The 57671-nt window shown below is 61.9% G+C and carries 46 protein-coding genes and 5 pseudogenes (2 of these 51 cut by a window edge); 34 read left to right on the top strand and 17 right to left on the bottom strand.

What is annotated here, in order from left to right; all coding sequences use genetic code 11:
• Positions 1–115, bottom strand: partial view of a glucose 1-dehydrogenase gene (locus tag V1283_RS24530; RefSeq protein WP_334389068.1) — the 5' portion only. 644 nt of this gene lie to the left of the window's left edge; only the first 115 of its 759 coding nucleotides appear in the window; it begins with the start codon at positions 113–115; the stop codon falls past the left edge of the window.
• A gap of 78 nt (positions 116–193) precedes the next feature.
• Positions 194–1366 carry an acyl-CoA dehydrogenase family protein gene (locus V1283_RS24525; RefSeq protein ID WP_334389067.1) on the bottom strand — a complete coding sequence of 391 codons (1173 nt, stop codon included), beginning with the start codon at positions 1364–1366 and terminating at the stop codon, positions 194–196.
• A gap of 247 nt (positions 1367–1613) precedes the next feature.
• Between V1283_RS24525 and V1283_RS24520 the strand changes: the two genes are divergently transcribed.
• From V1283_RS24520 to V1283_RS24505, 4 genes are all read left to right on the top strand, one after another.
• A complete protein-coding gene (locus V1283_RS24520; RefSeq protein ID WP_334389066.1) occupies positions 1614–2918 on the top strand; it encodes an enoyl-CoA hydratase-related protein in 1305 nt (434 codons plus the stop codon).
• Positions 2919–2975: 57 nt separating this feature from the next.
• Entirely contained in the window at positions 2976–4166 is a 1191-nt protein-coding gene (locus V1283_RS24515) for a CaiB/BaiF CoA transferase family protein (RefSeq protein ID WP_334389065.1), read from the top strand.
• Positions 4167–4197: 31 nt separating this feature from the next.
• On the top strand, positions 4198–5379 hold the full coding sequence (locus tag V1283_RS24510; RefSeq protein WP_334389064.1) for an aminoglycoside phosphotransferase family protein: 1182 nt from the start codon (positions 4198–4200) through the stop codon (positions 5377–5379).
• A 119-nt stretch (positions 5380–5498) separates the two neighbouring features.
• A complete protein-coding gene (locus tag V1283_RS24505) occupies positions 5499–7157 on the top strand; it encodes an AMP-binding protein (RefSeq protein ID WP_334389063.1) in 1659 nt (552 codons plus the stop codon).
• 57 nt (positions 7158–7214) lie between these two features.
• Here the strand turns inward: V1283_RS24505 and V1283_RS24500 are convergent.
• Positions 7215–7322: pseudogene (locus V1283_RS24500) on the bottom strand (SDR family oxidoreductase); the annotation flags it as partial.
• A gap of 132 nt (positions 7323–7454) precedes the next feature.
• Between V1283_RS24500 and V1283_RS24495 the strand changes: the two are divergent.
• A complete protein-coding gene (locus V1283_RS24495; protein WP_334389062.1) occupies positions 7455–8669 on the top strand; it encodes an ABC transporter substrate-binding protein in 1215 nt (404 codons plus the stop codon).
• Between the two features lie 295 nt (positions 8670–8964).
• On the opposite strand, the gene V1283_RS24490 is transcribed toward V1283_RS24495, so the two are convergent.
• Complete coding sequence (locus V1283_RS24490; RefSeq protein WP_334389061.1) at positions 8965–9252, bottom strand: helix-turn-helix domain-containing protein; 288 nt, start codon at positions 9250–9252, stop codon at positions 8965–8967.
• Positions 9253–9902: 650 nt separating this feature from the next.
• On the opposite strand from V1283_RS24490, the gene V1283_RS24485 reads away from it, so the two are divergent.
• Positions 9903–10595 carry a DUF2270 domain-containing protein gene (locus tag V1283_RS24485; RefSeq protein WP_334389060.1) on the top strand — a complete coding sequence of 231 codons (693 nt, stop codon included), beginning with the start codon at positions 9903–9905 and terminating at the stop codon, positions 10593–10595.
• Positions 10596–10603: 8 nt separating this feature from the next.
• On the opposite strand, the gene V1283_RS24480 is transcribed toward V1283_RS24485, so the two are convergent.
• On the bottom strand, positions 10604–11533 hold the full coding sequence (locus tag V1283_RS24480) for a response regulator (protein ID WP_334389059.1): 930 nt from the start codon (positions 11531–11533) through the stop codon (positions 10604–10606).
• The gene (locus tag V1283_RS24475; protein ID WP_334389058.1) at positions 11523–14894 is read right to left on the bottom strand and encodes a hybrid sensor histidine kinase/response regulator; all 3372 of its coding nucleotides are present in this window, start codon (positions 14892–14894) and stop codon (positions 11523–11525) included. The genes V1283_RS24480 and V1283_RS24475 overlap by 11 nt, the downstream gene beginning before the upstream one ends.
• A gap of 173 nt (positions 14895–15067) precedes the next feature.
• Between V1283_RS24475 and urtA the strand changes: the two genes are divergently transcribed.
• The 8 genes from urtA (at position 15068) to V1283_RS24435 (ending at position 22923) form a co-directional block, all read left to right on the top strand.
• A complete protein-coding gene (gene urtA, locus V1283_RS24470) occupies positions 15068–16327 on the top strand; it encodes an urea ABC transporter substrate-binding protein (protein WP_334389057.1) in 1260 nt (419 codons plus the stop codon).
• Between the two features lie 131 nt (positions 16328–16458).
• Entirely contained in the window at positions 16459–17385 is a 927-nt protein-coding gene (urtB, locus tag V1283_RS24465) for an urea ABC transporter permease subunit UrtB (protein WP_334389056.1), read from the top strand.
• A 16-nt stretch (positions 17386–17401) separates the two neighbouring features.
• Positions 17402–18547: an urea ABC transporter permease subunit UrtC gene (gene urtC, locus V1283_RS24460; protein WP_334389055.1), complete on the top strand. Its 1146-nt coding sequence runs from the start codon at positions 17402–17404 to the stop codon at positions 18545–18547.
• 124 nt (positions 18548–18671) lie between these two features.
• On the top strand, positions 18672–19427 hold the full coding sequence (gene urtD, locus V1283_RS24455; RefSeq protein ID WP_334389053.1) for an urea ABC transporter ATP-binding protein UrtD: 756 nt from the start codon (positions 18672–18674) through the stop codon (positions 19425–19427).
• A gap of 17 nt (positions 19428–19444) precedes the next feature.
• Positions 19445–20134 (top strand): urea ABC transporter ATP-binding subunit UrtE, encoded by a 690-nt coding sequence (gene urtE, locus V1283_RS24450; protein WP_334389052.1) that lies wholly within the window; start codon positions 19445–19447, stop codon positions 20132–20134.
• A 36-nt stretch (positions 20135–20170) separates the two neighbouring features.
• Positions 20171–21400 carry a formamidase gene (fmdA, locus tag V1283_RS24445; RefSeq protein WP_334389051.1) on the top strand — a complete coding sequence of 410 codons (1230 nt, stop codon included), beginning with the start codon at positions 20171–20173 and terminating at the stop codon, positions 21398–21400.
• Between the two features lie 92 nt (positions 21401–21492).
• Positions 21493–21840 (top strand): FmdB family zinc ribbon protein, encoded by a 348-nt coding sequence (locus V1283_RS24440; RefSeq protein WP_334389050.1) that lies wholly within the window; start codon positions 21493–21495, stop codon positions 21838–21840.
• A 42-nt stretch (positions 21841–21882) separates the two neighbouring features.
• Complete coding sequence (locus V1283_RS24435; RefSeq protein WP_334389049.1) at positions 21883–22923, top strand: aliphatic amidase; 1041 nt, start codon at positions 21883–21885, stop codon at positions 22921–22923.
• Positions 22924–23136: 213 nt separating this feature from the next.
• On the opposite strand, the gene V1283_RS24430 is transcribed toward V1283_RS24435, so the two are convergent.
• Positions 23137–24726 carry a hypothetical protein gene (locus tag V1283_RS24430; protein ID WP_334389047.1) on the bottom strand — a complete coding sequence of 530 codons (1590 nt, stop codon included), beginning with the start codon at positions 24724–24726 and terminating at the stop codon, positions 23137–23139.
• A gap of 138 nt (positions 24727–24864) precedes the next feature.
• On the opposite strand from V1283_RS24430, the pseudogene V1283_RS24425 reads away from it, so the two are divergent.
• Positions 24865–25029 (top strand): annotated as a pseudogene (locus tag V1283_RS24425) (nitrilase-related carbon-nitrogen hydrolase); the annotation flags it as partial.
• A 58-nt stretch (positions 25030–25087) separates the two neighbouring features.
• On the opposite strand, the pseudogene V1283_RS24420 reads toward V1283_RS24425, so the two are convergent.
• Both V1283_RS24420 and V1283_RS24415 read right to left on the bottom strand, forming a co-directional pair.
• Positions 25088–25816 (bottom strand): annotated as a pseudogene (locus tag V1283_RS24420) (efflux RND transporter permease subunit); the annotation flags it as partial.
• Positions 25817–25892: 76 nt separating this feature from the next.
• Positions 25893–26126 (bottom strand): hypothetical protein, encoded by a 234-nt coding sequence (locus tag V1283_RS24415; protein ID WP_334389046.1) that lies wholly within the window; start codon positions 26124–26126, stop codon positions 25893–25895.
• A gap of 449 nt (positions 26127–26575) precedes the next feature.
• Between V1283_RS24415 and V1283_RS24410 the strand changes: the two genes are divergently transcribed.
• Together V1283_RS24410 and V1283_RS24405 are read left to right on the top strand one after the other, a co-directional pair.
• A complete protein-coding gene (locus V1283_RS24410) occupies positions 26576–27253 on the top strand; it encodes a response regulator transcription factor (RefSeq protein ID WP_334393159.1) in 678 nt (225 codons plus the stop codon).
• A gap of 63 nt (positions 27254–27316) precedes the next feature.
• A complete protein-coding gene (locus tag V1283_RS24405) occupies positions 27317–28681 on the top strand; it encodes a sensor histidine kinase (protein ID WP_334389045.1) in 1365 nt (454 codons plus the stop codon).
• Between the two features lie 24 nt (positions 28682–28705).
• Here the strand turns inward: V1283_RS24405 and V1283_RS24400 are convergent, their stop codons facing one another.
• Positions 28706–28975, bottom strand: a complete 270-nt coding sequence (locus V1283_RS24400) for a hypothetical protein (protein ID WP_334389044.1) — start codon at positions 28973–28975, stop codon at positions 28706–28708.
• Between the two features lie 429 nt (positions 28976–29404).
• Between V1283_RS24400 and V1283_RS24395 the strand changes: the two genes are divergently transcribed.
• Positions 29405–30310 (top strand): RNA polymerase factor sigma-32, encoded by a 906-nt coding sequence (locus V1283_RS24395; protein WP_442895778.1) that lies wholly within the window; start codon positions 29405–29407, stop codon positions 30308–30310.
• A gap of 72 nt (positions 30311–30382) precedes the next feature.
• Here V1283_RS24395 and V1283_RS24390 read toward each other — a convergent pair whose 3' ends face one another.
• The 5 genes and pseudogenes from V1283_RS24390 to V1283_RS24370 all read right to left on the bottom strand — a co-directional run bounded on the left by V1283_RS24390 (position 30383) and on the right by V1283_RS24370 (position 34380).
• Positions 30383–31570, bottom strand: coding sequence for an acetyl-CoA C-acyltransferase (locus tag V1283_RS24390; protein WP_442895882.1), 1188 nt, complete (start codon positions 31568–31570; stop codon positions 30383–30385).
• Complete coding sequence (locus V1283_RS24385; protein WP_334389043.1) at positions 31468–32094, bottom strand: transposase; 627 nt, start codon at positions 32092–32094, stop codon at positions 31468–31470. The genes V1283_RS24390 and V1283_RS24385 overlap by 103 nt, the downstream gene beginning before the upstream one ends.
• Positions 32081–32731, bottom strand: a complete 651-nt coding sequence (locus V1283_RS24380; RefSeq protein ID WP_334389041.1) for a hypothetical protein — start codon at positions 32729–32731, stop codon at positions 32081–32083. The genes V1283_RS24385 and V1283_RS24380 overlap by 14 nt, the downstream gene beginning before the upstream one ends.
• Positions 32732–32880: 149 nt before the next feature.
• Positions 32881–33009, bottom strand: a pseudogene (locus V1283_RS24375) (acetyl-CoA C-acetyltransferase); the annotation flags it as partial.
• 495 nt (positions 33010–33504) lie between these two features.
• Positions 33505–34380, bottom strand: a complete 876-nt coding sequence (locus V1283_RS24370) for a response regulator transcription factor (RefSeq protein WP_334389040.1) — start codon at positions 34378–34380, stop codon at positions 33505–33507.
• Positions 34381–34739: 359 nt separating this feature from the next.
• On the opposite strand from V1283_RS24370, the gene V1283_RS24365 reads away from it, so the two are divergent.
• From V1283_RS24365 to V1283_RS24340, 6 genes are all read left to right on the top strand, one after another.
• On the top strand, positions 34740–35327 hold the full coding sequence (locus V1283_RS24365) for a hypothetical protein (RefSeq protein WP_334389039.1): 588 nt from the start codon (positions 34740–34742) through the stop codon (positions 35325–35327).
• A gap of 303 nt (positions 35328–35630) precedes the next feature.
• Positions 35631–36419: a hypothetical protein gene (locus V1283_RS24360; RefSeq protein WP_334389038.1), complete on the top strand. Its 789-nt coding sequence runs from the start codon at positions 35631–35633 to the stop codon at positions 36417–36419.
• Between the two features lie 135 nt (positions 36420–36554).
• On the top strand, positions 36555–38492 hold the full coding sequence (locus V1283_RS24355) for a hypothetical protein (RefSeq protein ID WP_334389037.1): 1938 nt from the start codon (positions 36555–36557) through the stop codon (positions 38490–38492).
• 405 nt (positions 38493–38897) lie between these two features.
• Positions 38898–40748 carry a type I secretion system permease/ATPase gene (locus tag V1283_RS24350; RefSeq protein WP_442895881.1) on the top strand — a complete coding sequence of 617 codons (1851 nt, stop codon included), beginning with the start codon at positions 38898–38900 and terminating at the stop codon, positions 40746–40748.
• A gap of 41 nt (positions 40749–40789) precedes the next feature.
• Positions 40790–42169, top strand: a complete 1380-nt coding sequence (locus tag V1283_RS24345; RefSeq protein ID WP_334389036.1) for an HlyD family type I secretion periplasmic adaptor subunit — start codon at positions 40790–40792, stop codon at positions 42167–42169.
• A 45-nt stretch (positions 42170–42214) separates the two neighbouring features.
• On the top strand, positions 42215–43777 hold the full coding sequence (locus V1283_RS24340; protein ID WP_334389035.1) for a GNAT family N-acetyltransferase: 1563 nt from the start codon (positions 42215–42217) through the stop codon (positions 43775–43777).
• Positions 43778–44163: 386 nt separating this feature from the next.
• Here the strand turns inward: V1283_RS24340 and V1283_RS24335 are convergent, their stop codons facing one another.
• Positions 44164–45093, bottom strand: a complete 930-nt coding sequence (locus V1283_RS24335) for a dihydrodipicolinate synthase family protein (RefSeq protein WP_334389034.1) — start codon at positions 45091–45093, stop codon at positions 44164–44166.
• A gap of 108 nt (positions 45094–45201) precedes the next feature.
• Between V1283_RS24335 and V1283_RS24330 the strand changes: the two genes are divergently transcribed.
• The 6 genes and pseudogenes from V1283_RS24330 to V1283_RS24305 all read left to right on the top strand — a co-directional run bounded on the left by V1283_RS24330 (position 45202) and on the right by V1283_RS24305 (position 50202).
• Complete coding sequence (locus V1283_RS24330) at positions 45202–46389, top strand: CaiB/BaiF CoA transferase family protein (protein WP_334389033.1); 1188 nt, start codon at positions 45202–45204, stop codon at positions 46387–46389.
• 80 nt (positions 46390–46469) lie between these two features.
• Complete coding sequence (locus V1283_RS24325) at positions 46470–47402, top strand: alpha/beta hydrolase (RefSeq protein ID WP_334389032.1); 933 nt, start codon at positions 46470–46472, stop codon at positions 47400–47402.
• A gap of 127 nt (positions 47403–47529) precedes the next feature.
• The gene (locus V1283_RS24320; protein WP_334389031.1) at positions 47530–48849 is read left to right on the top strand and encodes a dicarboxylate/amino acid:cation symporter; all 1320 of its coding nucleotides are present in this window, start codon (positions 47530–47532) and stop codon (positions 48847–48849) included.
• Between the two features lie 74 nt (positions 48850–48923).
• A pseudogene (locus V1283_RS24315) lies at positions 48924–49082 on the top strand (alpha/beta hydrolase); the annotation flags it as partial.
• A gap of 106 nt (positions 49083–49188) precedes the next feature.
• Positions 49189–49578: an MAPEG family protein gene (locus V1283_RS24310; RefSeq protein ID WP_334389030.1), complete on the top strand. Its 390-nt coding sequence runs from the start codon at positions 49189–49191 to the stop codon at positions 49576–49578.
• A gap of 177 nt (positions 49579–49755) precedes the next feature.
• Positions 49756–50202, top strand: coding sequence for an ester cyclase (locus tag V1283_RS24305; protein ID WP_442895777.1), 447 nt, complete (start codon positions 49756–49758; stop codon positions 50200–50202).
• Positions 50203–50498: 296 nt separating this feature from the next.
• On the opposite strand, the gene V1283_RS24300 is transcribed toward V1283_RS24305, so the two are convergent.
• Positions 50499–50927: a universal stress protein gene (locus tag V1283_RS24300; protein ID WP_334389029.1), complete on the bottom strand. Its 429-nt coding sequence runs from the start codon at positions 50925–50927 to the stop codon at positions 50499–50501.
• A 380-nt stretch (positions 50928–51307) separates the two neighbouring features.
• Here V1283_RS24300 and V1283_RS24295 point away from each other — a divergent pair, with 380 nt between their 5' ends.
• The 4 genes from V1283_RS24295 to V1283_RS24280 all read left to right on the top strand — a co-directional run.
• Entirely contained in the window at positions 51308–52783 is a 1476-nt protein-coding gene (locus tag V1283_RS24295) for a 1-acyl-sn-glycerol-3-phosphate acyltransferase (RefSeq protein ID WP_334389028.1), read from the top strand.
• 794 nt (positions 52784–53577) lie between these two features.
• Positions 53578–54339: an SDR family NAD(P)-dependent oxidoreductase gene (locus V1283_RS24290; RefSeq protein ID WP_334389027.1), complete on the top strand. Its 762-nt coding sequence runs from the start codon at positions 53578–53580 to the stop codon at positions 54337–54339.
• A gap of 154 nt (positions 54340–54493) precedes the next feature.
• Entirely contained in the window at positions 54494–55330 is an 837-nt protein-coding gene (locus V1283_RS24285) for an enoyl-CoA hydratase family protein (protein WP_334389026.1), read from the top strand.
• A gap of 180 nt (positions 55331–55510) precedes the next feature.
• Positions 55511–57671, top strand: partial view of a bifunctional salicylyl-CoA 5-hydroxylase/oxidoreductase gene (locus V1283_RS24280; protein WP_334389025.1) — the 5' portion only. It continues 188 nt past the right edge of the window; 2161 of the gene's 2349 nt are visible here — the first part of the coding sequence; the start codon lies at positions 55511–55513; the stop codon falls past the right edge of the window.

The raw sequence follows: 57671 nt of genomic DNA, 5'->3' as shown, positions 1-57671 counted from the left end.
TGATGTCGAAAATTGCGACCTTGCAGCCTTCTTCCGCGAGCCGAAGGGTGATGGCGCGCCCGATGCCCTGGCCGCCGCCGGTAACGATCGCTACCTTGCCTGATAAGCCTCTCAAATCCCACTCCCTCGTTTTGCGGCGCATTGGCCGTTGCTTTGTTTGGTGAGGTCCGCCGGCCTTGGCCGACCGGCGAGCTCAGCCGCTCTTGGCGAGCGCAAAACCACATTGCGCGAACATCTGGCGGGCGATGATGGTTTTCATGATTTCGATCGACCCGCCCGCAATCTTGACGATCCTGGCGTCGACATAGGCGCGCGCGATCGGATACTCCGTCATGTAGCCCCAGCCGCCAAACAATTGCAGGCATTCGTCGACCGCTTCGCAATGCAGCTCGGAAGTGAACATCTTGGCCATAGCGGCATCGACCGGATCGAGCTTTCCTTCCATGAAAAGCGAAATGCATCGATCGGTAAAGACGCGGGCGACGGTCGCCTTGGTCTTGAGATCGGCAAGCTTGAATTGGGTATTCTGGAAGTTGGCGAGCTTCTGACCGAATACGCTGCGGTCGGAGGTGTATTCAACGGTCCAGTCCAGCACGGTTTCGGTGACGGTGGCCGACCGGATCGCCTGGGCGAGCCGTTCCTGCGACAGCTTCGTCATCATCAGCGCAAAACCCTTGCCTTCCTGCCCCAGCATATTGGTGGCGGGAATGCGGATGTTCTCGAAGAACAGTTCGGAGGTATCCTGGGCCTTCATGCCGATTTTTTCGAGGTTTCGTCCGCGTTGAAATCCGGGCCGGCTGCTCTCGACGATGAACAGCGTCACGCCCTTGGCGCCGGCGCCGCCGTCGGTCTTGGTCGCGAGCACGACGAAATCGCAGAGCTGGCCGTTCGAGATGAAGACCTTCTGGCCGTTGACGACGAAATCATCGCCATCGCGCACGGCGCGGGTCCGGATCGCCTTGAGGTCGCTGCCCGCATGCGGCTCCGTCATGCCAAGCGAGCCGATCGCTTCACCCGACACCATCTTCGGCAGCCACTGCCGCTTTTGCGCTTCGGTTCCAAACGAAAGCAGATAGGTCGCCACGAGATCGGTGTGAATCAGAAATCCCGGGCCGCTGGCGCCGGAGCGCCATAGTTCCTCGAACACGACCACGTCGAACAGGTAGTCGAGGCCCATGCCGCCATACTCCTCGGGCACGGTACAGCAGAGCAGCCCTTCGGCGCCGGCCTTGAGCCACAGTTCCCGTGGCACGATGCCGTCCTTTTCCCACTGCGCATGAAACGGCACGATTTCGCGATCGACGAAGCGCCGGACCGATTCCCGGAAAATATGATGTTCCTCGCGGAAAATGGTTCGCTCGATCATCGACATCCGTCCACATCAATTTAGTTAGGTAGTGTACTATATGTCCCGGGATGGTAAAAGGCAAGCTGGCCCGCGGGCTTTTTGCGTCACCGGTCGATCGGACCAGCCAGAACTTTCGCGAGCGCCTGCCAACGGTCATCGCTGCAACCGCAGTAGAGGTTTTTCACGGCGGCAGACCGTCCATTTAAACTAGTACACAGATATACGATATGCTATAGGTCAAAAAATGACGGCGGAGAAGAAACCCATGGACGCGTTGGGAAAGCTGCAGCAATTCCGGGCCGAACGCAGCGAAAAGAATGTCCTGCATCTTGTTTTCGACATGCCCGGCCGTCCGATGAATGTGTTCTCCAACGCCGCGATCGCCGAACTTGGCGTCTTTAGTCGGTGGCTCCGCGAAAGCGACGTCAAGGGTGTCGTCATCCGTTCGGGAAAGCCGTCGGCATTCTGTGCGGGTGCCGATCTTGCCGAGCTGGGATTGGCCTATGACATGATCATGGCTGCGCCTGCCGAGACACGCGACCGCGTGGCATTCGACCATTTCTTTCGTCTCAGTCAGGCACTGCGTGGAATCGAAACGGCGGGCAAGCCGGTCGCGGCCGCGATCGCGGGCCTGGCGCTCGGCGGCGGCGGCGAACTGGCATTGGCGGCTCATCATCGGGTCATGGTTGACGATCCCAAAGTGGCGTTTGGCTTACCGGAGTCGCTGGTCGGGCTGTTGCCGGGAGGCGGGGGAACCCAACGGCTGCCGCGCCTGACCGGAATCGAAAAGGCGCTGCCGATCCTGCTGGAAGGTGCGCGGTTGTCCGGGCAGGCGGCGATCGCCGCAGGCGTGGTCGATCAACTGGTTCCTGCCGGCGAAGAGGTGGCGGCGGCGGAACGTTGGGTGCTGTCGCATCCGTCGGCGTCGCAACCCTGGGACCGTCCGGGATGGCGGCCGGCGGATGTCGACGATGTGGCCGCGATCGTCGCGCGGAAACGCGAAAGCGTTCTGGCCGAAACCCTCGGACACTATCCGGCCCCGCTAGCCATTCTCGATTGCGTCGGCGAGGGGCTGCCGCAGCCGTTTGATGCGGCGATCCGCACCGAGATGCAGATATTCTCAAAGCTCATCCAGCGGCGCGAGCCGCGCAACATGATCAGGACGCTGTTTCTTGGCCGGCTCGATCATGATCGTCTTCGCAAGGCGGGAGGCATTCCCGCGCCCGTCGAACAGGCGGTGGCGGTGGTATCCGAGGCGCTGCAGGCGGGTGGAACAACGGATGCGACGCTTGCAGATGCTTTCGCTCGCGCCGGCTTTCACGGGCCGAGCAGGGCACCGGCATTCGATGGCGTCATTGCTCAGTCCGCCTTCTGGCTGGAGGCGGAGCCTGTCACCAATGGCAAACGTGCGCTACGCGAGCGGCTGGTGCGGGCATACTCAGTGGCAGACAAATGGCGAGCCACGTTCTCCGAGGACCAGCGTCGCGCGGCGGATTATCTGCTGGTCACGAAGCATGGCTTTCCCGCCTACATGGCAGGTGCTTTCTCCTCCGCCGAGCCAGGCGCCTGAGCGGTGCCGGCTTCGAAAAAATCCGCGATAGCGGCGCAACCAATCGAGAGAACAGTAGTGTCAAAACCCCTGACCGGCGTCCGTGTCCTCGACCTGTCGAAAGTTTTGGCGGGTCCCCTGTGCGCCCAATATCTCGGTGACCTCGGCGCCGACATCATCAAGGTAGAGGCCGTCGGCCAGGGTGACGAAACGCGCGGCTGGCCGCCGTTTCCGGCGCCGGGCCTTGGCACGGTTTTTCTCAGTGCCAACCGCAACAAGCGCAGCATCGCCGTCGACATGAAATCGGAAAAGGGGCGCGAGATCGTTCACGCGCTGGCAAAATCCGCCGACATCGCGATCGAAAGTTTCGGAACCGGCGTCGCCGAGCGCCTCGGCATCGATGCACCGACACTGCGTACCCTGAATGACCGCCTGATCCATTGCAGCATTTCCGGCTTTGGCCGCTCGGGGCCGCTGAAGAATTCACCGGGCTATGACGTGATCCTACAGGCGTTTTGCGGGGTTATGTCGATGACCGGCGACGAGGATGGCGGCTATATCCGCAGTCCGATCTCGCCAATCGACCAGATGACCGGGGTGCATGCCTTCAGCGGCATTCTGGCGTTGCTGTATGCGCGGGAAAAGACCGGGAAGGGCGGTGAGATCCAGGTCTCGCTGTTCGAAACCGCGCTCGGCCTGTTGGGCTATAATCTTCAGACCTTCTGGGAGCGCGGCGTGCAGCCGCCGAAATGCGGCTCAAGCCATGAATCGCTTTGCCCCTATCAGGCCTTCGAGGCGGCCGACGGTCCGATCATGATCGGGGTCGCCAACGACAATCTCTGGCGCAAGTTCTGTGCGGTCACCGGGTTGAGCGCGATTGTCGACGACCCGAAATTCAAAACCAATGCGGATCGCGTTGCGCACCGCAAGGAAACCCTCGGCCATGTTCAGGCCGCGCTGACGCAAAATTCCGTCGCGCACTGGAACGAGGTGCTGACGGGTGTCGGCGTGCCCTGCGCACCCATCAATTCGATCGCGCAATTGCTCGATCAGCCGCATACCGAGGCGAGCGGCATCATCGTCGACTACGCGCACCCGACCGCGGGCCAGTTGAAGGGCGTCGGTCACCCCGTTCTGATCAACGGCGCGGAACGTCGTGCAGGCAGGCCGCCGCCGGTGCTGGGGCAGCACACCGACGATGTCCTCGGTGAAATAGGTATGTCACTGGAAGCCATCAGCGAGTTACGGCGGGAACGTGTGGTCGGTTGAGATTTGCGCAGCTTAACGAGGAGTTGGATAAATGGGGCAATCCACAGATACGGCCCTGGCCGCGCTGAAAATCGGCGGACGCGTCGCTTACGAGCGTCTCGCGCGGCCAAAGGCGCGGCAGTTCGATGACGTGCCCTGTACGCCTTACGCCGTCACGCCCGAATGGCTGACGGCGGTCCTCTGCGGCAAGGTTCCGGGGGCCGTCGTTACGCGCGTCGAGGTCAAACCGGCAAGCGCGGGCACGCATGAGCGTCATCAACTGAAGGTGTCCTACAATGAGGAAGGACGTCGCGCCGGACTGCCGGTCTCGATCTTCACCAAGTCGCTGCCAAGCATCGTTACCCGCATGATCGGGGGCTTCAACGGCACGGCACGGGTAGAGGGGAGCTTTTTTACGCAGATTCGTCCCCAGCTCGAGATCGAAGCGCCGCTGTGCTATCATTCCGCTTACGATCGGCGAACGTTTGCGGCGATCCATCTGCTGGAAGATCTGGTCGCAACCAAGTCCGCTACGTTCTGCAATCACAAGACGTATGTCACGCGCGCCATGGCCGACGACATGATCGATCTGCTGGCGGCGCTGCACGGCCGGTTCTACGGCGATCCGACGCTGGCCGAACGCTACCGCTGGCTCGCCAGTTATCCCCGATGGTTCACCATTGGCGCGGCGAAAATGGGTACGGAGTACTACACAGGGAAAGCGTTTGACGCTGCTGCCCACGTCATTCCTGAAGAAGTCATGGCGCGCCGCGACGATGTCTGGCCGGCAACGATGCGCGCACTTGCGCTGCATGATAGCGAGCCGCAGGGCCTCATTCACTCCGACGTTCATATCGGCAACTGGTACCGGACGGGTGCGGGTCAGATGGGGCTATGCGATTGGCAATGTCTTTCGCGCGGGCACTGGTCGCGCGATTTCGCCTACGCCGTGACGGCATCACTGACGCCGGATAATCGCCGGAGCTGGGAGCGCGAGCTGTTGGCCCGCTATGTCGAGCGGTTCGCGGAGAAGACCGGCGTCAAGCCGGACTTCGACCTCAGCTTCCTGCGCTACCGGCAGCAGATCGTGCATGCGCTGGCGATGTGGACGATCACGCTATGCCACTCGCCGCTGTTGCCGAACATGCAACCGGAGGACACGACGCTCACCATGATCGAGCGCATGACGACGGCGATGGCCGATCTGGATGCGCTCGACAGTTTCCAGGATTGACAAACCGGTTAGAGGGATTGCGGCGCCGGATTTTGAGGTTGCGGTCTGTTTTCAAAATTAGTACACTAGCGAACAAAATAGGCCGCCAAGAGCCGCATCTGACGTCATGGAGGTAACGCATGAGCGAACATAGATTCGATCCCGTCGCCCACGCGCGATCGATGCGCGCCAGCGGATTCTGGATCGACAAGAGCTTTGACGAATTTCTTCAGCAAGCGGTTGCTGCCACGCCGGAGAAGCTCGCGCTGCTGGCCGACCGCGCCGATCGTGCCGAACCGAAGCGCTTGACCTACGCCGAACTCGGCGATCTGGTTTCGCGCGCGGCCGCGGCTTTGAAACAACTCGGCATTGGCCCTCGCGACGTCGTCTCCGTACAGCTTCCCAACTGGTGGGAATTCGCGGCGATCGCGTTCGCCGCGTTCAGGGTCGGGGCCGTCATCAATCCCCTGATGCCGATCTTCCGCGAGCACGAGCTGAGCTACATGCTCGACTTCGCCGAAACGAAACTGCTGATCGTGCCGAAACTATTCCGAGGCTTCGATTACGAGGCGATGGCGCAGTCGCTGCGACCCAGGCTGCCGAAACTTCAGCACGTCATCGCCGTGGACGGCGAGGGGTCGAACAGCTTCGATCGGGCGCTGCTCTCCGGGAGTGAACGCCTCGGTCCGCCTCCGGTCGGCGAGATTGGCGCGCTTCCCGCCGATCAGATGGCGGTGCTGATGTTCACCTCGGGCACGACAGGTTCGCCCAAGGGGGTCATGCACTGCCTCAATACGCTGCTGGCCTGCAACATTGCGCTCGCCGGCCGTTTCGGTCTCGATGCGAACGATACGATGCTGGTCTGCTCGCCGCTCGGCCATATGACCGGCTTCGCGGCCGGCATGATGCTCGGCTTCAAGATGGGCGCGTCGATCATCTTCCAGGACGTCTGGGAGCCGAAGCGCGGCATCGCGATCATGGCCAATGAAGGCGTTACCTATTCGGCCGGCGCCGCGACGTTTCTCGCCGATATGTGCGAGGCGGTCGCGTCCGGGGCAGCGAAGCCATCGCAGCTGCGCAAGTTCCTCTGTGCCGGGGCGCCAATTCCGCCGGCGCTGATCGATCGCGTCTTCCGCGAGCTCGATCTGAAGGTCTGTTCGCTGTGGGGGATGACCGAAGCGCTGTCGGGCACGTTGACCGAGCCCGAGAGGGCGCTGGAGAAGTCGTCGAAGACGGATGGCCGTCCGCTCGAGGGCGTTGCCGTAAAGGTCCTTCGCATGGACGGTTCTCCGGCGCCGGTCGGAGAGAAGGGGTTGCTCAAGGTGCGCGGCGCGCAAATGTGCCTCGGCTATTACAAGCGTGAGGACATGGAGCCGTTTGATGCCGAGGGATGGTTCGATACCGGCGATATCGCCTATATGGACGACGAGGGCTACATCCGTATCGACGGCCGCATCAAGGATATCATCATTCGCGGCGGCGAAAACGTGCCGGTATTCGATATCGAGAACCTGCTGTTCAAGCATCCCGCCGTGCTTGCGACCGCGATCGTCGGGTATCCGGATCAGCGACTGGGAGAACGCGCTTGCGCTTTCGTGGTGCTGCGTCCCGGCCAGACGCTCGATCTGGCCGATGTGCAGGCGCTGATGGCGGAGCACAAGGTCGCGAAACAGTACTGGCCGGAGCGCGTCGAGATCGTCTCCGATCTGCCGAAGACCCCGGCTGGCAAGGTGCAGAAGTACCAGCTTCGCGAAATAGCGAAGGCTTTTGCAAAAGCGCCCCGCAAGGCCAGCGCATGAGTTCACGACGCGGGGATCGCGCCCGCGTCACGAATTGTGCGACGCCTGAACGGCTGGTCAGAACGTGCCGGGATAGGCGCCGCCGTCGATCAGGATGTTTTGCCCGGTGATGTAACCGGCGTGAGCCGAGCACAGGAATGCGCAGGCCGGGCCGAATTCATCCGGGTCGCGGACCAGCGCGTCTGATGCGAGTCTGCGACAAAGAAACCGGCTAACTTGCTTGTAAGCTAAAATATAGTATGCTAGTGTACCGTTAAATTGAGACCTGCACAAGTGGGCTGAACGGGGGAGAGAAACATGATCCGGAAATTTGGATTGATAGCCGCGGTCGCCGTGATGGCCGTTGCAACGATCGGCGATGTTTCGGCCGCCGAGAAGAAATACGGGCCCGGCGTCAGCGACACCGAGATCAAGATCGGCCAGACCGTCCCCTATAGCGGGCCGGCATCGGCGTTCTCGAGCTATGGCCGCGTGATGACCGGCTACTTCAAGATGATCAACGAGGCCGGCGGCATCAACGGCCGCAAGATCAACCTGATCTCGCTCGATAACGCCTTCAGTCCACCGAAGGCAATCGAACAGACCCGAAAGCTGGTCGAGGATGATGGGGTGCTGGCAGATGTCGGTACTGTCGGCACGACGCCCAATGTCGCGATCCAGAAATATCTGAACGGTGCCAAGGTGCCGCACGTCTTCGTCTCTGCCGGTGGCCGGCGTTTCGCCGATCCGCAGAATTTCCCCTGGACCGTACCGATGTATCCGGGCTTCGAGATGGAAGGGAAAACGTTTGGGCAATATATCCTGAAACACAAGCCGGCCGCCAGGATCGCCGTGCTTTACCAGAACGACGACTACGGCAAGGATTTTCTGGTCGGACTGAAGGCCGCGCTCGGCGACAAGATCAAGATCGTGGCCGAGGTGGCCTACGAAATCACCGAGCCGACGATAGATTCCCAGATCGTCCGCCTGAAGGATTCCGGCGCCGACACGCTGCTGTATTTCTCGACGCCAAAGTTCACCGCGCAGGGCCTGCGCAAGGTGAAGGAGACGGGCTGGACGCCGCTGCAATTCCTTGCCAGCCCGACCAACTCGGTCAAGACGGTGCTGGAGCCGGCCGGATTTGAAAACGCGCAAGGCATCATGACGACGCAATTCACCAAGCAGGCCGGTGATCCGGCCTGGGCGGATGATCCCGAGGTGAAGGAATACGTCGAGTTCATGAAGAAGTGGGTGCCGAACGACAATCCCGGCGATTTCGTCGCCCTGTCCGGCTACATCAACGTGCAGGGCATCGTGCAGGCGATTACCAAGTGCGGCGACGACCTGACACGGGAAAATCTCCTAAAGCAGGCGACCAGCATGAAGGGCACGCGTCTCAAGATGATGCTGCCGGGAATCCAACTCAACACCACACCGCAGGACTACGCACCCTATGAATCGCTGCGCATGGCGAAGTTCGAAGGCGTTTCCTGGAAATTGATTGACGAGGCTGGAGCGTCGGCATCCCGCTAGGCCAACAACTAGCCCGATTGCGGTAGGATAACTGGGACGACGTAGATTGCAAAAGCAGCCATCCTCTTTTCTCGGCGGCTTTGGTGGATTGTGACGCGGCGCACGAGTCCACGGGATCGGTCACCAAGGGCCGCGATCTCGGATCAGAGCCGAACCTAGGGGATAGCAATTCGAATCTCTCGATTCGAATGTGTGACCCCCACCTTCGGAGAGCGGTGGCTAGAAGGTGTCTTTGCCGAATAAGAATCCAGGCCTGGCCGGATGGCGGCGCCGTGAGCAGTTGCCTTGCCCACAGCTATGAATTGTCCCGGCGGCTTTGCGCGATTGCCCGATACACCGTGTTTCTGGAGATGCCGAGGCGGCGTGCGGTTTCGCTGATGTTTCCCGCGGTCTCGGCGTGGACGGCGAGGACGCTGGCGCGCTGGATTTCGTGGAGCGAGCCGGAGGTCTTTGGCGGGGGCTGGCCGATCATGGCTTCCACCGCGGCTTCGTCGATCAGGCCGTCGGTGGCGGCGAGCGTGAAGCGTGCCAGCATGTTGCGCAGTTCGCGGATGTTGCCGGGCGCTCGACGAATTTCTCCCACGCAACCCGCACTTCTCGTTGGTTCATCCCGGCTCCTCTGAGGTGGCGAAGTTCGTGGCCGTCCCTCAAGAGGCCGCGCTATCGGTCACCCTGATGTGGGCTGCTCGCCAGAACCATCATCTCCATGACGCAAGGCACAACCCTCAACCAATGCCCTCAAGCCGGAAGCGCGTTCCCGGATGGAGTTAGGTATTGGCAGGTGCTCATCGTCATGATGACCACGGCGTCATCCGACATACCAGTCCATCCCGCGTTCACTTCCCGGACATCGCAAGCGCTACTTTTTGATGCTGCTTTTCGACATAGCTTATATGTCCTGAGAAAGCGGCGCAAAGGAGGAGTGAAGATACTCGGAAGGTTTGGAGAGACCCCTGACGGCGCGGAAAGCAAACGGGTGCGGTGCAGCAAAAGGGGCCAGGCAGGTAAGCCGTCATTCCGAGAACCGAAGTTCGCCTTGAACTCTCTCTGCGCCGGATACAGGAAATTGTTCAACCACATCGGCGGCCCCATGCGTGGCATGGCGAGGCGGCTCAAGAGCGACCGGTTCGCAGATGAAATCGTGATGATCGAGGCCGGCGTGCCAACCTGGCATACCAGTCGTCGTCCGTTGTTGATCAATCGCCGTCATGAATTTGAAACAGGGAGGAGAAAATGCAGGAACCGGAGGGACGTGAAATCGGCCGCATCTATTTTCCTTCATCTCCCGGCGAATTCATAACGGCATTCGCTCACTTCCACCGGGCCGAGATTGCGCGCATGGCCGGATGGCGAGATCGCATCGACCGGACCACCAATTGGGCGATTACGCTCGTCGCCGCGATGCTCTCGGTCTCGCTTTCGACGTCGAACGCCCACCACAGCGTGCTGATGTTTGCGATGGTGCTGGCGTTCTTCTTGCTGATGATCGAGTCGCGGCGTTATCGCTTCTTCGACGTCTATCGGTCTCGCGTGCGCCGGCTTGAGCGCAACTACTACGCCAAACTGTTCGATCCAAGCGTGAAAGCGGAGGAGGATTGGCAGCGCATCATGGCTGCCGATCTGGTGGCGCCGACATTCGTGATGTCGATGGCGGAGGCCGTGTCGCGAAGGTTGCGACGCAACTATATCTGGATATTCCTGATCCTGCTGGGCGCATGGGCGCTCAAAGTGACGTTTCCCTCCTTTGGCGGCGAGAGTCCGGCTGCTCTCACCTTTCACGATTGGATCAGGAATGCCGGAGTGGGGCACGTTTCCGGTTGGGTCATATCCGCAATCATTGTTGTCTTTTACGGCTGGATCGGCGTTGCCACATTGAGAACTTACGGCCGTCGGGGCGAGCTCGCGCATGGCGATGCTCATGTGTGAATGTCGCGTCAGGATTTTCGATGCTTTGCGTTCACCGCGATCGCAGCCGCCGCGGTGCGGTTCTCGACGCCGAGTTTCGAGTAGATTTGCTCGAGGTGCTTGTCGACCGTGCGCGGGGAGAGGCCCAGAATTTGCGCGATGTCGCGGTTGGTCTTGCCCTTCGACAGCCACGACAGCACTTCGCCCTCGCGCGTCGTCAGGCCAAGCTCGCTGGAGAATTCCGCCGGTGCGTCGGCGCCGGAATCTTTTGCAAGCCGCAGCAGGAATTCGTTGCTGCCCAGCCTGCCCATATATTGCAGCCGGAGCTGCTCGTTGCCGGGAAGCACGGTCATGATTGCGGCTTTCGACCCGGCCTTGCCCTTGCGGGCCTGGTCCAGCCATTGCGGGATCGGATCGGGAAGCACGACATCGTCGTCGCTATCCGGGCCAAGCGTATCCGACAGCAGTTTCTGCGCCTGAGGCGTCGCCCACATGATCTTGCCCACGCCGTTGACGGCAAGCAGATAGCGGCCGGAAACGTCGAGGGCGGCGCGTGCGCTCTGGGTCAGCCGCGCATTGGCGAGGTGGACGCGGATACGCGCCAGCATCTCCTCGACCGCAATCGGCTTTGTCACATAGTCGACGCCGCCGGCTTCCAACCCGCGAACGATGTGCTCGGTTTCGGCAAGCCCGGTCATGAAGATGATGGGGACGTGTTCGAGGCCGGCGTCGCGCTTCAGCCGCTTGCAGGTTTCAAAACCGTCCAACCCGGGCATGACCGCGTCGAGCAGAACGATGTCGGGCGTGATCTGGTCGACGATCCGCATCGCCGCCGCGCCGTCGAGCGCGACCATGACCGTCATGCCGGCGCCGTCGAGCGCGTCGGTGAGCAGCCGCAGGGTCTCCGGCGAATCATCGACGATGAGGGCGACGTCGCGCTTTTTGGTTTCAGTGATCATAGCTGTGCAGTGTTTTCAGGGCCGCCATGTACTGATCGAGATCGAAGCGATCGATCAGGGCACGCATTTGCGACACGAAGTCGGCATGCTCAGGGTAATCGTGGCCGATCTCGTCTAGCTTGATCTGGATCGCTCTGATATAGCCGAGCTGCCCGAGGCCGATCAGTTCCTCGACATATTTCACCGGCGGCCGCGATCCCGTCTCCGGTTTCCAGCGCGGCTGGGGTATCTGCTCGGCCTCATACTGCCATTCGATCTTGAGCAATTGCCGGATCGTCTCCACCAGCTTGGGGATATCTATCGGCTTCATCAGATAGCCGTCGTGAAACGGTTGCGCCAGCGGCGCGCCATGCGCTTCAAGCGCGCTCGCCGACACCATCAGGATGCGGGCCTGATGATGTCCGCTGGCGCGCAAGGTTTCCGCCACCGTCCAGCCGTCCATGCCTGCCATCGAGATGTCCAGCAGAAACAAATCAGGCCGGCAGTGCTGCGCCAGCGCGAGGCAGCCGGGGCCGTCCGGCGCGCTCAAGAGAATGAAACCCAGCGGCGCCAGCACCTCGCGCAAGAGGTCGCGATGAGTCGGATCGTCATCGGTGATCAGGATCGTCTTGCGCGGGCCGTGATAGCCAAAGATCGGCGCCTCGATCGGCGCAATCCGCGTCGGATTGGTGACTTCCGACAGCAGGATCTTGACGCGGAAAATGCTGCCTTTGCCGACCTCGCTCGTCACCCTGATATCGCCGCCCATTACGCCGGCGAGCAACCGGCTGATGGTCAGTCCAAGACCGGTGCCGGTCTGCGGCTGCGACACGCCGAGCGCGCCGCGCTCGAACGGTGCAAAGATGCGTTCGAGATCGCTTGCCTGAATGCCGGGTCCGGTATCGATCACCTCGAACTCGGCGACAGGGCTGCGATAATGCACGACGAACTGCACGCCGCCGGTTTGCGTGAATTTTAACGCGTTCGACAGCAGGTTGATCAGAACCTGGCGCAGGCGTTTTTCGTCGGCATAGACGACGAGAGGCAGTACCGAAGGCCGCTTGAAAACGAAGTCGATACCCTTGGCGGCGGCCTGAACGCGAAACATCCCGACGAGCTGGTCGAGGAATTCGCTCAACCGCACCTCGTCGCGCGATAGATAAAGCCGGCCTGCCTCGATCTTGGAAATATCCAAAATGCCGTCGATCAGCCCGGACAGATGGTCGGCGCTGCGGCGGACCACGCGCACCTGGTCGCGCGGCTTGGTGGCAAGGCCGGAATCCTGTTCCAGCAGTTGCGCATAGCCCGAGATGGCGTTCAGCGGCGAGCGCAGTTCGTGGCTCAACCCCACCACGTAACGGCTCTTGGCGAGGTTGGCGGACTCAGCCACTTCCTTGGCGCGCTGCAGCTCCGCATCGGTGCGCTTGTGCGCGTCGATTTCCTGGATCAGCAGCGTGGTCTGCCGCCGCGTTTCCGCTTCCGCCGCGCGGCGGCTTTGTTGCGCCAGCACGAACAGCCACGCCACCACGCCGATGATGATGGTGAGCGCAAAGAACACCTTCCACAGCACGTCGGACAGAAGCAGATTGTCGACGGCAATCGTCGCCGATGTCTGCAAATAGATCAGCCCGAGTGTCAGCCCGACGAGGCCGGCGGATACCGCGAACACCCCGACATAATGCCCGAACTGCGAATTGATCCGGGCGTAGATCGGCTCCGGCAGCATCTTGCCCAGCGTCTCCGACACCTGCGCGCCGATCCGCGCATGCGGCTTGCAGAGATCGTGGCAGCGCGCATCGAGCGAGCAGCATAGCGAGCATATCGGGCCGGCATAGGCGGGGCAGGAGGCCATGTCCTCCGGCTCGAACGAATGCTCGCAGATACAGCACTGGATCGCCTCAAGGTTCTGCCAGCTTCGCTTCGGCTTGCGCGCGATGTAATATTTGCCGTCGGTGGCCCATGCGATCAGGGGCGCGGTGATGAAGGCGACCGCGAGCGCGACGAAAGCGGACAGCGCCTTCGCCGTTGGTCCGAACAGGCCGTAGAACGCGCTGATCGAGACGATCGTCGCGATCGTCATAGCGCCGACGCCGACCGGGTTGATGTCGTAGAGATGCGCGCGCTTGAACTCGATGTGCTGCGGGCGCAGGCCGAGCGGCTTGTTGATGACGAGATCGGCGACCAACGCGCCGACCCAGGCAATCGCGACGTTGGAGTAGAGCGCCAGCGTCTGCTCCAGCGCCTTGTAGACGCCGATTTCCATCAAGAGCAGCGCGACCATGACGTTGAACACCAGCCAGACCACGCGGCCGGGATGGCTGTGCGTCAGCCGCGAGAAGAAGTTCGACCAGGCGATCGAGCCGGCATAGGCATTGGTGACGTTGATCTTGACCTGCGAGAGAATGACGAAGGTGCCGGTCAGCGCCAGCGCCAGATCGGGCTGCGACAGCACGTAGCGAAACGCTTCGAGATACATGTGCGCCGGATCGGCTGCCTGTTCGTTGGCGACGCCGTGGCTGAGCGCGAAGTAGGCGAGGAAGGAGCCGACGAGCAGTTTGAGCGCGCCGAAAATGATCCAGCCGGGGCCTGCACCCAGCAGCGCGATCCACCACGAGGTTCGCGAAGTGCGGCGGTCGCGCGGCAGGAACCGCAGGAAGTCGACCTGTTCGCCGATCTGCGCCACCAGCGAAAACACCACCGACGCTGCGGTGCCGAACAGCAGCAGATCGAGATGGCCACTCGCATCGCCATGTTCGCCGGCGAATTTCCGCCATTCCGTGAACGAATGCGGATTGGCCCAGGCGATCGCCACGAAGGGAAGGATGTGGAGGACGACCCAGAGCGGCTGCGTCCACAGTTGGAAGCGGCTGATCAAGGTGATGCCGTAGGTCACCAGGGGAATGATGACGACGGCGCTGATGAGATAGCCGATCGGGCGCGGGATGCCGAAGCACATCTCCAGCGCGGCCGCCATGATGACCGCTTCGAGCGCGAAGAAGATGAAGGTGAAGGAGGCGTAGATCAGCGAGGTGATGGTCGAGCCGATATAGCCGAAGCCGGCGCCGCGGGTCAGCAGGTCGATATCGATGCCGCATTTTGCGGCATGGTAGGCAATCGGCAGGCCGCAAAAGAAGATGATGACGCTGACGACCAGGATGGCGGCGGTGGCGTTGGCTGCGCCGTAATTCAGCGTAATCGTGCCGCCGATCGCTTCCAGCGCCAGAAAGGAGATGGCGCCAAGGGCGGTATTGGCGACGCGGGCGGCCGACCATCGCCGGGCGCTCTTGGCGGTGAAGCGCAGCGCATAGTCTTCCAGGGTCTGGTTCGCAACCCATTGATTGTATTGGCGTCTGACGCGGTCAATCCGCTGCCGCCCTGCCACTGTGATGCTCCTGCCCAGTTCAACCGACCCCTGCGTAGCCAGCAAACTCCGTACCAAAATCTACGTCGCTATTTTGCGGTGCAATATACGCAATCCCACGTATCTGTGCAGTGCACAAATCCGGGCCATCCTCGCCTGACCAATAAGCGTTCTCGAACAAAAATGGGGTGCTCATGTCAGACGAACCAAACAAGGGCCTGCAGTCGCCGCTTCGCCGCAAACTGCTGATGGGCGCGGCGGCGCTGCCGCTCATTTCGATGCTTCCGCGGCCCTCATTCGGCGCCGGTCCCGCCACCGCCACGGTCAACGCGACGGGGTTGGCGGTCACGGATACGGAGGTCACCGTCGGCATCCTGCACTCGGCCACCGGCACGATGGCGATCTCGGAAACCGGTTCGATCCAGGCCGAAAAGCTCGCCATCGAACAGATCAACGCCGCCGGCGGCGTGCTCGGACGCAAGATCAAGTTCATCCAGGAAGACGGCGCCAGCGACTGGCCGACCTTCGCGGAAAAAGCCAAGAAGCTTCTCGTCAACGACAAGGTCGCGGCGATCATGGGCTGCTGGACCTCGGCATCGCGCAAGGCGGTGCTGCCGGTCATGGAGCAGTACAACGGCATGCTCTATTATCCGACCTTCTATGAAGGCCTCGAGCAGTCCAAGAACGTCATCTACACCGGCCAGGAAGCCACCCAGCAGATTCTCGCCGGGTTGAACTGGATCGCCAAGGAGAAGGGCGCCAAATCGTTCTTCTTCATCGGTTCGGACTACATCTGGCCGCGCACCTCGAACAAGATCGCGCGCAAGCACGTCGAGAACGTGCTGAAGGGCAAGGTCGTCGGCGAGGAATATTACGCGCTCGGCAGCACCCAGTTCAATTCGGTGATCAACAAGATCAAGCTGACCAAGCCCGACGTGATCTTCACCGACGTGGTCGGCGGTTCGAACGTCGCCTTCTACAAGCAGCTCAAGGCGGCCGGCGTCGACCTGTCGAAGCAGGCCTTGCTGACGATCTCGGTGACCGAGGACGAAATCGACGGTATCGGCGGCGAAAACATCGCGGGCGCCTATGCCTGCATGAAGTACTTCCAGTCGCTCGACAACGCGAACAACAAGGAGTTCGTGGCCGCCTTCAAGAAGATGTGGGGCGAGAAGACCGTGATCGGCGACGTGACGCAGGCTGCCTATCTCGGCCCGTGGCTGTGGAAATTGACCTGCGAGAAGGCCGGCAGCTTCGACGTCGACAAGATCGCTGCTGCCTCGCCGGGCATCGAATTCAAGGGCGCGCCCGAAGGTTACGTGCGCATCCACGAAAACCATCACCTTTGGTCGAAGACGCGCGTCGGCAAGGCCAAGCTTGACGGCCAGTTCGAGCTGATCTTCGAGACCGCCGATCTCGTCGAGCCCGATCCGTTCCCGAAGGGCTACCAGTAAGCGCAGCGGTACACCCCGCGGCCTTCCCCGAGCAAGAGCTCCCTGGCGTGGACCGTCAATCCGCGCTTGACGACCCCGCGTCGCGACTCCCGTTGCGACGCGGGACCCTTCCCCTCGACGGAGAAACATCGATGTTCGGCGACTATTCGATTGGCGATCTGGGCTCCATCTTCGTCATGCAGGGCTTTGCAGGACTGATCCTGTTTTCCGTCTACGTGCTGATGGCGCTCGGTCTTGCGATCATCTTCGGCCAGATGGGCGTCATCAACATGGCGCATGGCGAGTTCATGATCCTCGGTGCCTACGTCACCTGGCTGACGTCGAACACGTTCCAGCACTATTTGCCTTCACTGTTCGCCGGATATTTCTTCCTCGCGATGTTGCTGGCGTTTCTGGCGTCGGGCGCGCTCGGGATGCTGGTCGAATGGGCGTTGATCCGTCATCTCTACAAGCGTCCGCTCGATACGCTGCTCGCCACCTGGGGCCTGAGCCTGATCCTCCAGCAGACCTATCGTTCGGTGTTCGGCCCACGCGAGGTCGGCGTCGAACTGCCGCAGTGGATGCTGGGGTCGCTCAAGGTCACCGACAGCATCGAGGTCCCGATCAACGGTGTGTTCGTGATGGGCCTGACCGTGCTGATCACCATCGTTGTCGCCTACGTCCTGTACAAATCTCGCTGGGGCCGCCAGGTCCGCGCCGTGGTACAGAACCGCATCATGGCCGGCGCCGTCGGCATCAATACCGAGAAGGTTGACCGCTACACCTTTGGTTTAGGCTGCGGCATCGCCGGCATCGCCGGAAGCGCCTTCACCATGATCGGCTCGACCGGGCCGACGTCAGGCCAGCTCTACATCGTCGATACCTTCCTGGTGGTCGTGTTCGGCGGCGCTGCCAGCTTGCTCGGCACCATCGCCTCCGCCTTCTCGATCTCGCAGACCCAGTCGACGCTGGAGTTCTTCATGTCAGGATCGATGGCCAAGGTGCTCACGCTGCTCGCTGTCGTTGGCATCCTGATGCTGCGGCCGCAGGGTCTGTTCGCCCTCAAAGTCCGCAAATAACAGAAGCAGGCAAGTCATGATCAACTCACGCTTCTTCAATCGATCCGAACTCATCGGCTTCGTTGCGCTGGCTGCCGTCCTGTTCGTGATCCTGCCGCTGACGCTGGATGTCTTCCGCCTCAACCTGGTCGCGAAATATCTGACCTATGCGTTTGTCGCAATCGGGCTCGTGCTGTGCTGGGGCTATGGCGGCATTCTGAGCCTGGGGCAGGGGGTGTTCTTCGGTCTTGGTGGCTACTGCATGGCGATGTTCCTCAAGCTCGAAGCCTCGAGTGTTGAGAACACCAAGATCCAGTCGACGCCCGGCATTCCGGATTTCATGGACTGGAACCAGATCACCTCGCTGCCGCTGTTCTGGCAGCCGTTCCACAGTCTCACCTTTACCATCGCCGCGATCATCCTGGTGCCCGGCCTGTTCGCACTCATCATCGGTACGGCAATGTTCAAGCGCCGCGTCGGCGGCACCTATTTCGCGATTATCACCCAGGCCGTTGCCGCGATCCTGACCATCCTGATCGTGGGACAGCAGGGCTATACCGGCGGGATCAACGGCATGACCGACCTGCGTACCCTCAAGGGTTGGGACATCCGGCCCGACCACGCCAAGATCATCCTGTACTTCGTCGAGGTGGTATTGCTGTTCGCCTGCATCGGTCTGGCGCAGTTCATCCGCCTGACAAAGCTCGGCCGCATCCTGGTGGCGATGCGTGAACAGGAAGACCGCGTCCGCTTCTCGGGTTACAGCGTCGCCAACTTCAAGATCTTCGCCTTCTGCATGGCCGCGATTTTCGCCGCGATCGGCGGCGCCATGTTCGCGCTCAACGTCGGCTTCATGTCGCCCTCCTTTGTCGGCATTGTGCCGTCGATCGAAATGGTGATCTACACGGCGGTCGGCGGACGGATGTCGATCTTCGGCGCGGTGTGGGGCGCGATACTGGTAAACTTCGCCAAGACCAGCCTTTCCGAATCCTTCCCGCAGCTTTGGCTGTTCGGTCTTGGCGCCCTGTTCATCGCGGTCGTGCTCGCTTTCCCGAACGGCCTGTCCGGCGTCTGGCAGGACTATGTACAGCCGCGCATCGATCGGCTGCTGGCTTCGCGGAAATCGAAACCCAAGAACGGCTGGAGCGACGATTCCGTCGCCGACGGCGCGCCGGCGGAGTGAGGAGATCGTCATGCTCATCGGACATCTCGATTGCCGATGCCACACTGGCGGAATGAGGAGATAGATCATGCTCATCGGTCATCCCGATTGCCGATGCCACGCTGGCGGAATGAGGAGATAGGTCATGCTCATCGGTCATCAGCCCAAGGAATTCCTGCTCGCGGTCGAAGCCCTCACCGTTTCCTTCGACGGCTTCAAGGCGGTCAACGATCTCTCCTTCTATGTCGAGGAGAACGAGATCCGCGTCATCATCGGTCCCAATGGCGCCGGCAAGACCACCGTGCTCGATCTGATCTGCGGCAAGACAAAGGCCACCTCCGGGTCGATCCAGTTCCGCGGCAAGGAGCTGACGAAGCTGAAAGAGAATGAGATCGTGCAGACCGGAGTCGGCCGCAAGTTCCAGACGCCGTCGGTGTTCGAAGATCTGACCGTGTTCGAGAATTTGGAAATTTCCTACCCGCGCGGCCGTACCGTGTTCGGCTCGTTGATCTTTCAACGCGATGCCGCGGTGAAAGAGCGCGTCGAGGAGGTCGCCGAGATGATCTTTCTGAAAGACCGCCTCGAAACCTATGCGGACCAGTTGAGCCACGGCCAGAAGCAATGGCTCGAGATCGGCATGCTGCTGATCCAGGACCCGGACCTCCTGATGCTCGACGAACCAGTCGCCGGCATGAGTGTCTCCGAGCGCGCCAAGACCGCCGAGTTGCTCAACCGCATCATCAAGGACCGTTCGGTGCTGGTAATCGAACACGACATGAAATTCGTCGAGGACATCGCCCACAAGGTCACGGTGCTGCACCAGGGCCAGATCCTGTCGGAGGGGACGATGGAGAAGGTGAAGAACGATCCCAAGGTCATCGAAGTTTACCTCGGACACTGATTTCAAGGAGCGCATTGATGCTGGCAATTTCTGACCTACACGTCGCTTACGGCCAGAGCGAAGTGCTGCACGGCCTCAACGTGTCGGTGGCGCCCAACGAGATCGTGGCGATCATGGGTCGCAACGGCATGGGCAAGACCACGCTGATGAAATCGTTGATGGGCATTCTGCCCACCAAGAGCGGTTCGGTAAAGATGGACGGCGCCGAGCTCGGTGCGATGCAGAGCTTTGAGCGGGTTGCCAAGGGCCTGGCCTATGTGCCGCAGGGCCGCATGATCTTTTCTACCATGACGGTGAAGGAGAACATCGAGACCGGGCTCGTTGTGTCGGGCGAGACCGAAGTACCCGGCAGTATCTACGAGCTGTTTCCGGTGTTGCTGGAGATGAAAGACCGCCGTGGCGGCAATCTTTCCGGTGGGCAACAGCAGCAATTGGCGATCGCGCGGGCGCTCGCCACAAAGCCGAAGGTGCTGCTGCTGGATGAGCCGACCGAGGGTATCCAGCCGTCGATCATCAAGGACATGGCGCGCACGCTGAAACGTATTCGCGACGAGCGCGGCCTGTCGATCGTCGTTTCCGAACAGGTGTTGAGCTTCGCGCTCGATATCGCCGACCGTGTGCTGGTCATCGAGAACGGCGAGATCGTCCGCGACGACCCGCGCGACAGCGTCGATGCCGCGCAAGTCTCGAAATATCTGTCCGTCTGAAACCGTAACTTGTTCTGTCTAAAAGGGGAGCTATCGATGCCAGAGACACTGATCAAGGTCGATCTTTCGAAGTCGGCCTACGACAACGACATGATCCACAATCGGTGGCATCCCGACATTCCGATGGTTTCGTGGGTCAATCCGGGCGATGATTTCATCATCGAGACCTACGACTGGACCGGCGGTTTCATCAAGAACAACGATTCCGCCGATGATGTGCGCGACATCGATCTGTCGATCGTGCATTTCCTGTCCGGCCCGATCGGCGTCAAGGGCGCCGAGCCCGGCGATCTCCTGGTGGTGGACCTGCTCGACGTCGGCCCGCTCAAGGAAAGCCTGTGGGGTTTTAACGGCTTCTTCTCCAAACAAAATGGCGGCGGCTTCCTGACCGATCATTTTCCGCTGGCACAGAAATCGATCTGGGACATCAAGGGCCTCTACACCTCGTCGCGCCACGTGCCCGGCGTGAATTTTGCCGGCCTGATCCATCCCGGCCTGATTGGCTGTCTGCCCGATCCAAAACTGCTGGCGACCTGGAACGAACGCGAGACGGCGCTGATCGCGACCAACCCCACCCGTGTCCCGGGCCTTGCCAATCCGCCATTCGCCGCGACCGCGCACGCCGGCCGCGCCAAGGGGGACGCAAAGGCCAAGGTCGGCGCGGAGGGCGCACGCACCGTGCCGCCGCGCGAGCATGGCGGCAATTGCGATATCAAGGATCTGTCGCGCGGCTCAAAAATCTTCTTCCCGGTCTATGTGCCGGGCGGCGGCCTCTCGATGGGCGACCTGCATTTCAGCCAAGGCGACGGCGAGATCACCTTCTGCGGCGCGATCGAAATGGCCGGCTGGCTGCACCTGAAGGTCGATATCATCAAGGACGGGGTGGCCAAGTACGGCATCAAGAATCCCGTGTTCAAGCCGTCGCCGATCACGCCGAACTACAAGGACTATCTGATCTTCGAGGGCATCTCGGTCGACGAGGCCGGCAAGCAGCACTACCTCGACGTCCACATCGCCTATCGGCAGGCCTGCCTGAACGCGATCGAATATCTCAAGAAGTTCGGCTATTCGGGCGCGCAGGCCTATTCGATTCTCGGCACCGCGCCGTGCCAGGGCCACATCTCCGGCGTGGTCGACGTGCCGAACGCCTGCGCCACGCTGTGGCTGCCGACGGAGATTTTCGACTTCGACATCATGCCGTCCTCAGTGGGTCCGATCAAACACATCACGGGCGATATCCAGATGCCGATCTCGCCGGACAAGTGATCCCTGCGCGAGAAGGATGCGGGACGGCTTAAGCGTGTCGGCCGCCCCGCATCCGCTGTTTTGATCTTCCACCCATCGCGCGAGAAAACCAGATGCCCGTCTACGAATATCTCTGCAACGATTGCGGCCCGTTCACGGACATGCGGCCGATGGCCGAATGCGACGACCCGCAGGACTGTCCGCGCTGCGAGACTGAATCGCCGCGCGTGATCCTGACGGCGCCGGCGTTCTTCTGCATGCCGTCGGACAAGCGCAAAGCCATCGCCACCAACGAGCGCAGCGCCCACGCGCCGAAGACATCAGCCGAATACAAGGCCGCGCACGGCCCCGGCTGCGGCTGCTGTTCAACCGGAAAGAAGAAGCCGGCCCGGCTGATGACCACGACCAGAAGCGGCGCCAAGGGCTTTCCGACCGCTCGTCCATGGATGATCAGCCACTGAAGCGCGATCCTTCAAACCCGAACCAGAACAAGAGGCGATCCAATGCTCCACGGTGACATTTCCTCAAGCAACGACACGGTCGGCGTCGCAGTCGTCAATTACAAGATGCCGCGGCTGCACACCAAGGCCGAGGTGCTCGACAACGCCCGCAAGATCGCCGACATGATCGTCGGCATGAAGCTCGGCCTGCCGGGCATGGATCTCGTGATCTTCCCGGAATACTCTACCCACGGCATCATGTACGACTCCAAGGAGATGTACGAGACCGCCTCGCAGGTCCCCGGCGCCGAGACGGAAATCTTTGCTGAAGCCTGCCGCAAGGCAAAAGTCTGGGGCGTGTTCTCGCTCACCGGCGAGCGTCATGAGGAGCATCCGCACAAGGCGCCGTACAACACCCTGATCCTGATGAACGACAAGGGCGAGATCGTCCAGAAATACCGCAAGATCATGCCGTGGGTGCCGATCGAAGGCTGGTATCCCGGCAATTGCACCTATGTATCCGAAGGCCCGAAGGGTCTGAAGGTCAGCCTGATCATCTGCGACGACGGCAATTTCCCGGAGATCTGGCGCGACTGCGCCATGAAGGGCGCCGAGCTGATCGTGCGCTGCCAGGGCTACATGTATCCGGCCAAGGAACAGCAGATCCTGATTTCCAAGGCGATGGCGTGGGCCAACAATGTCTATGTCGCGGTCGCGAATGCCGCGGGCTTCGATGGCGTCTATTCCTATTTCGGTCACTCCGCGATCATCGGCTTCGACGGCCGCACGCTGGGCGAGACCGGCGAGGAGGAGTATGGCATCCAGTACGCAGGACTATCGAAGAGCCTGATCCGCGATGCACGCCGCAACGGCCAGTCGCAGAACCACCTCTTCAAGCTGCTGCATCGCGGCTACACCGGCATGATCAATTCCGGCGAAGGCGCGCAAGGCGTCGCGGCCTGCCCCTATGACTTCTACAAGAAATGGATCGACGATCCCGAAGGCACGCGCGAAATGGTCGAGGCGATGACCCGGTCTACGGTCGGCACCGACGAATGCCCGATCGACGGCATCCCGAACGAGATGACCGGGACGAACTACTGAGGCTTCCAGACTTCGTAGCGTGGGCAAATCCAGCGGGTCGCGCGTCCGCGCGCCCGACGACGGGATATCCGCGTGCCCACCATTCACAATGAAACCGTCGATAAAGGGTGGGCACGGCGCGAACTGGCCTTTGCCCGCCCTGCAGTTTGTTGACCTCCAGCGGTCCCCCGCCATGGATACGATGGGGACGCCGGAGGTCATGCTGATGCGGGGTTATCCCCACATGTGGTGGAAGTGGTGCGCCATGTCGGCGATCGCCGATTGATGGTGGTCCAGGGCCGTCGGAGCGAGATCGTGTGAACCAGCGTCGACGGCAGCAAGCGTCGCCGCCGGCGCGGCCGCAGCCGGAGCATCGGCAGCAGCAGCCGGTGCGGCAGCGGCCGGTGCGGCAGCCGCCGGCGCAGCGGCAACAACCGCGGGCGCCGCAACCGCCGTCGACAACACCTCCGCCAGTGTCAAACCATCGGCATTGAAAGTGCCGCCGGTCACGGGAATGTTGTTGCCGGCCACGTCTGCCGCATTGTCGTGGATGACCCCCGCAGCCGCCGCTACCAACGCAACGTTGCCAGTATTAAGACCTTTGATCATCGCATCGACTTCTGCCCCCAGGGTACTGCTCGGGGTCAATTCATTGTCGAAGCGTGCCCCGAAGATCCCACCCTGTGCCACGTCGAAATCGGTTGCGTTCTTTTCGAAGGTCTGAAGCTGGGTGATTAGGGAACTGATAGCAGCGGCATCGCCCGACCCTACGAGTTGTTGCGCCTGCTGGCCCAGAGTGTTGCCATCAGCAATGAAGTTTGCCCAGAAATTCGTCTGCGCATCGTTGTCTTGGTATCTTGGCGTGGGGTTCAGTGCGTCCCCGAAAGGCGTAAAGCCGGAAACGCCGCCCTGGTTTGCCATGTTCGCCAGATTGGTATCGCCCTGGATGATGTCGATCATGTCGAGGATATTGTCATTGCTGCCGCGTGCCGCGTCGGGGGATATTCCGGCCTGGGCGATATAAGTGTTCTCCAGTTGGAGCTGCCGCACCACTGTATCCGCATGGATGCCGGTCAACCCGCCGAACAGCGTCGGATTGGCAGCCATCAAGGCCTGCAGGTCCGTGACGATCGCGTTCGTATCGGCCGTGGCCTGAGCTGTATTGTCGGCGTTGATGCCACCAAGGGAAATACTGGCGAGATCGTTGAAGATGACGCCGATCTCAGCAAGATTGGCGTGAGGCGCGGTCGCGGCCGTGACTCCGTTGGCAAGGCCTGCGGGCGCTGCGAGAAATCCGGCCGCGCCGTCTTGCGTCGCCAAGGTGGCGAGATTGGGATCGTTTTTGACGATATTGAGGATGTCGAGATGGCTCGCACGCAACGCCGTTTCTGCCGCCGCGACGCTGCCGAAATCCCCGCCGCCATTCACCGAGGCTGTGGCCGCCGAGAGCGCGGTCGTAATGTCGGCCAGGATCGTGTTGACATGGGTCAGCGTGTCACCGGTGAACTGCCCCGCGGCTACCTCCGCCTGTAGGCCCGTCTGCACGTTGGTGAGATCGGCGGCGTATCGCACGATGCTGCCATGTCCCTGGCCACCTTCCTCGACCACGTTTTGCCACAGTCCGCCCGCCAGCGCACGACCAGCATCATTGAACGTCAAGCCAAGGTCCGAGAAGGCCGGCGCAGAAGATGTCGGAGGTGTCGGATCGGCGGGCGGTGTCGGATCGGTTGGAGGTGTCGGGTCCACCGGGGGATCAGGAGTAATAACCGGTGGCACCGGATCGTGGTGATGTTGGTGATGTTGGTGATGAGAATGGCTTGCCATGGCTGGCTCTTCTCCCTGTCAACGTGGCTGATGGTCGCAACCGATCGCCTTCTTTCGTGGCGTCATTCGGCCGATACCGCGGCCAATGAGTGCGGAAGCAAGGTGATAGGGGGACAAATGTATGATGCTTGATGTCTCAACGCCGCCGGCTTCGACGGCGTCTATTCCTATTTCGGTCACGCTGCGATCATCGGCTTCGATGGCCGCAACCTGGGCGAGACCGGCGAGGAGGAGTACGGCATCCAGTACGCCGGATTGTCGAAGAGCCTGATCCGCGATGCGCGCCGCAACGGTCAGCGTCAAACCGGCGGCCGCATTGAGCCACCGGGATTGCCGTCATTCGGCCGGCGTCAGCTTGGCGTCAGCGTCGATCGCCGCGCTTCTGCTTGCCGAACAGCCAGGTCTGCAGCCTGTCGAGGTAGATGTAGACCACCGGCGTCGTGTACAGCGTAAGAAGCTGCGACACGGCGAGACCTCCGACGATGGCGTAGCCAAGCGGCTGGCGTATCTCCGAGCCCGCGCCAGTACCGATCATCATCGGAACGCCGGCGAGCATGGCCGCCATCGTGGTCATGAGGATCGGCCGGAAACGCAGGATGCAGGCGCGGTAGATCGCTTCCTCCGCCGTCAATCCCTCCTGTTGACCGACATCCAGGGCAAAATCGACCAGCATGATGCCGTTCTTCTTGACGATGCCGATCAGGAGAATGATGCCGACGATCGCGATCACGCTGAGATCAAGGTGAGCCGCCATGAGCAGCAACAATGCTCCGAGCCCCGCCGACGGCAGTGTCGAGATGATCGTGATGGGATGGATCAGGCTCTCATACAATATACCGAGGATGAGGTAGATCACGAACAGCGCGGCGAGGATCAGGATCGGTGTGGTCGACAGCGAATCCCCGAAGGCCTGCGCGTTGCCCTGGAAACTGGTCTGAAGCGACAACGGCTTGCCGAGTTGCTGTTCGATATGCTCGATCGCCGTTGTTGCTTCGCCGATCGCCGTGCCCGGCAGCAGGTTGAACGAGATCGTCACCGACGGGAACTGGCCCTGGTGGTTGACCACGAGCGGGGCGACCTTGACCGCGCTGTCGCAAAAGAAGACGGGCCGGCGGGAAATCCCGCCAGCCCGTCTTGTTTCGTTATTCCGTCGTAACGCGGGCGGATCAATAACCCGTGTAGGGCTCGCAAGGCGCCGCATCGGTCCACGGTTCGGTGGCGAAGGCGCCGACACGCGGCGCCCGGATGCAGCTATCGCCCTCGTAGGGCTGCATCGTCGACGTCACGCGGCTGTGGGTGTTGGTCACGAGATGCCGCGAGGCGTGTCCGGCGGCCAGCGCCGGAGTGGCGAAGGTGGCTGCGGTGAGTAACGCGGCCGATAGAAGTTTCAACTTGTGCATGGGTATTCTCCATAGCTAAGGGGAAGCCAGACTGGCTTCTTCCCGTGACGTGCGGCTGCTCCGCCTTCGTCCAAAGGAAACATCGCTTCACGCCCTTTCAACTCGACGTGAAGCTGACGAACACCGATCGGTTGCCTCGACCGGCCCGGAATCGCTCCGGCTGGTCGAACGATGCCGGCCTACAAATTTATTAAATCGCTATTTATTGGCGCCGCCCGCCGACGAGGGCTAACTGTTTCGAGCGGGCTCGCTGTGCTCGTTGTGAGGCAGCGGAAATGGCCGCCGGGCGGATGGCGCACCCCGTGTCCCGAAGGGATCGCGGCGCTGTCCGGCTCCCCCGAACCTCTGAGACTTGCGTCGTCACCATGGCTTTATCGGCTGACCTGCGTATCATTGCGACCAAGCCGGGCCGTGCGGGGAGAGGGCAACTTGGCAGTCGGAACGATCTCATGACGAAGGTTCTTCTCATAGAAGACGACGACGAGACGGCGGGAGAAATCACCGCTGAGCTGGCCGATCGCGGCTTCGATGTGGAATGGTCGTCCAACGGGCTGGACGGTCTCGCCAAGGCGCGCGACTTGCGGCCGGATGCGATGATCGTCGACCGTCTGCTGCCGGGAATGGATGGCCTTACCGTCATCGAATCCCTGCGGAAGGAACAGGTGCGCACGCCCGTGCTGGTGTTGAGCGCGCTTGGCGCGGTCGATGACCGCGTGCGCGGATTGCGGATGGGAGGCGACGACTATCTCACCAAGCCGTTCGCGATCGTTGAACTCATCGCGCGAATAGAGGCGTTGCTGCGTCGTCCGCCGGAAACACGGGAAACCACCCTGCGGGTGGGACAGCTCGAGCTCGATCTGATCGAGCGCACGGCGAAACGCGGCGAACGCACGATCGATCTGTTGCCGCGCGAGTTTCGCCTGCTCGAATACATGATGCGGCGGAGCGACCAGCTGCTCACGCGCGCCATGCTGCTCGAGGAGGTCTGGAACTACAAGTTTGTTCCGGCCACCAACCTGGTCGACGTGCATATGGGCCGTGTGCGGCACAAGGTCGACGGTCCGGACGAGGCGCCGATGATTCACAATGTCCGCGGCGCGGGGTTCATTCTTCGTGCAGTGTCCTAGGTTATTTTCGCGATCGTGCCACGGGCCGGCGAGGTAATCGGGCAGCAGGGTTCGAAGCATCAGATGCAGTTCATACGCTCGAACACGTTTCAATGGGCCGCCGCACTGGCGGCCCTGTTTGCGGCTTTTGTCACGATCCTGTTCGGCTTCATCTACTTCAAGATCGATGATTACCTGATCGCGCGTTCCGATGGCATGATTACGACGCAGGTCAATTTCTTTGCCGCGCTGCCGCCCGACCGCCGGATCGCCGCGCTGGACGATCATAATCGGCAGGATTCCCGCGGCGTCCATTTCGCCGGCATTTTCGATGCGAACGGAAATCGGATTGCCGGCAATATCGCGCGCCTGCCGGGCGATCTTGCGGCCGGTGCGGGGGTGAAGAGCGTGCGGATGGCGCAGGCCAATGACAAGGAGCCCGACGCTCCCTTGGTCAGAGCCGTCGCGCGGAGCCTTGATCACGGCCATGTCTTGGTGGTTGGACGCAACGTCGACGAGACCCGGGAAATCTCCAGGGTTGTCGGAGGCGCGCTGGGGCTTGGGCTGCTGCCCGCGTTCTGCTTCTGGCTGCTGGCAGGCGCGTGGCTGAGCGTTCGTGCGCAAAGGCGCGTCGAGGAGGTCAACCTGCGGGTCCAGCGCATCATCGCCGGAGATCTGCGCGAGCGGCTGCCGCACCGGAATATCGACGAGCCGTTCTCGCGGCTTGCCGCCATCGTCAACGGCATGCTCGATGAACTGGAAACCACCATCCATGCGCTGGCCGGCGTCGGCAACGACATCGCCCATGACCTGCGAACGCCGCTGACGCGTGCGCGCCTGACGCTGGAGCGCGGCCGCACCAACGCGACCACGCTGGAACAGCTCCAAGGGGCCGCCGACAAGGCCATCGCCGGCATCGACCAGTCGCTGTCGATCGTCACGGCGCTGTTGCGCCTGGCCGAGATCGAGAACAGCCGGCGGTCATCCGCATTCGGCAATGTCGAGCTCGGCGAAATGCTGCGCGAGGTCTGCGACATGCACGAGCCGATCGCCGAAGACAAGCAGATCGCACTGAGCACGGGCAGGTTAGCCACGCTTTACGTGCGCGGCGATCGAGACCTGCTGCTGGAGGCGGTTGCGAACCTCGTCGACAACGCCATCAAGTTCACGCCCCGGAGCGGCAGCGTCAAGCTCGAGCTGCTGCGCGGCGGGGGAGAGACCATCCTGCGCGTGACGGATACGGGTCCGGGAATCAGCGATCAGGACCAAGAGGCCGTGCTGCGCCGGTTCTATCGCTCGGACAAGATCCGCAACACGCCGGGCGTTGGGCTTGGACTGAACCTGGTTTCGGCCATCGTAAAACTGCACGGATTTCGCTTGATCATCCACTCCGGCCCGGGGGGCCGGGTGGAGATCGTTTGCCCCGATGAGCCCGTCGGCCGGGCATGAGGGTGGTGAGCTGTGCGGGCAAGGTCATCCATGCCGGCGGCCGGTGTGGTGGACTCTATGCCAGACAGTGGGGCCGGCCATGCCGCTATCCCTTTCATTAAAGGATTGCATCACCGAGGGTGGCATCCCTTCCATCCGGTAGGCCGGCGTGGGCGCGCCGCCATTCAGGACGTCCAGATTCGGATAATAGAATGCAAAGGCTCCCGGCTCCTGAATGGCTTCCTGAGCGAAGGCGGGGGCCGCTGCCATCATCGACAGCAATCCTGCGACAGCGATTGTCCTGATCGAATTCATCGTCTTTCTCCATATCGTTGATGCGGGAATTCGCCTGACGCGCAAGCGCGGTCACGCACTGTAACGGGCGCGTGTTCTTCCGAATGCGAACTGCTCGCTTGAAGCTGCATCCGGACAGCGGATGCATGGTGGAGATGTAGGGTGGGAGCGATCTCGTCCCACTAAATTGCCTTTTACAAAGCTCAACTAAGCTTGAGCCGGTTTGCCAGGCGTTTGCGCGGCAGGCCGCGGCTTCGAGATCACACCAGCGTGTGCGGTGACCGTTCGGTGTTTCACACCCGGAACGCGATCGCGTGATTCTGAAATCGTGATGCAAAGTTGCGCAAAAACGCTAACAGCGAATTTACGTTCCTCAATTCCAATTTAATGGCTGCACCGCGGTCTCTTCTCCTAGGGTCTGTCTGCCGGACCGATAGATTGGAGCTACCCATGAACGCCCACAGCACGACTGTGATGTCAGGCCACCGGGAGATGTTGACCGAAAGCAGATCGCGAGCTCTCGTCGATGAATACGCTTCTCTCATCAAGCGATACGTTCTGCTTGAACCGGCGCGGGAGCAGCAGCTCGCACGACGCTGGCAGGAGCATCGCGACCGCAGCGCGACCGATGCGCTCGTCACCAGCCATCTCCGGCTGGCGGCAAAGGTCGCGCGCCGCTACCAAAGATATGATCTTCCGCTTGGCGATCTGATCGGCGAAGCCAATGTCGGCCTCGTCATCGCGGCCACGCATTTTGAGCCCGGCCATGGTGCCCGGTTTTCCACCTATGCTCTATGGTGGATCAAGGCGGCCATCCACGATTACATTCTGCGGTCGCGATCGCTGGTCAAGATCGGAACGACAGCCGCGCAGCGAAAACTGTTCTTTGGCTTCAGGCGTGCCATGAACAAGTTCGGGGGCGACAGAGCAGGATTGACGCAAGAGGTGGCCGAGGCGGTCGCGCGCGAGCTCGTGGTCCCCGTTCGCGAAGTGATCGAGATGAGCAGCCGTCTGACTGGCGACCTTTCCCTGAATGCGCCTGTCAGTGATGACGGGCCGACCGACTGGGAGACGATGCTGATCGATCATTCGCCGAACGCCGAGACGATCGTCGCCGAACAGGACGAAAGCGCGCAAAAGGCGAAAGCGCTCCGTTCGGCCCTCGATGTGCTGACGGCGCGGGAGCGGCGTGTATTCGAGGCCCGGCGGCTCAGCGAAGATCCGCCGAGCCTGGAGGATCTCGGGCGTGAGCTGTCCATCTCCGGGGAGCGCGTGCGGCAAATCGAAACGTCAGCCTTCGAAAAAGTCAGGCGTGCAGCGACCAGGCGTTTGCGACCTGCGGCCCTCTCGGTTTGAGAGGCGGCCGGTTGAGAAGACAGCGGCGAGCAACGCCGTTCGCGCTGCCCGCTTGTCCTTTTCCTTCGCCTGTCAGCGAGCGATGCGCTCGACGGCGATGGCGGTGGCCTCGCCGCCGCCGATGCACAAGGCGGCGACGCCGCGTTTCAGGTTGCGCGCTTCCAGTGCATGCAGCAGCGTCACGATCAATCGCGCGCCGGTGGCGCCGATCGGGTGGCCGAGCGCGCAGGCGCCGCCATTGACGTTGAGTTGTTCTCTGGCGATGCCGAGATCCTTCTGCGCCGCCATCGCCACCACGGCGAACGCTTCGTTGATCTCGAACAGGTCAACGTCGCTGACGTTCCAACCGACCTTGTCGAGCAGCTTGCGGATGGCAGGGATCGGCGCGGTGGTGAACCATTGCGGCTCCTGGCTGTGGGTGGCGTGGCCCTTGATCTCGGCGAAAACAGGCAGACCGTCACGATCGGCGAGCGAGCGCTTGGCCAGAATGAGCGCCGCGGCGCCATCGGCATTGGCGGAGGAGGCGGCCGGCGTGATGGTGCCGTTGGCGCGGAACGCGGGTTTCAATCCGGGAATCTTGGCCGGATCCACCTTGAGCGGATGTTCGTCATTGGCGATGACGCGCGGACCGGCCTTTTCGGTGAGCGTGACCGGCGCTATCTCGGCCCTGAACGCGCCGCCCTCGACCGCCTTGCGGGCCCGGGTCAGCGTCTCCATCGCATAATTGTCCTGGTCCTTGCGGGTAAACTGATAGGCCTCCGCGGTGGCCTCGCCGAAATCGCCCATCGAGCGGCCGGTCTCGTAGGCGTCCTCGAGCCCGTCCATCATCATGTGATCGATGATCCGGTCATGGCCGGCGCGATAGCCGCCCCGCGCCTTGGCCAGCAAATAGGGCGCATTGCTCATGCTCTCCATGCCGCCGGACAGCACGATCTGGGCTGAGCCCGCATTGATGATGTCGTGGGCCAGCATGGTCGCTTTCATGCCGGAACCGCAGACCTTGTTGACGGTGGTGGCGCCGGTGGCGTCGGGCAGTCCGGCGCCGCGCGCGGCCTGTCGCGCCGGGGCCTGGCCCTGTCCGGCCGGCAGCACGTTGCCCATGAACACCTCGTCAATGCGCTCCGGCGCGAGTTTCGCCCGCTCCAGCGCTACAAGATTCACACATCGTTTCGGAGTTTCCAGCCACGAAGCATTGCTTTGAGAGCTTGTAGCCCGTGCATCATGGCGATAGGGCCAGGCTTGCCGTAGTAGCCGGTCCAGCCGCCGAGGCGCGCACACACCCAACTGGCATATGCCAGCGATCCTTTGGGATGCGGGTTCTTCTGTTTCTCGGTCTTGCCTTCAAGGGTTTGGCAGATCGCTTCCAGCGCGGGCTTGTCCTCGATGTCGAGCGCATCCTGTAACGGCCGCCCAGCCACGCCATCGCGCTCGCGCACCATCTGCAGCACTTGAATGGCAGCGATCAGCGTCGCAGTAGTCAGGTTCTCGAATGGACCATCCTCGGCGACACGCACCGCTTCGATATCGAAGCCTTTGGTCTTCATCACCCGGAACACCTGCTCGATGGTCCAGCGCTGGCGGTAAAAGCCGGTGATCCGACATGCATCGGCGAGCGTGGCCACCTTATGTGTGGTGAGCAGCCGCCAATGCACCGGCGTTACGCCGTCCGGGGGATCGACCTCACGCGCTTCCACCAAGGTGAGTGTGACAGTCTTCGGCAGTTTTGCCGCCTCGGCGGGATGATTGCGTTTCGGCCGCTTCAGGGTGACCTCACGCGCGCGCAACGCCAATACCCACCTGACGGGCAGGCCGGCCCGGATTGGCAGGCAGATCGATTGTCTCGCGGCCCAGTTCGGCTACCTCCTCCATGCAGCCATACAGCGCACCACCATCTTCCAGAACGCGATCATGGTTGGCGCGGATCAGAAGCTCCGTCTCGGCGGGCCGGCAGGCGAACTCTTCGTAAATATCGCTTTCCCGGTCGGCGATGACGGTAACGCAGACCGCTCCGGCTGCGACCAAGCCAGCCGCTGTCTTGGTGGCGTCAAGCCAGCGGCGGCTCTCTTTCTCGGCGAAGGGGCGCTTTTTGCATAGACGCTTCTTGCCGCCGACGTGACTGAGGAATACCGCATCGACAAGACCCAGCAGCCCGCCATCACTGGCGTCCACCGCGATCATTGGATGCAGGTTCAGACTGCGTTGCTTGCCATCGTCGCGTAGAGTCGTCGTGTCCTGGATCGCCAGGATGTGACGCCCCATGACTAACCCGGCGGTGCGCGCGCGGGCAGTTGCGACCATCGCGTCGGGTTTCACCCGCTTGTTACGCAAAAACCGGGTAAAGCGTATCTCGCCCGCGCGATTGCCGCCCACGCGGCGTACGCTGATGCCCGATTGGCCAACACAAACCAGCCGAGCCAGCAAGCAGGCCCCCCTTTTTCCAGGCGCCGGTCGCCGAACCGTCCCAAACTGCCTTCCATGAACGCTCTCCCGTTGTCGTGGGAGCATCATCGATTCAGAGAACGGAACACACTGCAAGGGAAGCGGCCTTGGAGATGTGTGAATATCGTAGGCTCCAGCGCGGCGCCGATCACGTGCGCACCGAGCTTGTGCGCGCTGAAGGGGGACAATTCGCCCATGAACCGGCCAAGCGGCGTGCGGGCGGCGGAAAGGATGACGACGGGATCGGGGCTTGTGGACATCACGGCTTCTCCTGTTCGGTCGCTGTTATATGACGATAATCATATATTCCGGGATTGCAACGGGCCGCCGCCGCTTTCCGCAAACGAGGCGCTGCCTGACAGACCGCCGGGGGAGATGGAGGAAGCTAAAGCCGGACCCGCGCATCCATGGGGCTGATCGAGCGTTATTTCGGCCGAAACTGTTCGGGCGCGTGCCAGGTTATTGATGCGCGGTAGGCGCGCCGTTGGCGGTGCGAAAGCACCACCCGGGGCCCGGCTTTTTCTTTGGAACTGCGTCCCCACAGCGAATTGTGGCAGGAGCGATGACAAGGGGAACGAGGGAGGCAAAAACCGCGCAGTACCTGCTCTTTCGTGAACCGCTACGTCGGAAGGATTAGTACCAATGAGCTGGTGTCTACTCGAACGCGCTGATTGTGGAACAGATCGGCTGCTGATTCAGTTCCGCACGGATGGGTGTGGCGCAGTGGCTTGGCACGCAGCGCCAAAAAAACATCGCTAATTAGGTATGGGCGACCTGACCACCATGGGTGAATCCGCGGGAGCCAGCTCGATGGGACCTTCTGTGCAGACGTGCGCCGCGGCAATCGCGACCTGGGTCCGGTTGCTTACGCCAAGCTTGCGCATGATTTCGCGGACATGGACTTTCACGGTCGTTTCGGTCATGCCGAGCTTGCGACCGATTACCTTGTTGGGGTCGCCCTGGCAGAGACAAACGAGCACGGCATACTGCCGCTCGGTGAACTCGGGCGTATGCCGGGCGCCGTTGAAGCCGTGGTCGCGTGGTACGATCGCCGCCTTGTCGTCGAAAAGGGAGACTTGGTGCGCGTAAGGGCCGTCGTACGGCCCGAGAGGCGGCGCCTGCGTCTGCAGGTCAGGTCCCGGAAGCGGTTGCTCCGGGAGAAGGTCCGGCTGTCTGTGTTCGATGGGCGCCGGATTGCTGAAGGTCTGGCTGGCCAGGATGGCCGTCGGTGGAAAATACGTGCCGCCATGGAGGACGAACGAAAGCGCCTGCAAGGCAAGCTCGGGCGGCATGGAATTGCTGAAATAACCCTGGGCCCCGCAACGCATTGCAGCGAGAACGGTCGCGGGTTTTTCATCGTCGGAGACGATGGCGAGCGCCGCGTCGCGGCGAAGGGTATGTATCACCTGTATCTCGGTAAAGACCTCGTGGGGAGAGGGAGCGCCGACGCTGTAAATCAGCATGTCGCATGCCGCGCGCTCGACGAGTTTTGAGTGGGCTTCGTCGGGATCGAGCGAAATCAGTTCGACGCTTTCGTTTTGGGCCCACGGATTTAAGAAGCTCTCTGCGCGAGCTCGTCGGAAGGCCATCGCGTCTACGAGGAAAACCGTCTTCCTAAACGGGACTGACATAACGCGCCCCTTAAATTACGTCGCATGACCATCGATCATCAAATCCTTGACTATCGATAGATTGCCTCGAACCCGTTCTAGGCCGCTGTGAAACAGATCACTTAGCATCTAAATTGTGCATAAAACTTTACTCTTGTTACAACGGAATGCCAAGAAACGGGAATGTGACAACAGGAAGCGGAGGTGTGACAAGAAGTCGTCGAAAACAAGGGAACTACAGCAAGAAAGCAGCAGAAAAGCGACATTTTGTAATTGCAAACACCAATGAGCCCAACTTTTGCGACTATATCTTTCGATATGTACCTCCTTGGCGACGAAGCCATTACGATCCGCCGGCCTGTATTTGCGGAAATATGGCCATGTTTGTCAGCAAGCTGCCTCCAAAACCGGACTTTGAAGTGCTCGCGGCCGCGGCTCCCGCCTCGGCGGATCGTCGCACATTCGTTCTCGCCCTGATGGGAAACCTGATCTGCAGCTGGTCGAACAACGAAAGCCTTTTCATCTACGTGCTGATGATCCTTTTGCGCACCGACGAGGCTTCCGCCGCGGTCGTGTTCGCGACACTGAACACGACCCGCGCGAGACTCGATCTGATCCAGCGACTGGCCAAAATCAGGGTTGGCGACAAGGCGTTGTCGAAAAATCTGACGGCTCTCATCGAGCGCTTCTCGGAGTCGACCAAGGTCCGCAATGAATTGAATCACTGCATGTTCATCTTCGATTCCTCGGGCGCCATCACCCACACGCAATCGATGCGATTGATGGAAACCAGGTCGAGCCTGAGGTTCGGAGAGATCAAGGCGCTGGACGAAAGCCGTCTGCAGGAGATGGTGCGGACGACCCACGAAATGACGAAAATCAACCGCGATATCTGGGATCTGCTGCCGCGTCTTGAAGCGCATGTCTGCGGCGCACAGCCACGGAGCGTGCCCCTCGATGCGGCCTAAAGCAGGTCGCTGATGGCGGGCGGCGGCCAGCCTCTTCCCACGCTTGGTCATTGAAAGACTGAATCTTTTTGAGCATCAGCCGCGTCAATGGTTGATATCGCAAGATACTGCGCTGCATCTAATGCGTGCATGTTGTTGGCGAACGTATGGCGGCATCCTGACCAGGCCGGCATCCGCAATAAAGCGGAGGCGCCGGCGGTCGGAAGAACCGACGCAAAGAGCACCGCCGCGCTTCGAAGACCGCAGACTTAGAAGATCAGCGATCTCGTTCCGTCCGCGATGCTCCAACCGCAGGAGCTCGTCATGGGTAAGCCACAGAAGAAGTACGACCCCAAGAACAACCAGGACCAGGATCAGGACCAGAAGCAAGACCAAGCGCAGGCGCAGGCCAATCTCCAGGCTCAGTTGCAGGGTCAAGGCCAGGGCCAGGGCCAATTGCAGTTCGCCGTGCAGTCGCTGGATTCCAAGAGCGAGAACGACAACGACAACAAGAACGATAACAAGAACTCGAACGAGAACGAGAACAAGCTCGACAACAAGGTCGATAACTCCCTCGACAACAAGGTCGACAACAAGGTCGACAACGACATCGACAACAAGATCGAAAATACCGTCGACAACAAGGTCAACGTCGACGTAAACGTGGATGTCGACCTCGACCTGAAGGCGGATGGGCTGAGCAGCCCCGTCATCGATCTCAACCACTTCACCGCGACCGATTCCATCGTCATGCCTGACGTCGTGAACCAGACGCTGAACGGTGGTGGCAACCAGTTCAACATTGATCAGGTCAACAATTTGGCCGATCAGGACGTCAACACCTCGACTACCTCCTACAGCGGCGGCGGCGGATCCTATCCGGGCTCCGGCTTCGATATGGACGCCAAGATCGAGGGCGGCGAATCCAAGATCGACGGTGCGCATATGGGCGATGCGATAGGCGCCGGCGCCGGCATTGTTTCACATGCCGATGCAATTCTGAACCAGTCTGCCTTCGATCAGAACATCACCCAGGGTGCGAACATCCAGTTCAACAGCATCACCATGGAGGTCGCCGGTCACGATCTGACCGATTCTCACGATACGCTTTAGTCTCGCGTATGACCCGCGCGGCGTTTGCCGCGCGGGTCTTTTGCCAGTCATTTTCCATTTCAGTCGCTGCAGTCGCCGACAAGAACTGATGGCCGTACCGCGGCTCCGCCGGTTCACGGTGACGGGGAGGTTCCCATGGCGTCAGCGAGCTTCGTTGAAATCATTTCCCACTTCGCAGGATATCTGCAGATCTTCCACGACATCGCCCGCGACCGCGTTGAATACGATGACAGTCTCACGCCTCGTCCGTCCGACGACTACACGACGCTGCGACCGAATTACGATTATCGCTTCGCGCCTGATGACATGGACACCGCGGCAGGCCCAGTGCCGGAGCTGATGCCGGACGATCCGATCCATTTCCCCCGGGGCGGCCCGCTCAAGTTGCTCCATGGTCCACTGGACGACGATTCCGATTTCTTTCCGCGTTCGCAGACACCGAACGTACCGCTGCCGAAACCGGTGGGCGGCGGCGGCGGAGGCGGTGGCGAGCATCACGTCAGGGTGCACTACCAGGACGGCGGCGAGCAGACCCAACTGACGGTTCACCAGTACAACTTCATGCATGATGACGACGCAAATCTACCAGCGAATGCACTGGCCGTGGTTGAACCTCTGATCGATCGCCTCAACAGCGATGCGATGGCCACCATCGAGCAGTTGGCGGCCGACGCCAACGCCCAGATTCCCGTCAACTGGCAGATGCCGCAGACCGACGGCGGCGCGACCGATTTCGTGATCGCTCACGACGCGGCCTGGGCCGAACGCGGCGGCACACCGGATGCGCACTCGGTAACCCCTGGCTACTATGTCAACGGCGAGCTGCAGGAGCGGCCGTCGGAACCGGCGCCGCCGGCCGAGCCGGAAAAATTGCCGGACACCGGAGACGGAATCGGCCAGTGGGCCTCGTTGGGCGGCAACTTCAGTATCAACGCCGCGCTGATCGTCGACATCGGCGAGGGTGCCCGCACCATGGTGGTGATGGGAGATTATTTCAAGACCAATGCCATCTTCCAGACCAACACGACCGTCGATCACGGCCACATCAGCGTATCGGGCGGCCAGCACGAGCCCTCGGCAGCCAACAACAACCAGGACGTCGCGACCAACATCGCCGATTTCGCGCAGAACCCAAGCCTCTACACCGGCTTCGCGGCCCACGCGGCCGGCCCGAACTGGAGCGTCGACGTGGTCGATGGCGACTACTACAGCGTTCATGCGGCGGCTCAGGTCAACTATCTCTCCGACAACGATGTGGCAACGCAGGTCAGCAGCAGTTCTCACTACAATCTCGTCGGTGGCAACAATGAGCAAGGCAATCTGGCTCTGATCTATGACGGCAGCATTCAATACGACCTGATCATCATCAAGGGCAGCTATCACGGCCTGAACGTGATCTTTCAAAACAACATCCTGTTGAACAACGACAAGATCGTGATGTCGGCCGACGGCGCAGATCCGTCTCAATCGGCGAACTCAGGCGACAACAGCTTGATGAACGAAGCCGCGATTGCAAATTATGGCGGCGATACCTTCGACGAACTGCCGGGAAACCTCGAACTGATCCAAAGCCTGCTGGCCGCCGGCATGACATCGCTCGATCCGCAACTGGCCGGCGCCCTTATCGGCCATGGCGGCCCTCTCAAGGTGCTCTACATCACCGGAGACTATTACGACGTCAATGCGGTCTGGCAGACCAACGTCACCTCCGACGCCGACGTGATGTATCAGCTTCAGAACCAGCCGTTGGCCGATTTGATGGCGCTTGATCCCAACGGGACCGTGACGCAGTCGGTCGCCACCGGCGGCAATCAACTGCACAACGACGCCGCGATCGTCGACGTCAATCCTGACGCCACATACGTCAAGGGACAGATCTACACCGACTCCATTCTGGTGCAGGCCGATCTGGTGCCGACAGGGGCGGATCATGCCGTCAACGCCGATACCAACGCGCTGGTGACCGAACTCATTGCTTTCGTCGATGACCATCCGCAGGACGCGGCGAGCCCGCCGCCGGCAGCAATCGTCAATTCGGTGCATTCAGACCCGATGGCGAGCGTGCTGCATTAGCGGCAAGGGCAGTTGTTTTGTTTATTGCAGTTGCAGAAGAGGTTTCAAATGTGGGGCTGGGATGATCGTCCAGGCGGCGGCGCCGGGAGCTTGCGCTTGAGCCAGCATGACGAAGCAACGGCGAGCACAGCCAAGATAATTCCGCTTCGTCCGTGGTTTGATCCGCCGCCTTCGCGCGCCGAAGATCCGCACGTCAAATTTGCCGACGAGAACAGTGGCCCGGCTGACGCCAGGACGGTTGACGCCAGGACCGCTGACGCCAAGACGGCCGAGCCGGCATCGGTCGAGCCATTCCGGCGGGAGAAGGCCAGGACGGAAGTCAAGGCTGAAGTAAAAACCGAAGCCAAGCCGGAAATCAAGACGGAAGCGAAGACGGAAGCGAAGACCCCGCCGGGGTCCACCGTCGTGATCGAGCAGGCGGTCCCGGCTCCCCCGCTGCGCACGGGCGGCGACAAGGACGGTGGCGGCTCTTCAGGCGGCGGAAGAGGTGGCGGTGGCGGCGGCGGCTCGCCACCGCTGCATAGGCGTTCCAGCGACAATGAATTCAGGGACGTGCTCGGCAGCGGCCTGGCGAACGCCCGCCGCAATCTGGTGACCGTGGGATTGTTCTCGGTTGCGGTCAACCTGCTGGTGCTCGCCATTCCGATCTACCTGTTCAACATGTCCGATCGCGTGCTGACCAGCCGCAGCACGGACACGCTGGTGATGCTGACCATCATCGTGATCATCGCGATCACCGCGCATGTGCTGATGGATATGATGCGCCGCATCATCCTGATGCGGGTTGCGGTCGAAACCGAAGCCCGGCTGGGTGGACCGGTCCTGAGCGCCGCCGCCAAGGCCGCGCAGGGCGGATCCAGCCGCGAATTCCAGACACTGGCGGACCTGCAGCACCTGCGCTCGTTCATTACCGGTCCGGTGTTGCTGACGATGTTCGATACGCCGGTGGCGCCGGTCTATTTCGCCGTGGTGTTCCTAATCCATCCGCATCTCGGATTTATCGTGCTGGGGGCGGGCGTCGCGCTGGTCATTGTGGCGCTGCTGAACCAGCGCGTCACCGCGATCCCGTTCACCCAGGCCAACAATTACGGCGCCAGGGCAAACCTGACGGCGGAATCGATGGCCCGCAATGCCCAGGTCATCAATGCGATGGGCATGATTCCGGAAGGCGTCCAGGTTTGGGGCCGCGAAACCGTGGAGTCGCTGAAGGCGCAGGTGAAAGGACAGGATCTCAACATCCTGATGACGGGGTTGTCGAAGTTCCTGCGGCTGTGCACCCAGATCGCCATCCTGGGCTGGGGCGCATGGCTGGCGCTGGAGAGTCAGATGACCAGCGGCATGGTGATTGCGGCCTCGATCGTGGCGAGCCGCGCGCTGGCGCCGCTGGAGGGCACCATCGAAGGCTGGCGCAGCTTCGTGCAGGCGCGGTCGGCCTATGCCCGCGTCAGGACGCTGTTGCTGAACTCGCCGCTCAACCTGGAGCGGCTGCGCCTGCCGCGTCCTGCCGGATATCTCAATGTCGAGCGCATTCTCTACGTGCCGCCGCCGAACAAGAAGGTGATCCTGAACGGAATCAGCTTTCAGTTGAAGCCCGGGGAATCGCTTGCCATCGTCGGAGACTCCGGCACCGGGAAAACCATGCTGGCCCGCATGCTGGTCGGATCGATCATCCCGACCGCGGGTAGCGTCAGGCTCGACATGATGGACCTGCGCAACTGGGATCCACGCCAGTTCGGCGAGAGCGTGGGCTACCTGCCGCAAGATGTGCAACTGTTCCCGGCGTCCATCAAGGCCAACATCGGCCGCATGCGTGACGACGCACGCGACGAGGATGTGTTCGACGCCGCCGAGACCGCCGATGTGCATGAGATGATCTCGAGCTTTGCCCAGGGCTACGAGACCATCGTTGGCATGGACGGCAGCCCGCTGTCCGGCGGCCAGCGGCAGCGGATCGGGCTGGCGCGCGCATTCTACGGCAACCCGCGCCTGATCGTGCTCGACGAGCCGAATTCGAATCTGGACGCCAATGGCGAGCGGGCGCTCGCCAGGGCGTTGCTGCGCGCCAAGGAAAAGCAGATCACGACCGTGACGATCACCCAGCGCGCGGCGCTGCTGATGAGCGTCGACAAGATCATGATCCTGCATCAGGGCTCGGTGCAGGCTTTCGGCGCACGTGACGAGATCATTCCGATGATCACCGGACGCAAGCCGAACAATATCCCGACCGGGCCGGGCGAACCGCCTTCCTTGAATTGATCGAAGGCGTCGGCCGGGTTTGACAGCAACGAGGTTACGCGATGGCCAACAGGAAAATTGCGGCCCGTTCCGCGGAAGCAGAGGGCACCTGGTACGATTCGCTGCCGCGATCGACCAAACTGCCAACCGTCGCCGGTGCGCTGATCATGGCGGTGGTGCTGATGGGATTCGGCGTCTGGGGCAACGTGGCGCCGATCGCCGGCGCCGTGGTCGCCTCGGGCGTGTTCGTCGTTACCGGACAGAACAAGATCGTCCAGCATCTCGAGGGCGGAATGATCCGCGAAATCTACGTGCGCGAGGGCGACACGGTGGAAGCCGGGCAATTATTGCTCGAACTTGACGACACCGCGGCGCGCGCGGAACTGCAGCGGCTAATTTTGCGCCGCATCAGGCTGACGGCAATCGATGCAAGGTTGCAGGCCGAGATGAGGGAGGAACAGGATATCACGCTTCCGTCGGAGATCGTCAATTGGCTGGCCAATTCGCCCTTGGCTAATTCGCCCGAGGTCAAGGAAATCGTGGACAGCCAGCAGATGGCGTTCACGGCGCGCCGCAACAACGTCAACAGCGACGTCAAGAGCATCCAGGAGAGCATCAACGCCCTGGACGAGCGAATCCGGGGATCCCGGGTGCAGCTCGATGCCGTCCACCGCCAGATCGTTCTGCTCGACGAAGAGATCGTGACCAAGGACAAGCTGGTGCAGGCCGGGCTGGTGCGCAAGCCGGAACTGATGGTGCTGCAGCGGTCGAAGGCCAATCTGGAAGGCGAGGTCGGCCGCATCATGGGCGACATCGGCGATGCCAAGGAACGCATCGCCCGCGCGCTCGAGCAGATCAACGGCGTGCGCAAGACCGCGATCAAGACGGCGGTCGAGCAGATGCACGAGGTCCGCGGCGAACTGGCCGACGTCCGCGAGCGGATGTTGACCGCCAAGGGCGTGCTCGATCGGGTTCGCGTCAAGGCGCCGGTGAGCGGCGTGGTGGTAAAGCTTCGCTATCATACCCAGGGCGGCGTGGTCGAAGCCGGCAAGAACATCATGGAGCTGCTGCCGCTGAAGGACGAACTGATCATCGAGGCGCGGTTGCGTCCGCAGGACATCGACAGCGTCAAGCACGGACAAACGGCCATGGTGCGGCTGACGGCGCTGAACCAGCGCATCACGCCGATGGTCTCCGCCGACGTCATCTACCTGTCGGCCGATACGCTGGCCGATGAAAAGAAGTCGCAGCAGGTCGGGCCGACCGACATCTATATCGTGCGCGTCAAGCTCAACAGCGAGGAGAGCAGGGATATTCCGGGCTTCAGCCCGACGCCGGGCATGCCGGCCGAGGTCTACATCAAGACGTCGGAACGGACGTTCTTCCAGTACATCGTGAGGCCGATTCACGACAGCATGATGCGCGCATTCCGGGAGCGCTAGTCGACCGGTGAGCAGTTAACACGCAAGTTTGGAAAGGTGTCCGCCGTGCATATCGACATCATCGAAACCCTGCCGTCGCTCGCCAAGCTCGAAGACAACTGGAACGCGGTCTACGACGCGGACGACGAGGCGCAGATTTTCCTGTCATGGAAATGGCTCCACGGCTGGCTGTCCAGCATCCCGGGACCGTGGTTCATCCTGGCGGCGAAAGAGCGTGACGACGCCGATCTGCCTTATGTCGCGTTCTTTCCGCTGCGGCTGCAGACCATGATCGAGAAATCCGACGTTTTCAACGACATCCGGATGGCAGGCAATTTCGGCGCCGACTATACCGGCACCGTCTGCAGGCTGGAGGCGGAGCACAAGGCCATCCCGGCCTTTGCTCGCATCGTCAGGCAGATGAACTGGGCGCGTCTTCATCTCGACAATGTCAGAATATCCGAGCGGCGGTGGCGGCTGCTGACCGCCTGCTTCCCGAAGGCAAGTTTCCACTCGACCAAGGTCGAGAAGATCATCAAGGTCGACGGGATCGACAACTCTCTCTGCCCCTATGCCACGCTGCCGAATGACTGGAACGCCTATCTCGACGCGCTCAGCACCAATACGCGGCAGAAGATCCGCCGTCTCCTGAAGCAGGTCGAATCGTCGAGTGAATATCGGATAACCGTCGCCACAGCAGAGACGTTTGATCGGGACCTCAAGACCCTGCTGGGATTCTGGGAGACGAAGTGGCGTGCGCGAAAGTCGGATCGGATGGATAGCCTGATCCGCTCCAACCGCGCCATGCTGACGCGCAGTTTCCATTCCGGTCTGGTGTACCTGCCGACCTTCTGGCATGGCGACCGGCCGGTTGCGGCGCTGGCGACCCTGATGGAGCCGCGCAAGCGGACCTTCTCGTTCTACATGACCGGACGCGACGAAACGTTCGAGGGACCGCCGGCGGGCATGATCCTGCATGCCTACAGCATTCGCGACGCCATCGCGCGCGGCTTTGTCGAATACGACTTCCTGCGCGGCAACGAGCCGTACAAGTACTCGTTCGGCTGCAAGGAGCGCAAGATCCACTCCGTCGTTCTGGAAACCAGGAGTGGCAGGAATCTGGGCGGCCGGATCGATCACAGGTGCATTCCCGACGTGCTGCAACAGGCGACCGAACTTCACCGCAAGGGGCAGTCCGCCGATGCGGAGATCGGCTATCGCCGCATTTTGGAGGTCGAACCGAAACACGCGGACGCGTTGCACCGGCTCGGCCAGTTGCTGGCGGCGAAGGGTGACTTCGCCGCGGCCAAGCGGCAGTTCCGGATTCTGACGACGGTTCGGCCCGACGCCGCCAAGGCGTGGCAGTGCCTGGGCCAGGTCTGCGAGAGTCTCGGTCAGTACGAGGAGGCATTGCGCCAGAACCTCGAATTCATGCGGCTGCAACCGGACCAGCCGGATGGTTTCGTCGCGGTTGCCAAGTGCATGACCAAACTCGGGCGGATGGCGGAAGTCAACGCCGCGCTGTTGGCCGCGATCGAACCGGCGAGCGCCTCGTCGGTTCGGAAGCGGCGCGATTGGCGGCCCACGCCGGACCGGCAGACCGCCGGCGAACACTCGGTCTCGGCGTGAGGCGAGTACCGGAGTTGCCCTGCTGGCAAGGGCATGGCGAGGAAGGAGCGGGCGCGATGGTTACGATGAAGGGAAACGACAGATGAGTCCCGCAATGGCTCTCGGTTCGTCGCGATCGCCTACGGAGCCGCCCGAAGAGCGGCCTGAGCTGACTCCATCGACCCGCATCAGGATGAGCGCGCTCGGCGCGGCGCGATGCCCAAATCTCGCCCGCAGGGAAGGGGTCGTCATTGGCACGGGCCGCTATCGCAGCACGGTCCGCGTCATGTTCGACGGCTTCAGGTCGGCAACCTCGTTGCACAGCACCTACATCGAGCCCGTGGCCGGGAAAGAAGCTCCTTCCAGCCGGGACCGCAGCTAGCTTTGCTGGATTTCCCGGGAAATGTTTACCGGCCCCAGCGCAGCACCACGGGATCGAGCTGGCGGGCGATTTCGATAAGGCCCGCGCGCGCCGCCGGGTGAACCTTTTGCAGGGGGTGACGAACCGCTTCCGAGCCGATCACGCCGCCTTCCTGCATCAGGATCTTGGCGGCCTGCAAGCCGCACTGGCGGTTCTCGTAATTGATCAGCGGCAGCCAGCGCGCATAGGCCGCCATCGCTTCCGCCCGGCGCCCCGCGAGATAGGGATCGATGATCTGCCGGATGCCATCCGGGTAGCCGCCGCCCGTCATGGCGCCGGTCGCGCCGGCATCGAGATCGGCCATCAGCGTGATGGCCTCCTCGCCATCCCACGGGCCTTCGATGCTGTCGCCGCCGGCTGCGATGAGGTCGCGCAGCTTCGCTGCCGCCATCGGCACCTCGATCTTGAAATAGCTGATGTTGCGAATTTCCCGCGCCATGCGCGCCAGGAAGTTGACCGAAAGCGGTGTCCCGGCAACCGGTGCATCCTGGATCATGACGGGGATGTCGATGGCGTCGGACACGGTGCGATAAAAGTCGAAGATGGCCTTTTCCGGCACGCGGAAAGTGGCGCCGTGATAGGGCGGCATGATCATCACCATGGCCGCGCCTGCGTCCTGGGCCTGACGGCTGCGTTCGGCGCAGATGCGCGACCCGAAATGCGTGGTGGTTACGATCACGGGCACCCGGCCGGCGACGTGCTCCAGCACCGCATGCATCACCTGTTCGCGCTCGGCATCGGTCAGGACGAACTGCTCGGAGAAGTTCGCCAGAATGCAGAGGCCGTTGGAGCCGGCGTCGATCATGAAATCGATACAGCGCCGTTGGCCCGCCAGATCGAGCTCCCCGCGATCGTCGAAAATGGTCGGAGCGACGGGGAAAACGCCGCGATAGGGCCGTTGTGCAGTCGGGGTCATTCTGGATGTTCCATTGATGCAGGATCAGTTATTGTATGGTTGTCCAATTCATTCATCAACATGGCAGAATGGCTCGAAACAATCGAGCAGCCGGACAAGGAAAGATCGATGGGGGGAGTTCTGGAGGGCGTTCGCGTCCTCGATTTCGGGCGTTATATCGCGGGGCCTTATTGCGCGACGCTGCTGGCGGAATTCGGTGCGGAAGTCATTCGCGTGGAGAAACGCGACGGCAGCGAGGATCGTTTCGTCGCGCCCGTCGGCGAAGGCGGCGAGGGTGCGCTGTTCCTGCAGGTCAACCGCAACAAGAAGTGCATCACGCTCGATCCGATGAAGGACGAAGGGCAGGAGGTGATGCGCCGGCTGGTCGCGACCGCTGACGTCGTCGTCGCCAACCTGCCGCCGCAGACGCTGCGCGCGATGAAGCTCGATTATGAATCGCTGAAGGCGATCAAGCCGGACATTATCCTGACGACAGCTACCGCATTCGGCGGCCCGGGGCCGTGGTCCGATCGCGTCGGCTTTGACGGCGTCGGGCAGGTGATGTCGGGCGCGGTGTACATGACGGGCAAGGGCGATCCGCCGTACCGCGCCGCGGTGAACTGGGTCGATTTCGGCACCGCGCTGCATTGCGCGTTCGGCACGCTCGCCGCCCTGATCGAGCGCGGCAAATCCGGGCGCGGGCAGATCGTCGAGGGCGCGCTGCTGGCAACCGCACTCTCTTTCACCAACGCAACCCTGATCGAGCAGGCGGTGATCTCAGCCAATCGCGTCCCGACCGGCAATCTCGGCCAGACCGCGGCGCCCGCCGATATCTACCGCACCAAGGACGGCTGGGTGCTATGCCAGGTCACCGGGCACCCGCTGTTCATCCGCTGGGCCAGATTGATGGGCGAGGAGGATCAGTGGCTGAACGATCCGCGTTTCGCCGACGATCTCAAGCGCGGCGACAACGGCCCCGTCATCAGCGAGCGAATGGCGCGCTGGTGCGCCGAACGCACCACGCAGGAAGCGGTCGATACACTCGGCAAAGCGATGATTCCGGCCGGACCGGTGCTCAGTCCGCAACAGGCACTGGAGCACCCGCATATCCGCGCCACCGGCTTCGTGCAGGACGTCGATTATCCGGGCCTGCCGAAGCCTGCGCCAACGGTACGCGCGGCAGTGCGGCTGTCGGAGACCCCAGGCGAAATCGTGTCGCGCCCGCCGACACTCGGCGAGCATACCGATCGCGTGCTGGCCGATATCGGCTATGACGCGGCTGCGATCGCCGCGCTTCGCAACAACGGAATCATCTAGATGCAGCGGCCGATGACCCGGCGCCTTGTTCGTTGCCGTCAGGCCGTCCGTCGCCAAGCCGCGGCCGGGACATCAGCTTCATGACGCTGCTGTCGATACCGGCCAATCCCGTTCCAGAGGGCGCGTTTGCCGGAACGATCGGGACGCCGGATGGCGCCACGTTGCGCTTTGCGCGCTGGACGGCGCCGGCCAAAAGCAGGGGGACCGTCTGCGTCTTCGCCGGGCGCGGCGAGTACATCGAGAAATATTTCGAAACGGTGCGGGATCTGCGCAAGCGCGGCTATGCGGTGGCTGTCATCGACTGGCGGGGACAAGGGCATTCCTCGCGCCAACTGCGCAATCCATTCAAGGGCCATGTCCAGAGTTTTTCGGAGTACGAGATCGACGTGGCGGCCTTCGTCAAGCAGGTGGTGCTGCCGGATTGTCCGCCGCCCTATTTTGCACTGGCGCATTCGATGGGCGGCGCGGTCATGCTGCGCGCCGCGCGTGCCGGCACCGAATTGTTCCAACGTTTCGTGCTCTGCGCGCCGATGATGGACCTGCCGCGTCTGCGCGCGTCGCTGCCGATGCGCGGCCTGATGCGCCTGCTGCGCGCCGCCGGAATGGGCGAGCGGTTTATTCCAGGCGGCAACATCGACCTGATCAAGTCAACCGACTTTCCCGGCAATCCCCTGACCTCGGACCCGCGCCGCTATGCCCGCAACGCGGCTATACTGGGAGCCGATCCAACGCTCGGGATTGCGTCACCGACGGTGGCGTGGCTCGACGCGGCCTTTGCCGTCATGGCCGAGTTTCGCTCGCCCGAATTTGCCCGCGGAATTCATCAGCCCGTCCTGATGCTCGCGGCCGGCGACGACACCATCGTATCGACCCCTGCCATTGCGGCATTTGCCCGGCATCTGCCCGCGGGATCGCATCGCCTGATCGCCGGCGCCAAGCACGAAGTCCTGCAGGAAGACGACCGCTATCGCGCGCAGCTCTGGGCCGCATTCGATGCCTTCATGCCGGGCTGAAGCGCGGACTCACGAATCCCAAGCACCCACGGATTTTGGCGATGCCCGCTTCGGTTCAAGCGGGAAGTTTGCTGTTTTTGGCATGGATTTTGCTCATCAATATGCTGAGCGGAAAGGAAAAGCCATCATGACAACAATCACTGCAACGGCAGACAGCGCGCGGAAACCGATCTATCAATCCCTATTCGTGCAGGTCCTGGCCGCGTTGTTGCTCGGGGTCGTGATTGGAATGGCCGCTCCGGAGTTTGCCGTCGGGCTCAAGATCTTCAGCGACGCGTTCCTGAAGCTGATTTCGATGATCGTGGCGCCGATCGTGTTTTGCGTCGTTGTGCATGGCATTGCCGGCGCCGGCGACCTGAAAAAGGTCGGACGTGTGGGCGTCAAGGCGCTGATCTATTTCGAAGTGATGACCACGATAGCCCTCGTGGTCGGCTTGGTACTCGCCTACCTGTTCGGCCCCGGCCACGGCATGAACATCGATCCGTCGACGCTGGATGCCAAGGCGCTCAATACCTATTCCGACAACGCGCACAAGCTGCAGGGCGGCGGAATCGGCAGCTTCCTGCTGAACATCATTCCGTCCACCTCGTTCGACGCGCTGTCGCGCAACGACGTGCTGCAGGTATTGTTCTTTGCAATCCTGTTCGGCACCGGTCTGGCGCTGGTCGGTGGCGAAAAGAGCGAGAAGATCAACGCACTCATCGACGCGGTTTCGACCGTGCTGTTCCGCGTCATGGGCCTGATCGTGCGCGTTGCCCCACTGGGCGTGCTCGGCGCGGTGGCCTATACGGTCGGCAAATACGGCGTCGGTTCGCTCAAGCAATTGGTGTCGCTGGTCGCCCTGTTCTACGTCTCGCTCGCCATCTTCGTGTTCGCCGTGCTCGGTGGCGTGATGGCGCTGGCCGGGCTCAACATTCTCAAATTCCTCGCCTATCTGCGCGAGGAATTGACCATCGTGCTCGCCACCGCCTCGTCCGACGCGGTGCTGCCGCAGATCATGCGCAAGCTCGAAGCGCTCGGCGTCAAGAAATCGGTCGTCGGCCTCGTTATTCCCACCGGCTATTCCTTCAACCTCGACGCCTTCTCGATATATCTGACGCTCGCAGTCGTCTTCATCGCGCAGGCGACCAATACACCATTGTCGCTCGGCGATCTCCTGTTGGTGCTTGGCGTCTCGCTGATCACTTCCAAGGGCGCGCACGGCGTGCCGGGTTCCGCCATCGTGATCCTGGCGGCGACGCTGAATGCCGTGCCGAGTATTCCGGCCATCGGCCTCGTGCTGGTGTTGTCGGTCGATTGGTTCATCGGCATGGCCCGTGCGCTCGGTAACCTGATCGGAAACTGCACCGCGACCGTGGTCATCGCGGCCTGGGAAGGCGACCTGGACCGCGACAAGGCCCGGCGCGTGCTCGATGGGGCCGAATTGGTGGACGTCACGGCAGGCTAGGGTGCCGCCCGAAGTCGATATCGCGGTTGCGAGTTGACCGGCCGATCGCCGGAAAATCGACGTGGCGGGGCGACGACGCCATCGTATCGACCCCTGCCATCGCGGCGTTTGCCCGGCATTTGCCCGCGGGATCGCATCGCCTGATCGCAGGCGCGAAGCACGAAATCCTCCAGGAAGACGACCGCTATCGCGCGCAGCTCTGGGCCGCGTTCGATGCCTTCATGCCGGGCTAGGACGTGTCCTGTGCGGCGTACTGGTCGGTTATGATCACGAATGGCTAAATTTGAATTTCGCAATGATGCCTGTGCTCAACTCCCAAACTCCATAACGGAAGCAGCAATGACACTCGAACTCAAAATGGTCGCCCTCAGCATCGTCCTGGGGTTGGTGCAAATTGTGATGGCCTCCCATGCCGCAAGCCTGCAACGCGGATATTTGTGGACCGCGAGTGCTCGGGATAGCGCCGTGCCGGCCTTGACGGGCGTCGCGGGCCGCCTGGAGCGAGCGCTGCAAAATTTCCTCGAGACGTTTCCGCTGTTCGCTGCGGCCGTACTCACGGCCCACTTCGCCGGCAGGCACGGTTGGATGACCGAATGGGGTGCGCAGCTCTATTTCTGGGCTCGTGTCGCTTATGTGGCCTTCTACGCTGCAGGCGTGTTTTTGGTGCGCTCTCTTGTCTGGAACATCGCGACCGGTGGGATTGTTCTGGTCCTCGTGTCGCTGATTTGAACGATGGGACGCGTGTGTCGGCAGCAGGCCTGCGCGCGCTTCGGGATTTCCGCCTAATCATCGTTCATGCAAGGCCGAAAAAAAGCGGCCGCATCTTCAATCCGGAAATCGGGTGGTCGCATAACTCGGGTGCTCCTATCTTGCAGGCCAGGAAACACACAGATGAGGAGCAACGTGATGTCGACAGAGAACAACAAGGAGATCGTCGGTCGCTGGTTCAAGGAGTTTTGGGGCAATCCCTGGAACCCTGAGATCGTCGATGAATTGGCTGCCCCGGATATGCTTCTGCAGTATTCGCTGCACGCGCCGCGCCGCGGCCGGGACGATGTCAGGGCGTTCATGGTCGCGTTCCGCGACGCCTTCCCGGATCTGAACTTCTGGGGCACCGCGGACCTGATCGCCGAGGGCGACTATGTTGTCGGTCGCTGGGAAGGTGGCGGGACGCACACAGGCCCGGCCTTCGACGATTTTCTCGTCGGGGCCCTTCCGGCGCGTTCAGGCCGCAAGATGCGCTTTACCGGTACGACGGTGCTGCGCGTGACGGGCGGTCGAATCGCGGAGGAGGTTGGCCTTGATGACGGCGCGACTGCGCTCCAGCAGCTCGGAATTCTGAAGGCAGCGTAGTGATCGGCGCAGCGGGCATCCCGGACGGCAGTCGTCGTCCGGGATGCGCTGCGACAACCGAGGCCACCAGCACCTTGTTCCTGTAAAGGACTGTTCGATTGTCCGATTGACCATCGTGTGTCGACGATGTCGCCTACTGGGCCCGAAACGGACATTGAACTAGCGGCCTTTGACGTCAATTTCCGGGGGTAAAGCGGACATCCCGCAGCCGGGTCGTCAGATCCGCTGATGATCCCAACCGGACATTCCCTCCATCTCCCGGCGCGTCTATTTGACCCATCGAGCCGTCCGCACATTCACTGACAAACCAGTACCGGGGTTTTCGCGTGCGTCAGCACCTTGTTTGTCACACTGCCGATCAGAAGCATGGAAAGTCCGCTGCGCCCATGCGATGACATGACGATGAGATCGCAGCCTTTGTCCTCGGCTGCTGCGATGATGGCTTGATGGGGTTGCCCGTTCTCCACTTGAGTCGTCTTGCAGGAAATACCAACCTCCTTGGCCGCATTTGCCGCGCGATCCAACGCGCTCGTGGCCTGTTCCTTGCGTAGCTCGGCATATGTTGCGACTGCCTCCTGGAACCGCCCGGTCATTTCTGAAAACGGTTCCACAACGAAGATTACGGATACCTTGGCTCCAAGGGATTTCGCCAGCGCCAACCCATGCTTCACTCCACGCTCCGCTAGCTCCGATCCATCTGTCGGAATGAGAATATGCCGGTACATGGCTTTGCCTCCCGCTTGTCTGGACGTATCGCTGCCTTCCGAATGCAGGCTAGGCCCGCGTTTCGGATACAATCTTGAGATAGATCAATCTATCGGCCCATCGTCCCGCGACCCCGATGTCCGTAATTGGCCACCGTAATTGCGCCGCTTTAGGAGCAATGCGGACACCAGTTTCGATGCGTCATGCCAACCGGGTTTATGGGCACGCACCCCGGTTCGAACGAACGCCGTCGATATCGCGGTTGCGAACAGACCGGCCGATCGCCGGGAATACGCCGGCCAGCATGCTGGAGATGCTTGTCACGGTGGAGTTCCAGACCGTATCGTGATGACGCCGAGCGATGACGCGCATCGCGGGCGAGGCAGGATCGGGGTTTTGCATGGGGTCGCAGGTAAGCTTGCCGCTCTGGGTCGTCGTGCTGATGGCGATCCTTGCGATCCTGGCGGCGCTGGATCGCATCCTCATTCCGAGCGTACGCTGGGCGCTGCGTCGGCGCGCCAATCGTGCCATCGAGGAACTCAACACCAAGCTCAAGCTTCGCATTCAGCCCTTCAAGCTGACCAAGCGGCAGGTGCTGACCGACCGGCTGGTGTTCGACCCGGAAGTGCTGCGGGCGGCCGAGGAATATTCGACCGAAACCGGCGTGCCGTACGAAGTCGCGATGGAAAAGGTGGGGCGCTACGCCCGCGAGATCGTTCCGGCGTTCAGCGCCTATGCCTATTTTCATGTCGGCACGAGGATCGCGCGGGCCGTTTCCCATATGCTGTACCGGGTGCGGATCGGTGTCCGCAACGACGAGGCCTTGGCCGCCGTCGATCCCGCCTCGTCGGTGATCTTCGTCATCAATCATCGCTCCAACATGGATTACGTGCTGGTGACCTATGTCGCCGCTACCTCGTCGGCGCTGAGCTACGCCGTCGGCGAATGGGCCAAGGTCTGGGGCCTCAGCAACCTGATCCGCTCGATGGGCGCCTATTTCATCGCGCGCGATTCCGGCGAGGCGCTCTATCGCAAGGTACTTTCGCGCTATGTTCACATGGCGACCGCAGCGGGTGTCACGCAGGCGATTTTCCCGGAAGGCGGGCTCAGCCGCGACGGCAAGCTGCGTCCGCCGAAATTCGGGCTGTTGAGTTACATGGTGGCGGGCTTCGATCCGCTCGGCCCGCGCGACGTGGTGTTCATCCCGGTCGCCGTCAACTACGACCGCGTGCTGGAAGACCGCATGTTGACTTCGGTGGCCAATGTCGAGCCGGGAAAGAAGCCGGTATTCGGTTTCAATGCGGCGACCTTTGCGCGCCATTTCTTCCGCCATCTCTGGATGGCATTGCGCGGCCAGTGGCATCGCTTCGGGTACACCTGCGTGAGTTTTGGCGTGCCGGTGTCGCTGCGAAACTATGTCGAGGCAAGGAGGATCGATTTTCGCGTTCTCGCGCCGGAGCCGCGCCGCATCGAGGTCGAAAGGCTCGGCAACGAGTTGATGGAGGCCGTCGGCCGCGTGGTGCCGGCGCTGCCGGTCTCGCTGGTCTCGACCGCCATGCTGGAGGCAGGTGACCAGCCGCTGACGTTGTTCGAAATCAAGGGCCGGGTTTCAAGTCTGATCGGCGACCTCGAGCGGCTCGGAAGCTATGTTCACATCCCGCGCGCCGACCGCGACTACGCAATCTCCGTCGGTTTGCGCATGCTGACGTTGCGCCATCTCGTGATCGAGACCGACGACACCTATCGCGCCAACCCGAAAGAACTCGTGCTGTTGCAGTACTACGCGAACGCGATCGTCCATCTGCTCAAGGACAGGGATACGGATATCGGCGGCGATGTCGCTGCGCGGTGGACGGAGAGAGTTGCTCCTCCGTAGGGTGGGCAAAGGAGTGACAGCGACGTGCGCACCATCTATCGCCAGTCGTGCGGCTCGATGATGGGCACGCTTTCGCTTTGCCCACCCTGCGCACCGCGGCAAATCACTTCGGATTTTCAGAAATCGTGTCAAGTCCGGAATCAAAAAATATTCCGCTTTCGTTCTCACCCAAATCAGTCGCATAACTCCGCCTGTCTCACGGCAGATGAGGGGCGTCGGCCATCGTCACGAACGCGCGGTGAGATGCGATGGACGCGAATGGCGCGATAGACGTACGCGCCTTAAGCGTACGGTGAAGTCGTGTGGTTCGGGCGCTGCGGTGCTGGCGCTAAGCTTGCGATAGGAAGCGCGGGCGACGGAGGCAAAAGAGCCGTTCTCCGGGAAGAGCACGAAGTAAGCCGTAAAGCCATTGCGCAGGGAAGGCCGGAATGCTCCCGCTGCCCTGTATGCTCGTGTGCAGTTTTGTTTGCGCAAATCGCACGCGAGACCGCGGGTGCAGCAAGCACCCGGTCTTCCCTGCGCCCTCTATTTCGAGGAGGGCAAACGAATTGCAAGCCTCGGGCGATCAGCGCCGCGAGATCGTCACCCCACGTTCAGTTGTCGTCCCCCGCGAAGGCGGGGGATCCAGTATTCCAGAGACGCCAGTGATTGAACCGAAAAGCCGCGGCGTACTGGATCCCCCGCCTTCTTCGCGGGCGATGACAGTCGCGTGTAGTGGCGAAGCAACGGCCGCTTCCTTGCAAAAGCTTGAAGTTTAAAATATATGCTGAACCCTCATCCTGGAGGCTTGACCGATGTCCTCATTGTCGCGTTCCTCCCATGCGCTCGTCACCGGTGGCGGGCGGGGCATTGGACTGGCGATATCGGCGGCGCTGTCGAAAGCGGGCGCGACGGTAACGGTGCTCGGTCGCAACCGCGCAACGCTCGACGAAGCCGTGGCCTCCGGCGCGGCGCAGTTCGCCGCGGTGGCCGACGTCGCCGATCAGGCTTCGGTCAAATCGGCCGTTGCGGAAGCCGCCGCGCGGCAACCGATTGACATCCTCATTGCCAATGCGGGCGCTGCGGAATCGTCGCCGTTCGGCCGTTCCGATGCGGCGCTGTTCCAGCGGATGATGGACGTCAATTTCATGGGCGTGGTCCATGCCACGCAGGCGGTATTGCCTGGCATGATCGAGCGCCGCCACGGGCGGATCGTCGCCGTCGCGTCCACCGCCGGTCTCAAGGGCTACGCTTATGTCTCAGCCTACAGCGCGGCGAAGCATGCGGTCATCGGCCTCGTACGTTCGCTGGCGCTGGAGACGGCGAAGAGCGGCGTCACCGTCAACGCCGTTTGTCCCGGCTTCACCGAAACCGACCTGCTGGAAGGCTCGATCGACAACATCATCAAGAAGACCGGCCGCAGCCGCGAGCAGGCCATCGCGGAACTGTCAAAGCACAATCCGCAGGGACGCCTTGTGGCGCCCTCGGAAGTGGCCGATGCCGTGCTCTGGCTCTGCGGCGAGGGCGCCGGCGCCGTCACGGGTCAAGCCATCGCGGTAGCTGGCGGCGAAGTCTGAAGAGTGAGAGAACCAATTTGAAGCCGTCATTGCGAGCGAAGCGAAGCAATCCATCTTGCGGCGAAGGAAGTATGGATTGCTTCGTCGCGTCGCTCCCGTGTGCAAACGCTTCGCGTTTGTCACAGGCAATGACAATCGACACAAGGGAGATCCCATGAGTAAGCCCGCCAATCCCGTCACGCTGCCGCTGGCCGACTATTCGCCGAAGCACTTTTTGCTGGCCGTCGTCGATCGCGTCGCCACGGTGACGCTCAATCGTCCCGAGCGAAAGAATCCGCTGACCTTCGAAAGCTACCGCGAGCTCACCGATTTCTTCCGCGCCTGTGCGATGGATGACGAGGTCAAGACCATCGTCGTGACCGGCGCGGGCGGAAATTTCTCGTCCGGCGGCGATGTGTTCGAGATCATCGGTCCCTTGATTCAGATGGATACCAAGGGATTGACCGCCTTTACGCGGATGACCGGCGATCTGGTGAAGGCGATGCGGGGGTGCCCGCAGCCGATCGTGGCCGCCGTCGAAGGCATCTGCGCCGGCGCGGGCGCGATCGTCGCGATGGCTTCCGACCTGCGTCTGGCCGCCACCGGCGCCAAGGTCGCGTTCCTGTTCAACAAGGTAGGCCTCGCCGGCTGCGACATGGGCGCGTGCGCGATCCTGCCGCGCATCATCGGCCAGTCGCGGGCCTCGGAACTGCTCTACACCGGCCGCTTCATGACGGCAGAGGAGGGCGAGAAGTGGGGCTTCTTCAGCCGTATCGTCACGCCGGATGCGGTACTGCCGCAGGCGCAGCTCATGGCCAAGCAGATTTCCGAAGGCCCGACCTTCGCCAACACCATGACCAAGCGTATGCTGGCGATGGAATGGGCGATGTCGGTGGAGGAGGCGATCGAGGCCGAAGCGGTGGCCCAGGCCCTCTGCATGACCACGGAAGATTTCGGCCGTGCGTTCGAGGCGTTTTCGAACAAGCGGACCCCGGTGTTTGAGGGGAACTGAGGCCCTCAGGACCGTAGCCCGGGTGAGCGCAGCGATACCCGGGACCGCTGTCCCCGCATATCGCTTCGCTCATGCGGGCTACGAACCCCACCCGGGCTACGGCCAACCCCCTTGCCCCAAAATTGTTTTATGCTTAAAGTAATTCCGAGCTAGCCCGACAGCCTGTTTCGGAGGCGGTAGATGAAGATCGCGATTATCGGCGGCGGACCGGCCGGTCTCTACGCCGCGATCCTCCTGAAAAAACAACGGCCCCAGGCCGAGATCACGGTCTATGAGCGCAACCGCGCCGACGACACCTTTGGCTTCGGCGTGGTGTTCTCGGACGCCACGCTCGACAATTTCGAGAAGTACGATCCGCCGAGCTACCGCCGCATCACCCAGGAATTCGCCTATTGGGACGACATCGCCGTGCATTTCCGCGGCACCGTGCACCGCGTCGGCGGCAACGGTTTTTGCGGCTGCTCGCGCCGGACGCTGCTGTTGATCCTGCAGGAGCGCGCCCGCGAACTCGGCGTGACGCTGCTGTTCGAGACCGACATCGACGACGAAGCGCGATTTGCCGATGCCGGTCTGATCGTACTCGCCGACGGCATCAACAGCCGCTTCCGCGACAAGCACATCGACCACTTCCAGCCGCAGATCGACCTGCGCTCCAACAAATTCGCCTGGATGGGCTCGACCAGGCCGCTCGACGCCTTCACCTTCATCTTCCAGGAGACGGAGTGGGGGCCGTTCATCGCGCATGCCTATCAGTACGAGGCGGGACGCTCGACCTGGATTTTCGAGACCGATGCCGAAACCTTCCAGCGCGCCGGGCTCGAAGGCCTGAGCGAACAGCAATCCGCCGATCGGATGGCCGAGATTTTCGACTGGTTCCTCGATGGCCACCCCTTGATGATCAACCGCTCGATGTGGCGCAATTTCCCGATGATCCGCAGCCAGCGTTGGGTCAAGGACAACATGGTGCTGCTTGGAGATGCCAAGGCGACCGCGCATTTCTCGATCGGTTCCGGCACCAAGCTCGCGATGGAAGACGCGATTGCGTTGGCCGACGCGATGGCGCAGGCGCCGACCGTCGACGCCGCCTTGCAGACCTACGAGCACGGCCGGCGCGAGGAGGTTGAGAAGACCCAGCACGCCGCCGACGTATCGCTGGTCTGGTTCGAACATGTCGACCGCTTCTGGGATTTCGATCCCGTGCAGTTTGCGTTCGGCGTCATGACCCGCGCCAAGGCGATCACCTACGATAATTTGACGCTGCGCGCGCCGAAGTTCGTCCGCGAGGTCGACACGGCCTTTGCGAAGCAGGTTCGTTCAAAAGGCTTCGACGTCGATATCGACAAGCCCGCGGCGCCGATGTTCCAGCCGCTCAGGCTGCGCGAGATGGAAGTTGCGAACCGCGCCGTGGTGTCGCCGATGTGCATGTACTCCGCAAAGGAGGGCGTGCCCGGCGATTTCCATCTGGTGCATTACGGCTCGCGCGCGATCGGCGGCGCCGGGTTGATCTTCACGGAGATGACCTGCGTCGGCCGCGACGCCCGCATCACGCCGGGCTGCACTGGATTATGGAACGACGAACAGCAGGCGGCATGGACGCGCATCGTCGACTTCGTCCACGCCAATTCGGCGGCAAAGATCTGCCTGCAGCTTGGACACGCCGGCCGCAAGGGCGCGACCAAATTGATGTGGGAGGGCATGGACCGGCCGCTGGAGCAGGGCGGCTGGGACACGATCTCGGCGTCGCCATTGCCTTACTTCCCCGACAGCCAGGTGCCGCGCGAGATGGATCGCGCCGCGATGGACCGTGTCAAGCAGGAATTCGTCGCGGCGGCGTTGCGCGGCGAGGCCTGCGGCTTCGATATGCTGGAGCTGCACTGCGCCCACGGCTATCTGCTGGCGAGTTTCATTTCGCCGCTGACCAACCAGCGCACCGACGCATATGGCGGCACGCTCGCCAACCGGCTGCGCTATCCGGTGGAAGTGTTCGAGGCGATGCGCGCGGCATGGCCGGCGCACAAGCCGATGTCGGTTCGTATCTCCGCCACCGACTGGGCCGCGGGCGGCATCACCGGCGACGACGCGGTCGCGGTCGCGCGTGCGTTTGGCGAAGCCGGCGTCGATCTGGTCGATGTTTCGACGGGGCAGACCGTGCGCGACGCGCAGCCGATCTACGGCCGCATGTTCCAGACGCCATTCTCCGATCAGGTTCGGAACGAAGCCCGGATCGCAACCATGTGCGTCGGCAACATCACGACTGCGGATCAGATCAACACCATCCTCGCCGCCGGTCGCGCCGACCTTGTCGCGCTCGCCCGGCCGCATCTCGTCGATCCGTCGTTCA

Source organism: Bradyrhizobium sp. AZCC 2262 (genome assembly GCF_036924535.1).
GTDB lineage: Bacteria > Pseudomonadota > Alphaproteobacteria > Rhizobiales > Xanthobacteraceae > Bradyrhizobium.
The sequence above is the reverse complement of the archived record's forward strand: the minus strand, read 5'-3'. Positions and strand labels throughout refer to the sequence as shown.

Coding starts and splice junctions, on each gene's coding strand:
- V1283_RS24525 (WP_334389067.1), bottom strand. CDS start 1,366: ATGATCGAGCGAACCATTTTCCGCGAGGAACATCATATTTTCCGGGAA.
- V1283_RS24520 (WP_334389066.1), top strand. CDS start 1,614: ATGGACGCGTTGGGAAAGCTGCAGCAATTCCGGGCCGAACGCAGCGAA.
- V1283_RS24510 (WP_334389064.1), top strand. CDS start 4,198: ATGGGGCAATCCACAGATACGGCCCTGGCCGCGCTGAAAATCGGCGGA.
- V1283_RS24505 (WP_334389063.1), top strand. CDS start 5,499: ATGAGCGAACATAGATTCGATCCCGTCGCCCACGCGCGATCGATGCGC.
- V1283_RS24495 (WP_334389062.1), top strand. CDS start 7,455: ATGATCCGGAAATTTGGATTGATAGCCGCGGTCGCCGTGATGGCCGTT.
- V1283_RS24485 (WP_334389060.1), top strand. CDS start 9,903: ATGCAGGAACCGGAGGGACGTGAAATCGGCCGCATCTATTTTCCTTCA.
- V1283_RS24480 (WP_334389059.1), bottom strand. CDS start 11,533: ATGATCACTGAAACCAAAAAGCGCGACGTCGCCCTCATCGTCGATGAT.
- urtA (WP_334389057.1), top strand. CDS start 15,068: ATGTCAGACGAACCAAACAAGGGCCTGCAGTCGCCGCTTCGCCGCAAA.
- urtB (WP_334389056.1), top strand. CDS start 16,459: ATGTTCGGCGACTATTCGATTGGCGATCTGGGCTCCATCTTCGTCATG.
- urtC (WP_334389055.1), top strand. CDS start 17,402: ATGATCAACTCACGCTTCTTCAATCGATCCGAACTCATCGGCTTCGTT.
- urtD (WP_334389053.1), top strand. CDS start 18,672: ATGCTCATCGGTCATCAGCCCAAGGAATTCCTGCTCGCGGTCGAAGCC.
- urtE (WP_334389052.1), top strand. CDS start 19,445: ATGCTGGCAATTTCTGACCTACACGTCGCTTACGGCCAGAGCGAAGTG.
- fmdA (WP_334389051.1), top strand. CDS start 20,171: ATGCCAGAGACACTGATCAAGGTCGATCTTTCGAAGTCGGCCTACGAC.
- V1283_RS24440 (WP_334389050.1), top strand. CDS start 21,493: ATGCCCGTCTACGAATATCTCTGCAACGATTGCGGCCCGTTCACGGAC.
- V1283_RS24435 (WP_334389049.1), top strand. CDS start 21,883: ATGCTCCACGGTGACATTTCCTCAAGCAACGACACGGTCGGCGTCGCA.
- V1283_RS24430 (WP_334389047.1), bottom strand. CDS start 24,726: ATGGCAAGCCATTCTCATCACCAACATCACCAACATCACCACGATCCG.
- V1283_RS24415 (WP_334389046.1), bottom strand. CDS start 26,126: ATGCACAAGTTGAAACTTCTATCGGCCGCGTTACTCACCGCAGCCACC.
- V1283_RS24410 (WP_334393159.1), top strand. CDS start 26,576: ATGACGAAGGTTCTTCTCATAGAAGACGACGACGAGACGGCGGGAGAA.
- V1283_RS24405 (WP_334389045.1), top strand. CDS start 27,317: ATGCAGTTCATACGCTCGAACACGTTTCAATGGGCCGCCGCACTGGCG.
- V1283_RS24400 (WP_334389044.1), bottom strand. CDS start 28,975: ATGAATTCGATCAGGACAATCGCTGTCGCAGGATTGCTGTCGATGATG.
- V1283_RS24395 (WP_442895778.1), top strand. CDS start 29,405: ATGAACGCCCACAGCACGACTGTGATGTCAGGCCACCGGGAGATGTTG.
- V1283_RS24370 (WP_334389040.1), bottom strand. CDS start 34,380: ATGTCAGTCCCGTTTAGGAAGACGGTTTTCCTCGTAGACGCGATGGCC.
- V1283_RS24365 (WP_334389039.1), top strand. CDS start 34,740: ATGTTTGTCAGCAAGCTGCCTCCAAAACCGGACTTTGAAGTGCTCGCG.
- V1283_RS24360 (WP_334389038.1), top strand. CDS start 35,631: ATGGGTAAGCCACAGAAGAAGTACGACCCCAAGAACAACCAGGACCAG.
- V1283_RS24355 (WP_334389037.1), top strand. CDS start 36,555: ATGGCGTCAGCGAGCTTCGTTGAAATCATTTCCCACTTCGCAGGATAT.
- V1283_RS24345 (WP_334389036.1), top strand. CDS start 40,790: ATGGCCAACAGGAAAATTGCGGCCCGTTCCGCGGAAGCAGAGGGCACC.
- V1283_RS24335 (WP_334389034.1), bottom strand. CDS start 45,093: ATGACCCCGACTGCACAACGGCCCTATCGCGGCGTTTTCCCCGTCGCT.
- V1283_RS24330 (WP_334389033.1), top strand. CDS start 45,202: ATGGGGGGAGTTCTGGAGGGCGTTCGCGTCCTCGATTTCGGGCGTTAT.
- V1283_RS24325 (WP_334389032.1), top strand. CDS start 46,470: ATGACGCTGCTGTCGATACCGGCCAATCCCGTTCCAGAGGGCGCGTTT.
- V1283_RS24320 (WP_334389031.1), top strand. CDS start 47,530: ATGACAACAATCACTGCAACGGCAGACAGCGCGCGGAAACCGATCTAT.
- V1283_RS24310 (WP_334389030.1), top strand. CDS start 49,189: ATGACACTCGAACTCAAAATGGTCGCCCTCAGCATCGTCCTGGGGTTG.
- V1283_RS24305 (WP_442895777.1), top strand. CDS start 49,756: ATGTCGACAGAGAACAACAAGGAGATCGTCGGTCGCTGGTTCAAGGAG.
- V1283_RS24300 (WP_334389029.1), bottom strand. CDS start 50,927: ATGTACCGGCATATTCTCATTCCGACAGATGGATCGGAGCTAGCGGAG.
- V1283_RS24295 (WP_334389028.1), top strand. CDS start 51,308: ATGGGGTCGCAGGTAAGCTTGCCGCTCTGGGTCGTCGTGCTGATGGCG.
- V1283_RS24290 (WP_334389027.1), top strand. CDS start 53,578: ATGTCCTCATTGTCGCGTTCCTCCCATGCGCTCGTCACCGGTGGCGGG.
- V1283_RS24285 (WP_334389026.1), top strand. CDS start 54,494: ATGAGTAAGCCCGCCAATCCCGTCACGCTGCCGCTGGCCGACTATTCG.